A 56,181-nucleotide genomic window follows, 5' to 3' on the forward strand; every position below is an offset into this window, starting at 1 on the left:
GCGCGTCCGGCGGCCCGCTCAACATCGGGAACTTCGCCGATGTGACGAGCTGGGATCCTTCCCTCGCCGACATCGGATTCGACGGCCCGTACCTGTCGGCGGTCTACGACCCGCTGGTCAGCGTCGACGGGGACGGCAAGCCCACCCCGGCCCTCGCCACCTCCTGGAAGGTCTCGGATGACTTCCTGAAGGTCACCATGACCCTCCGCACCGGCGTGAAGTTCAGCGATGGAGAGGCGTTCGACGCGGCAGCAGCGGTGAAGAGCCTCGACTACCTGAAGAAGGGCGCCCGCTCCGGCGAGGCGTACGAGAACGTCTCGAAGTTCGTGGCGGTCGACGACAAGACGCTGGAGATCGACCTCACCAAGCGCGACGACACCCTCCTCTACTTCATGGGCATCGGCCGCAGCTGGATGATGGCGCCCAAGGCCATCGCGGCAGGTACGCTCGCGAAGACTCCGGAGGGCTCCGGCCCGTACACGCTCGAGTCGTCGAGCGTCGCCGGCTCCGAATACCACTTCAAGAAGGTCGCGAACCACTGGGACGCGAAGCAGTTCCCGTTCGACCCGCTGGCGATCTACCCGATCCAGGATGCGACGGCCCGCGACAACGCGATGGCCTCCGGTCAGATCAACGTGAACTACGCGGACGACACCGCGCTCAAGCAGGCCAAGGAGAACAACTGGAACGTCGCGGCCAAGGTGTCCGGCTGGGTCGGCCTGCAGTTCACCGATCGCGCTGGTGAGAAGTTCAAGCCGCTCGGCAACGAGAAGGTGCGCCAGGCGCTGAACTACGCGTTCGATGGTGCGAGCATCCTGAAGTCGGTCGGCAGCGGGGCCGGAGCTGTGTCGAACCAGGTCTTCCCCGACGGCACGCCTGGCAACGTGAAGAGCCTGAACAGCAAGTACACGTTCTCCATCGACAAGGCCAAGTCGCTCCTCGCCGACGCCGGATACGCCAACGGCTTCGAGCTGCACATGCCGATGTCGCAGGTCTTCCAGGTCTGGCAGCCCGTCGTCGACCAGACCTTCGGTCAGCTCGGCATCAAGGTCACCTGGGACGACATGCAGTACATGGACTACCAGAAGAACGCCCCGACGTACCCGATGTTCGTCTCCTTCCTCGCGATGGACTCGAACCCGGTCGCGACGGTGCAGCGCATGATCAACCTGCCGCAGTGGTTCAACCCGACACCGCAGGTCGACAAGTTCCCGGACGTGCAGGCTCAGGTCGCGAAGGTCCTCTCCGCCGACCCGAGCGACCAGACCGCCCAGATCGAGAAACTGAACACCCTCGTGACAGGCAAGGCGTGGTTCGACGTCTGGTACCAGGCGAACAACAGCTACGTCTCCACGTCGAACATCCAGATCACCCCGGTGACGGGAATGATGTTCCCGACCCTGCGCCAGATCGCCGTCAAGGGCTGACGCACCCCCAGGCGGGCCGCGCGCGAGCGCGGCCCGCCATCCCCGTTCCATCCCACCCGTTCCACCCAGGCTCCGACAGGACAAGACATGATCAGATTCACGGTCAAGAGGCTCGTCTCCGGCGTGATCCTCCTGCTCGTCGTGGCGACAGGCACGTTCTTCCTCGCCCACGCCGCCATCGGCGATCCGACGGCCGGGCTCCTCGGCACGTCGGCGACCCCGGCCCAGCAGGCAGCGCTCGCGGCGAAGATCGGCACAGACCGCCCGCTTCTCGTGCAATTCTGGGAGTGGGGATCGCACGCGATCGTCGGAGACTTCGGCACATCATGGCGCAACTTCCAGCCGGTGAACGCCCAGATCGCGATCAAGCTGCCCGTCACCCTCTCCGTGGTGACAGCGGCCACGCTGCTCTCCGCCGTGTTCGGCGCGCTGTTCGGCGTGCTGGCAGGCCTCCGTCCCGGCTCCGTCCTCGACAAGGTCATCAAGGCGGCGTCGGTGATCCTGTTCGCTCTGCCAGGCTTCTGGGTGAGTCTGGTGCTGGTGATCTGGTTCGCGGTGAACCTGCACTGGTTCCCCGCCGTCGGCTACGTGCAGCCGTCGCAGAGTCTCGACGGCTGGCTGCGTTCGATCACCCTCCCTTCGATCGCGCTCTCGCTCGGCGCCATCGTGATGATCGCCGAACAGCTCCGCAATGCGATCATCTCCGCGAACAACCAGGACTACGTGCGCACCCTGCGCAGCCGCGGCCTCTCCCAGCCGCGCGTCGTCGTGCACCTGATCAGGAACGCTGCCCCCGCATCCCTCACCGTGCTCGCCCTCATGTTCGTCGGTCTGCTCGGCGGCGCGATCGTGGTGGAGCAGATCTTCTCCCTGCCCGGCATCGGAGCGCTCACCAGCGGCTCCTCGCAGAACGGCGACATCCCCATCCTGCTCGGCATCACCGTGGTCACGGTCATCTTCGTGGTGATCGTGAACTTCGTCCTCGACGTGGCGCTCGGCTGGATCAACCCGAAAGCGCGAGTGCAATGACGACGCCGACCGAAGTGATCATCGACCCGCGCGCAGGCCGCCGCGGCTCCACGTTCGTCCGCTTCATCAAGCGACCGGCAGGAGCGATCTCGCTCGCCGTGCTCGTGCTGGTGCTGCTGGTGGCGTTCTTCGCCCCGCTGCTGTCGCCGCACGACCCCAACTTCGTCGATCTCGCGCTGACGAAGGCGCCGCCGAGCCCCGCGCATCCACTGGGCGGGGACAGCGCAGGCCGGGATGTGCTGAGCCGCCTGATCTGGGGGACGCAGTCGACCCTGTGGGGCGCGTTCGTGACCATCCTGGTCGCCGTTGTCGTCGGCGTGCCTGCCGGGCTGGCCGCCGGTTACTACGGCCGCTTCTTCGACAGGGCGGCCACCTGGGTGAGCGACGCGCTGCAGGCCATCCCCGCCATGATCATCCTGCTCATCGTCGCCGCCGGCACGCGCAACGACTTCACCGTGCTGATGGCGACGCTCGGTGTGTTCATGGCGCCCGGCTACTTCCGCCTCACCCGCTCGACTGTGCTGGCCGTGCGCAACGAGCCGTACGTGGACGCCGCCAAGGTCTCCGGCCTCGGCAACGCGCGGATCATGGCCAAGCACATCGTGAAGGCGGTGTACGCGCCCGTGATCATCCAGACTGCGCTGACCGCCGGGATGGCGATGGGGATGCAGGCGGGCCTCCAGTTCCTCGGCATCGGCGGGGCCAAGACGCCCGGCTGGGGCGCGATGATGAACGAGGGCTTCCGCAACATGCTGACCAACCCCCTGCTGCTGCTCTGGCCGTCGCTCGCGCTCGGCATCACCATCGCGGCGCTGGCGATCCTCGGCTCGACGCTCGCCGACGTGGTGAGCGTGCGGACGCCGATCGGCAGGCGGAGGAAGGGTGCGCGCACCTCCCGTGCGCAGGCGGCCGCCGCAGGTGCCGAGCCGTCGACGGTCACCTCCTCCACCGGCTCGATCGCGCACAAGTCGGCCGACTCGGCGGTGCAGCTCCAGAACCTGCGCGTGAACTACGCGACGCCGGACGGCGGGACGGTCGAGGTGGTGCACGGCATCACCCTCGACGTCGCGCCAGGCGAGGTGCTCGGCATCGTCGGCGAGTCAGGCTCCGGCAAGTCGCAGACGGTCTTCTCGATCCTCGACCTGCTCCCCGCCGGCGGCGAATACACCGCTGACGCCCTGTGGATCGGAGGTGCAGACGTCACCAGGATGCCGCACAAGGAACGGCAGAAGCTGCTCGGCCACGAGGTGGGGTACATCCCCCAGGAGCCGATGTCGAACCTGGACCCGTCGTACACGATCGGCTTCCAGCTCACCGAGCCGCTGCGCACGGTGCACAAGCTGTCCAAGGCGGACGCGAAGGCGCGCGCCCTGGCGATGCTGGAGAAGGTCGGCATCGTCGACCCTGCCAGGGTGATGAAGTCGTACCCGCACCAGCTGTCCGGCGGCATGGCCCAGCGCGTGCTGATCGCCGGGGCCATCGCAGGCAAGCCGTCGGTGCTGGTCGCCGACGAGCCGACGACCGCGCTCGACGTCACCGTGCAGGCCGAAGTGCTCGAGCTGCTGCGCGAACTGCAGCAGGAGTACCGGATGGCCCTGGTCATCGTGACCCACAACTTCGGCGTCGTCGCCGACATCTGCGACCGCGTCGTGGTGATGCGCGACGGCGGCATCGTGGAGGTCGGGACGGTCGACAGGATCTTCTCGCAGCCGACCGACCCGTACACGGCCGAGCTGATCGCCGCCTCCCTCGACGGAGCGGCCAGCAGGTCGCAGCTCGACGCCTCCCTGGCCGAACCGACAGAACCCACCGACCCGCGGAAGGCGGTCCTCGCATGAACACCCTCCCGCAGACGGCGCCCCTGCTCACGGCCGAGAACGTCGTGGTCGACTACGGCACAAGGCGCGGATCGTTCCGCGCCCTGAAAGAGGTCTCGATCGAGGTGGGAGCAGGCGAGTGCGTCGGCCTGGTGGGGGAGTCCGGCTCCGGCAAGTCCACTCTCGGCAAGGCGATCCTCGGCCTCGTTCCCGTCACCAGCGGCACGATCCGGTTCGACGGGGAGGACATCACCCACCTGAAAGGCGCCAAGCGCCGGGCGCTCGCGTCGAGCATCCAGGTGGTCTTCCAGGACCCGTACGGCTCGCTCAACCCGGCCATGACGATCGGCGACATCCTCGCAGAGCCGCTCGCGACGGCGGGCACGAGCCGACGGGATGCGCGCGCCACCGTCGCCGACATGCTCGACAGAGTGAAGCTCCCTTCGACCGTGATCGACCGATACCCGAAGGAGTTCTCCGGCGGCCAGCGGCAGCGCATCGCCATCGCCCGCGCCCTGGTGCGGCGACCACGGCTGATCGTCTGCGACGAGCCGGTGAGCGCGCTCGACCTCACGACGCAGGCGACGATCATCGACCTGTTCATCGAGCTGCAGCGCGACACGGGGGTCTCCTACCTGTTCGTCTCGCACGACCTCGGGGTGGTGCGCAGGATCTGCCACCGCGTGGCCGTGATGTACCGCGGGGAGATCGTGGAGACGGGCGACGGCGAGCAGGTCACGCGCGACCCTGAGCACCCGTACAGCAAGCGCCTGCTGATGGCGTCGCCGGTGGCGGACCCCGCTGGGCAGGCCGCTCGGCGTGCTGCCTGGCTGAAACTGCGCGAGCAGGCAGCGTGAGCGCCGCCGCCGGCAACGGGGCGCCGCGGGAGAGCAGAGGGTACGAGGGGTTCGGCGGCTTCGTCGCGGAGACGGCGAGCGCATCCACACCGTCCTGGCCGGCGCGCGTGCGTGCCAGAGACGGCGCGCCGAACGTGATCGTGGTGCTGCTCGACGACCTCGGATTCAGCGACCTGTCGCCGTTCGGCAGCGAGATCGCCACCCCGGCCGTGCAGGAGCTCGCCGAGACCGGTTACCGGTTCACGAACTACCATTCCACTCCGGTCTGTTCCCCTGCACGCGCAGCGCTGCTCACCGGGCTCAACCCGCATCGCGCGGGGTTCGCGTCCGTGGTGCACGCCGATCCCGGATTCCCCGGCTATGTGATGGAGATCGCGGACGACGTGCCGACCATCGCCGAGTCGTTCCGCGCATCCGGATATGCCACCTTCATGGTCGGCAAGTGGCACCTGACCACGGAGTCGAAGATGCACGACGGAGCGGACAAGGCGTCCTGGCCGCTGCAGCGCGGCTTCGATCGCTACTACGGCTCGATGGACGGCTTCACCACGCTGTTCCACCCGCACCGGCTGGTGAGCGACAACAGCCCGGTCACAGTCGACGAGTTCCCCGACGACTACTACCTGACCGACGACCTCACCGACCGCGCCATCGGGATGATCCGAGGGCTGCGCGCCAACGACGGCGACAAGCCGTTCTTCCTCTACTTCGCACACCACGCCGTGCACGGCCCGATCCAGGCCAAGGCCGCAGACATCGCGACGTATCGCGGCGCGTACGAGCGCGGCTGGGACCACATCCGGTCGGAGCGGTTCGCCAGGCAGGTGCGCGACGGGCTGTTCCCGCCGCACACCGTGCCAGCGCCGCGCAACGAGGAGCCGCTCGCCCCCGTGGCGGCGTGGGACGAGCTCAGCGACGAGCAGCGCGCGCTGTTCGCCCGCTACATGGAGGTCTACGCCGCGGCGGTCGACAACGTCGACCAGAACCTCGCGCGGCTGATGGATGCGCTGCGCGCGTCGGGCGAGTACGAGAACACGATCGTCGTCGTCGCCTCCGACAACGGAGGCACGGGCGAGGGCGGCCCAGAAGGCACCCGCAGCTACTTCAGCCAGTTCGTGCAGCTCGCCGGGCTCCCGGCAGACTGGGAGCGCGACGTGGACCGCGACCCGGAGCTGATCGGCGGTCCGCGCGTGTTCGCGCACTATCCGGCGGGATGGGCGTACGCGTCGAACACGCCGTTCCGTCTTTACAAGGGCGCGACGTACGAGGGCGGCATCCGCGTGCCCCTGGTGGTCTCCTGGCCGGCCGGGCTGCCGCGCGCTGCCGGAGACAGCGGTGTGCGGGACCAGTACACCTACGTCACCGACCTCGGTCAGACCCTGCTCTCGCTCGCCGGGGTCGCGCCGCTGTCCTCCCGCGCGGGTCTCACCGCCAAGGAGGTCGACGGCGTGCCGTTCGACAGCGTGCTGCTGGATGCGTCAGCGCCGGCGGTGCGCACCGAGCAGTACTCGGAGTTCGCCGGCAACCGCGCATTCGTCAGCGGCCGCTGGAAGATCGTCACCGACCACCACTGGGCCGATGCGTTCACCGACGCCGAGTGGCGGCTCTACGACCTCGACGCCGACCCCACCGAGCGTGTGGACCTGGCGGGGACGCATCCAGAGCTAGTCGCCGAGCTGGCCGAGCAGTGGCGTGCAGCGGGCTGGTGGAACACGGTGTTCCCGCTCGGGGACGACGGCTCGCTGTTCACCCAGCGGCCGTCGACGGAGCTGGAGCTCGAGCGGCCGGTGACGCTCTACCCAGGGACGCCGACGCTGGAGCGGTTCCGCGCGAGCAAGCTCACCAAGCTGCGCAGCTTCGACGTCGTCGTGCGCGCCGACCTCGCGTCGGGGGAGGGCACCCTTGTCGCCCACGGCGACCAGGGCGGCGGTTACGTGCTGCGCGTGTCGGACGGATCGTTGACGCTCGCATACAACGAGTACGGCAGGATGCACAGGGTCGCGGTGCCGCTCGTCGCCCTGGGCGGACAGGACGTGACGCTGCGCTTCGAGGCGCTGCCCGGCATCCGGTGGCTGATCGGCGTCGAAGCGGGCGGCGCGCGCGTCGCCTCGCTCGGCCCGGTCCTGCAGCTCGTGGGCATGGCGCCGTTCACCGGCATCAGCGTCGGCGTCGATCGCGGCGGCCCTGTCGACTGGGACGTGTACGAGCAGCGCGGGTCTTTCCCGTTCGGTGGCGCGCTGCGTTCTGTGCGCTACGTGCCGGGCGACAAGGCGGACGAGAACCCGGAGGTCATCGTGCCGATCGAGCGGGAGATCGCGCGAATCTACGAGTGAGCGCACCCAGCGAAACGGCCGCGACCCCCTCCGGAGTCGCGGCCGTTCCTGCATCCGCTCGGTTCACTGCATTCGTCAGTAGTGCAGCCACACCGACTTGGTCTCGGTGTACGCGTCGATCGCCCACGGGCCCATCTCGCGGCCCCAGCCGCTCGCCTTGTAGCCGCCCCACGGCGCCGCCATGTCGGGGATGGACGGCATGTTCACGAACACCGCACCGGCGCGGATGCCGTTGGCGAGCCGCTGCGAGGTGGCGATGTCCTTGGTCCAGACCGTCGCGGCCAGGCCGTACTCCGTGTCGTTGGCGCGGGCGATGATCGCGTCGAGCTCGTCCTCGTCCTCGTAGCTGGTGATCGAGAGCACTGGGCCGAAGATCTCGTCGTGCATGATCGTCATCTCGTCGGTGACGCCGGCGAACACGGTCGGCGTGAAGAAGTAGCCGTCGCGGTCGGCGCGGACGCCTCCGGTGACAAGCTCCGCGCCCTGCTGCCTGCCGACCTCCACGAGGCGCTCCACGTGGCCGAGGTGCTTGGCGGAGACGAGCGGGCCGAGGTCGACGCCCTCCTCCATACCGTTGCCGAGCCGCAGCCCTGCGACACCGCCGGCGAGCTTCTCGACGAACTCCGCCTCGCGCTTCTTGTCGACGTAGAACCGCGTGTACGCGGCGCAGACCTGCCCGGAGTTCAGGATGCTGCCGGCGATGTTTCCTCCGACCGCCGCGTCGATGTCGGCGTCCGCCGCGATGATCGACGGCGCCTTCCCTCCCAGCTCCAGCGTGAGGCGCTTGAGGTTGGAGTCCGCGCTCGCGCGGGTGATGATGCGGCCGACGGCGGTGGAGCCGGTGTACGACAGGTGGTCCACATCCATGTGCTCGCTGAGCAGCGCACCGGTCGCGCCGTCGCCGGTCACCAGGTTGACCACGCCGCTCGGGATGCCGGCCTCCGCACAGAGCTCGACCAGCCGGATGCTCGTGAGCGGGGTGACCTCGCTGGGCTTGATGACCACGGTGTTGCCGGTGGCGAGTGCGGGGGCGAGCTTCCAGGCGAGGATCATCAGCGGGAAGTTCCACGGCGTGACCAGCGCGTTCACGCCGACAGGCTCGCGGCGCGTGTAGTGCAGGGTGTCGGGGAACGACACAGGGTTGACGGTGCCCTGGATCTTGGTGACCCAGCCGGCGTAGTAGCGGAAGTGCTCTGCTGCTCCGGTGACGCTGACCATTTTGGAGATGCCGAGCGGCTGGCCCTGGTCGCGCGTCTCCAGGGCGGCGAGCTCGTCGTGGTGCTCGTCGATCAGGTCGGCGAGACGGAACAGCAGCGCCGCACGCTGGATCGGCAGGAGCCCTGCCCACTCGGCCTTTCCGAGGGCGGCGCGGGCGGAGGCGACCGCCGCATCCACGTCGGCACGGGATGCGGTGCCGACCTCCTCGATGACCTGCTCCGTGGCGGGGTCGACGGTGGCGATGGCGCCGCCGGACGCTTCCGTCCACTCGCCGTCGATGAACAGTTTGGTGGCCACTTTCGTGCTCCTTTGCGTAGCCGGACGAGACGCGTGGCCGCCGCAGCTGGACGCCCACGCAAGCAGTATCCGTGCGGCGGACGCACGGTGTCTTGACCGGTGCGGCACGAGCGTTGTCGGTGAGCGAATGGTCGGCCGGGGGCCGTTCCCCCGCGTGCTCGTGGCGTGCGACCCTCGGGAGGACTCGAGGGAGAGGAACCGTGGTGGAGACAGTGGATGCGCACGGCCAGGTCGCGCAGGAGCGGGAGCAGGAGCGGGAGCGGGTCGCGCAGGCAGCTCGCAGCGTGATCGTCATCGGAGCGGGCTCCGCCGGGTCTGTCGTCGCCAGGCGCCTGGCAGACGCCGGCGTCGCCGTGACCGTGCTCGAAGCGGGAGGGGAGGACACCAACCCGGCCATCCACGACCCCAGCAGGATGGGCGAGCTCTGGCACAGCGCGGACGACTGGGACTACTTCACCGTGCCGCAGGAGCACGCGGCAGGCCGCAGGCTGCACCTGCCGCGCGGCAAGGTGCTCGGCGGCTCGCACTCGCTCAACGCGATGATCTGGGTGCGCTGCGCCCCCGCCGACTTCGACCACTGGGCGTCGCTCGGCAACGACGGCTGGGCGTGGAGCGACGTGCTCCCCGTCTACCGGGCGATCGAGCGCTCCTCCGGTGGCGCATCCGAGCTGCGCGGTGCCGACGGGCTTCTCGACGTGACAGACGACTACCCTCTCGACCCCATCCAGCAGTCGATCGTCGACGCCGCGGTCGAAGAGGGGTTGGAGCGCAATCCGGACTACAACGGCGATCACCTCGACGGCGTCTCGCAGCAGCAGATCACCGTGCGAGACGGACGCAGGCTCAACACCTACCTCGCCTACCTCAAGCCGGTGCGCGACCGCGTCGACGTGCGCACGGGATGCTGGGTGCACCGCCTCCTGATCGAGGACGGGGACGACGGACTCCCGCGCGTGGTCGGCGTCGAGTTCGAGCGGAACGGCGAGGTGCAGGAGCTGCGCGCCGACGAGGTCGTGCTGTGCGCCGGCGCGCTGGACTCTCCGCGCATCCTGCTGCGCTCCGGCATCGGTCCCGCCGGCGAGCTCGCTGCCGTCGGCATCGACTCCGTCGTCGACCTGCCGGGCGTGGGGAAGAACCTGCACGACCACCTGCTCTCCCCGGTGATCTTCACGACGGAGCGCGAGGTCGGCGCACCGAGGGAAGGCGTCTCGGTGACCCAGTCGCACCTGTTCTGGAAGTCCGACCCCGGCCTCGACGTGCCGGACACCCAGCCCATCCACTTCTCCGTGCCGATGTACCAGGACGGCATGACGGGACCGGCGGACGGGTTCAGCCTGATGGCCGGGATCGTCTCCCCGAAGGCGCGCGGCAGCGTGACCCTGTCCGGCCCAGGCGCGCACGACCCGCTGCTGATCGATCTGGATGCACTCGGTCACGCCGACGACGTGGCCTCCCTGGTCGCATCGGTGCGGCAGTGCCGCAGCATCGGCCGACGCCCGGCGCTCGCCGCCTGGGGCGCGACAGAGCTGTACCCTGGCCCCGACATCGGCGACGGCGACGACCTCGCCGACTACGTGCGGTCCACCGCCGTCACGTACCACCACCAGGTGGGGACGTGCGCGATGGGGGTGGATGCGCAGGCCGTGGTGAGCCCGCGGCTGCGCGTGCACGGGCTGAACGGCGTGCGCGTCGCCGACGCGTCGATCATGCCGCGGGTGACGACGGGGAACACGAACGCGCCGAGCGTGCTGATCGGGGAGAAGGCGGCGGCGTTCATTCTGTCGGGGGAATGACAGGAGTGGCGGGAGCGCCGAGCAGGCGCGGCACCACGGCCCAGGCGAGCACCCCTGCGATGGTGGCCGCGATGGCCACAGTGAGCGCCATCGCGATCGCCGTCGACCCGCCGAGCGAGGCGAACGGCCCGACGATCGGCCCGACCGTGAACGTGACGGTGCCGAGCACCGCCGCCGCTGTTCCCGCGCGCGCCGAGTGGGAGCCGAGGGCGAGCGTTGTGCCGTTCGGTCCGCCGACGCCGGCCGAGAACAGGAACAGCGCGAGCGAGGCGAGGATGCCGGGCAGCCCCCAGCCGAGCAGCACGGAGCAGAGCAGCAGCAGAGCGGCCGCCGCTGTCGCGAGCTGGCCGGTGAGGTACATCCGCGCTGGTCCGATTCGCCGGACGAGCAGGCGGCTGAGCTGCGCGCCGAGCAGATTGGCGAGCGCGTTGACGGCGAAGAACAGGCTGAAGAGCTGCGGGCTGAGGCCGTACTGGTCCTGCAGCACGAAGCTCGACATCGACAGGTAGGCGAAGAACGCGGCTCCACCGGCGGCGGCCGCGATCACGATCACGACGAACAGCCGGTCGCGCAGCAGCTCGCGCAGGTGGGTCGCCGTGGTCCGCAGACCACCGCTGTGCCGCATCCCGGGCGGCAGCGACTCCGTCAGGCCGGTGAGGGCGATGACGAACAGGGCGAGGCCGATGCCGGTCAGCACCAGGACGATCCCGCGCCAGCCCATCACCAGGGCGAGGGTGCCCCCGACGACGGGCGCGACGATCGGAGCGGATGCGCTGACCACAGCGAGCAGCGACAGCATCCGCGAGAGGTCGACGCCGCTGTACATGTCGCGTGCGACCGCCATCGTGATCACCAGCCCAGCCGACCCTGCGAGCCCCTGCAGCAGCCGGGCGACGAGCAGCACCTGGATGTTCGGGGCGAGCACGCAGGCGAGGGAGAACAGCGTGAACAGGGCGACGCCGATCAGCAGCGGCCGGCGTCGACCGTACCGGTCGCTGAGCGGCCCGGCGACGAGCTGGCCGATGCCGAGGCCGATCATGCAGACCGACATGGTCGCCTGGGCGAGCGCGTCGCTGGTGCCGAGAGAAGCGGCGAGCTGCGGCAGCTGCGGCAGATAGAGGTCCATCGACAGCGGCCCGAACGCCTCGAGCAGGCCGAGCACCAGGATGCTGCGGCGCACGCTCATCACCGGAATCACCGCCGTCTGCTGCGCGGCGGGCGACGGCGTGGTCACGCGACCGGCGGCGACGCTGGAAGGCGCAGCGTGCGGCGCAGCCAGCTGTCCCTGGCGTCGAGGGCCGCTCTCGACACGATGGCGTCCGGGGAGAAGCCGGAGAAGCCGTGGTACGCGCCGGACCAGACGTGGAGCTCCGCCTGGCCGCCCTCCGCCCAGATCCGGAGCGCGTACGCGATCGACTCGTCGCGGAACACCTCGGCGGCGCCGACCTCGATGTATGCGGGAGGCAGGCCGGACAGGGCGGCTGCCCGAGCGGGCGCGGAGTACGGCGAGACCCGGTCGGTGAACCGGTCGGAACCGAGGATCGCATCCCAGGCCGTGTCGTTGTTGTTGCGATCCCAGGCGCCGATGCCGTCGTACTGGCGGCTGGAGACGGTCTCGTTGCGGTCGTCGAGCATCGGGCAGTTGAGGAGCTGCCCGGCGAGCACGGGACCACCCCTGTCCCTGGCCATCAGGGCGACGGCGGCCGACAGGCCGCCGCCCGCGCTCGCCCCGGACACGATGATGCGCGCAGGGTCGACGCCCAGCTCTGCCGCGTTCGCCGCGAACCAGAGGAGGGCGGCGTAGCAGTCCTCCCCGGCTGCCGTGCCGGGGTGTTCGGGAGAGAGCCGGTACTCGACGGCGACGCCGACGGCGCCGTACTGCTCGGCGAGGTCGATCAGCTCGCCCGTGCCGAAGAACCGCGTGCCGAGCACCTGCCCTCCTCCGTGGATGCTCAGCGCGCCTGGCGCATCCTGTGCCGGCTCGGCGGACGCCCGCTGCGGCCGGACGATGGTGATCTCCACGTCTGGCGCGCCATCCGGGCCGGGGACGACCCGATGCTCCGCCGTGACAGCCCGCCCGGCGACCTGCGCCTCGATCGGCGGGATGATCGTGGCGAAGTGCGCGCGGTTGGCGAGGATGGTGTCAGCCCGCAGCGGGATGCCTTCCACCAGTTCGAGGAACGCAGCGAGGCCCGGTTCGAGCGCGGGGTCGTACGGCACCGGGCGGATGGTGGAGTCGAGCGTCATTGCTGTCCCTTTCGTGCTGGCGAGGTGGCGGTGCGCGGTTTCGTGCTGGTGCGCGGTTTCGTGCTGGTGCGCGGTCCTTGGCCGAGGATGCGGCGCAGCCAGGAGAACCGGGAGGCGAGCGCCGCCCTGGTCAGCTCGCTGCCCGGCGCATACATGTCGAAGCCGTGGAATCCGCCTGACCAGACGTGCAGCTCCGCTTCGCCGCCGACCGCCCAGATGCGCGAGGCGTATTCCACGTCTTCGTCGCGGAACGGCTCGGCCGCCCCCACCTCGACGAACGCTGGCGGCAGGCCGCTCAGGTCGGCGGCGCGGGTCGGCGCTGCGTAGGCTGGCGCCTCCGTGCTGTACGCGAGCTCTTCGCCCAGCACGCACTCCCAGGCGAGCAGATTGGCCTCGCGGGTCCAGGTGCCGATCCCCGCATACTGGTGGCTCGACACGGTGGTGTTGGTGTTGTCGATCATCGGGCAGAGCAGCAGCTGCCCTGCGATGGCTGGGCCCCTGCGGTCGCGCGCCATCAGGGCGACGGCGGCGGAGAACCCTCCACCGGCGCTGCCGCCCATCACGACGATCCTGTCCTGGTCGACGCCCAGCTCGGCGGCGTGCTCCGACAGCCAGGCGACGCCGGCGTAGCAGTCCTCGACACCGGCGGGGAACGGATGCTCAGGAGCGAGCCGGTATTCGACGTTCACCGCGATCACGCCCAGCTCGGCCACCAGCTCGACCAGCCGCGCCGTCTCCCAGCTGCGGTGACCGACGATCATGCCGCCGCCGTGGATGTTGTAGAGCGCGGGAAGCGCTGCGCGGGTCGCGTCGTGGCCGCGCGGGGTGAGGACGGTGATCTCCAGGTCGGGGGCGCCCTCCGGGCCGGGGATGACGAGGTCGACGGCGTCGATCGGAAGGTCGCCGATGACCTCGGCGGCGCTCGGGAACAGGGTGTCCGCGCCCTCCCTGGAGAGGTGCAGGGTCTCCCTGCTGAGCGCGGGCTGCTGGTTCTGCGCCATGGCGTCGAGGACGGGGGCGATCTCCGGGTCGAACGGGACGCGGGTGACGGTGCTGGACTCTGCTGCGATGGTCATGCGTGCTCCTGGGGTGTGTGCTCTGCTGGATGAACGTGCCGGGGGTGCTTCGCGATGCTCACGGGCCCTCGGGGTCGACGATGCCCTTGTCCGCCCAGAACGGTGCGACTCTGGCGCGCAGCTGGGCGGCGCCGACGCGCTCGACCAGGGCGACCGCATCCAGGTTCTGCTGCACCTGTTCGAGCCTGCTCGCGCCGAACAGCGTTGTCGTGGTGGCCGGGTGGGTGAGGGTGAACGCGACGGCGAGCTGCGCCGGCGTCGTGCCGAGCTCGTCGGCGACGGCGGAGAACGCGGGAACGTCGGCGACGATGCGCTCCCTGATCGCGCCGGGATCGCGGCCGACCTCACGGCGTGGCGTGACGTTGCCCGCCAGGATGCCGCCCTCCATCACATCGGACGCCTGCATGGTCAGCCCGTTGGCGAACAGCCGGGCGAACGGCTCGCCGTCCGGGATGGAGCGGCGCGCGACGCTGTACTTGAGCTGCGCGATCTGCGGGCCGGCGACCCCTTCCGCCGCTGCGATGTCGCTGAGCGACTGGATGTTCGCCGCCGACCAGTTGTTGACGCCCCACGCCCGGATCAGCCCGGCGTCGGCGAGTGCCGCCAGATCGAGGACGATGTCGCGCAGTTCCAGGTCGTCGCGGCGCAGGTCGCCGAGGATCACCAGGTCGGCGTGCTCGCTGCCCACCCTGAGCAGCGCGTGCTCGAGCTGCGGGCGGAAGCCGCCGTCGCCGAACCCCTCCAGCCACAGCTTCTCCGACAGCAGGTAGTCCTCCCGCGGGATGCGCGCCGCCCGCACGATCGCGGAGAACAGCACGTCGGTGAACACCGGAGGCTGCATCCCGCGGAACCCGTACACGCCGACGTCGAACAGGTTCACACCGCTCTCGACGGCGAACGACACCATGTCGACCGCGTCGGCGAAGTCCATCCTGTCGTAGGTGTGCCAGGAGCCCAGAGACAGGACGGAGGCGTCGATGCCCGATGCGCCGATCGGGCGGCGGGGGATGGGGGCGGTGCTGGTGTCGCTGATGGTCACGGTGTCTCCTTGGTGGGGTTCGATGCTGGTGCGCGCATCCACGGGGTCGCGCGTGCGCGGGTTCTGGCACCCATGTGCTCAGCCGATGCGCGGGTCGATGACCGCTTTTATCTCGCCGAGCGCGGCCATCGTCGCGACCTTCTGCGACGCCTCAGCCAGCCCGACCGGCGCGCTGAACAGCTCGTCCCACGGCAGCCTGTCGCCGAAGCTGCGGAAGAACTCGATGGCCCGGTAGTAGTCGGAGATGTCGCCGTTGAGCGAGCCGACGACGGTCAGCTCCTTGCCCATGATCGTGCTGAGCGACACGGGTTCGCCCGTCGGTCCTGTGCTGCCGACCACCACGAAGGTGCCGCGCTGCGCGGCCATCGCGACCGCTTCCGGTCCGACGCTCTGCGCGCCGGCGAGGTCGAGCACGAGGTCCGCGCCCTGGCCGTCCGTCAGGTCGAGCACACGCTGCACGGTCGCCTCCGAGCCACCTGCGATGTCGACGACGTGGTCGGCTCCGAAGCGCTGCGCCACGGCGAGCCGGTCGGCCGGTGCGCCGACCGTGACGACAGTGCCTGCGCCGGAGAGGTGCGCGACCGCCGTCGCGAAGATGCCGAGCGCGCCGGAGCCCTGAACGACGACCCGCGACCCTGGACGAACGCCGCCCGCCCGATGGAAGGCGCGCAGCACGGTCTTGGCGGCGCATCCCGCCATCGACGCCCAGGTGTCCTCCACCTCGTCCGGGATCAGCAGTTTGGCTGCGCCGGGCGTCACATAGGCGTAGTCGGCGAGACCGGCGGTCGCGAACGGGGGCACGTCGGACCGTTGCAGGAAGCCGTAGCCGCGCTTCGAGCAGGCGACAGGCTCGCGCAGGACGGTGCAGCCGAAGCACTCGCCGCAGGTGGACTCAGACCAGCCGATGCGGTCGCCGACGCTGAGCGCGCGACCGAGCGCATCCCTGGTGCCGGTGCCGACCGCGACGATCTCGCCCACCATCTCGTGCCCGAGGATCATCGGCAGCATGCCGGGGAAGGTCATCTTCCCTGACCAGATCTCGATGTCGGTGCCGCACAGCGTCGCACAGTGGATGCGCACGAGCGCCGCGCCAGGTTCGAGCGTGTCTGGCAGGGGCACGTCCTGCATGGTGAGCGGTTCGCCGTGCGCCGTGAGGACGGCGGCGCGGGTGCTGCGCGGGAGAGCGGGCGCGTCGGTCGCCGACGCGTCGGTCGCCGACGCGTCGGTCGTTGGTGCGTCGGTCGTTGGTGCGGTGGTGGTGCCTGGATTCGCCATCGAAGTCTCCGTTCCGTTCGACGGAATCCGGTGGCCTCACTGCGCATCCGGTCGTCGATGTGGGTTATTCTACATACGTTGACCAAAATAGCGAGCCTCTCGAGGAGGAGAAGTGCAGCGACGCGACACCCCAGACCCCAGCGCAGACCTCGTTCTGCGCGGCGGGACCGTGCACACCCTCGACGAGGACGACACAACGGGCACGGCCATCGCCATCCGCCACGGCCGGGTGCTGCGCGTCGGAAGCGATGCGGAAGTGACCGCATCCATCGGCCGCCGCACCCGTGTGATCGAGCTCGACGGGCGCGCGGTGATCCCTGGCATCAACGACTCCCACCTGCACGCGACGTGGCTGGGCGCGATGTGGCCGGAGACGGTGTTCGGGGCGGCGGCGGGGGCGGCGGTTTCCGGCTCGGCGGGGGATGCGGGTGGCGATTCCGCTCCTGCTGCCCCGGAGTCCGCGGATTCCGACCCGCACGACACCTCCCGCTCCGCGCCTCTCGTCACCACGCGCGCCGAGCGCCGGGCGGCGATCCTCCGCGCGGGAGAGCTGATCGCCTCGCTCGGCATCACCAGCTACACCGAGCCGGGCATCGGCCCCGGCGAGGACGCGGGAGCGACGGGCTGTTTCGCCCAGGACGTGTTCGATGCATACGTCGAGCTCGAAGCGGAGCGCCTCCTCACCGCGCGGGTCAACGTGCTCGCGCTGTTCGGAGTGCTCGACGGCCCGAGCACCCTCCACGAGGTGACAGCGGGTCTGCGTTCCCTGGAGCGCGAGACCACCAGGCCGGCCTGGCTGCGGGTCGCCGGCGTCAAACTGTTCGGCGACGGCATCCCGCCGATGCACCAGGCGTGGACCAGGCACCGCTACCCCGATGGTACGTCCGGTGGTCTCCTGGTGGCCGGTCTCGACGCTGACGAGCGAGCGGACAACCTCCGCAGGATGATCCTCGAAGCCAATCGCCTCGGCTACCAGGTGGGCATCCACGCCACGGGCGACCGCACCATCGACACGGCCGTCTCCGCGGTCGAGGACGCCATGCGCGACAGCAGGATGGAGCTGCGGCACTACATCATCCACGGCGACCTGGTGACCCCTGGCGCCCTCTCCAGGATGGCCGCGCTCGGGATGGGCCTGAATGTGCAGCCGGGGATCGCGGTCGCGACCGCGTCCTGGCTGGCGGCGGTCCTGGGCGACGAGGTCGCCGTATCCGCGTGGCCGATCGCGGCGGCGACCCGGGCGGGCGTGTCGGTGTCGCTCAGCTCCGACGCCCCCATCCTCGCCCCGGACTGGCGTCAGGGCATCGCCGACGCCGCCGCCTGGCTCGGCGCACCTGCCAGCGGCCACGAGGCTGAGGTCGACCGGATGCGCGCCATGCTCCGCGGCTACACGGTCGCCCCGGCGCGTCAGGACGGCGCCGACCCGTGGAAGGGCACGCTCGAGCCCCGCAAGGTCGCCGACTTCTGCGTGCTCGAGACCGACCCGCTGCACGTCCCGGCCGCGGAGCTGCCGGCCGTCGGCGTGGACCTGACGGTCGTCGACGGCGAGCTCGTCTACGAGCGCCTGCCCACGTACTCGCGCTGACGCGCTGCGCTGCGCTGCGCTGCCGGCCTCCGTCCGGAAGGCGAATCCGCGCGAACCGTCGCGAAGCTCCGTCCAGACGGAGATTCCGCGCGAACCGTCGCGAAGCTCCTTCCGGACGGAGGATGGTGCGGCGTGTCGCTCGCGATCTCCTTCGGACGGACCGCGCGCCGTCAGACCAGCAGCTGGCCGCCGTCGACCGCCAGGCTCGTCCCGGTAATGTGCGCCGCTCCCTGACCGGCCAGGAAGAGGACGGCCGGGGCGATGTCGTCCACGTCCGCGAGCTTTCCGAGCGGGATGCGCGCCGCCCAGGCCGCGCGCTCCGGCGACCCTTCCGGCATCCCGAGCTGCAGCATCGGGGTGAGTACCGGCCCTGGCGCGACGGCGTTGACGCGGATGCCGGCCGGCGCGAGTTCGATGGCCGCCCAGCGGGTGATCGAGTCGACCGCCGCCTTGCTGGATTCGTACGCGCCCATCCCCGGCGTCGGCTGGCGTCCTCCGATGGAGGAGATGTTGACGATCGCGCCGCGGGTCCCCGCCGCGGTCATCTGGCGGGCGACCGCCTGCGTCACGGCGAACGTGCCGAGGATGTTGACGCGCACGATCGCGTCGTATGCGGCGACGCTGAGGTCGGTGAGGCGTCCGTGCACCGACAGGATGCCCGCGTTGTTGACGAGCACGTCGATCGGGCCGTGGTCGGCGGCGATCTCCTCGACCGCCGCGGCGACGGCGGCCTCGTCTGTGATGTCGACGGCGATGGCGGATGCGCCGATCTCGCTCGCGACGCGGGCGACGGTGTCGGCGTCGACATCGGCGAGGACGACACGGTCGCCGTTCTCGATGAACGCCTCGGCGATGCCGCGGCCGATGCCGCCGCCTCCACCGGTGATGAGCACAGTGCGGGTTTCGGTCACGGATCTCTCCTTCTCAGGCATCGCGCCACCACGTCATGACGCCGAATGCAGTTATATTATACAAACGTAGAAAAAAGCGAAGCTGCTTCAGGAGGCCAGTCGTGTCATTCACCGGAACCGTCCCCACCCGCGCACTCGGCCCGGGCGGCCCCGAAGTGCCCGTCTTCGCGCTCGGGTCGTGGAACACCTGGGACAGGATGGAGTTCGACGACGCGGTCTCGCTCATCCGGCGCGCGCACGAGGTCGGGGCAGCGTTCTTCGACGTCGCGCACTACAACATGGGCCCGCACGCGGAGAACGCGAAGACCGACCTGATCTTCGGCGAGGCTGTGCGTGCATCCGGTCTCGGCCGCGACGAGTACCTCCTCTGCGGCAAGCTCTGGCTGTGGGAGTATCCGCAGACGACGTTCGCCGACCAGATGCGGACCTCGCTCGACCGCATCGGCGTCGACAAGGCCGACCTGGTCGTCGTCGGCGACTACTTCGGCGAGGTGGATGTCCGCTCCATCGTCACCGATGTCGCCGCCGAGATCGCGGCAGGGCGCTTCGACGCCTGGGGCGTCAACAACTGGGCGATCGACGATGTGCGACTCGCCATCGCGTTCGCGCACGAGAGCGGACTGACCCCTCCGTCCTTCGCGCAGCTCAAGTACGGGCTGGTCCGCCGCACGATGGCGGAGGGCTCGTACTACGGCGATCTGTTCCGCTCCGGCGCGCTCGCTCTGCAGGCGTCGGACGTGTTCGAGGGCGGTATCCTCGCCGGAAAGCTCGCGCCGTCCCGCAAGATCGGCGCGGACGTCGGCGGCATCCGGGAGCGGATCGTGGCTGCGTACCCGCGCGTGCTGCAGATCGCGGACGGCTTCGGCGCGACCCCGACACAACTCGGTCTCGCGTTCGTGCTCGCGCACCCCGCGACGGCCAATGTCCTCTTCGGTGTCAGCCGCGCCGACCAGCTGGAAGACAACCTCGGCGCCCTGGCCATGCTCGACCGGGTGGGGGTGGATGCGCTTCGTGCGGCGACAGAGGAACTGTGGCTCGACCGCGAGGTGAACGCGGACGGCACGTGGAGCATCTGATGCGTCTGGTGCCTCTGATGCTGGTGGGGTAGCGCGAGGCGGATCGCCGGGCGTCGAGGCAGGCGTTGGGGCCCGGCGGATGTGTCACTCCGCCAGGTACGCCACCGCCGCCTCCCTGAACTCGGCGCTGTCCAGCGCGCCTCTGTGGTCGCCGGGCACACGCACGATGCTCGCCCCCGGCACGGCGGCGACGAGCTGCTCGATGCCGCCCGACATGGGATCCTCCGAACCGGCGACGAACAGGGTCGGCACGTCTGGCGCGCCGTCCTGGGGTGAGAACGGTTCAGAGCCGAGTCCGGCGATGAGTGCAACGAGGGACGCGGTGTCCCTGCCAGGCGCGGACACCATGCCCGCCATCATCCCGGTCAGCGGGTCGATGGTCGCGCCCGCCTCCGCCTCCGCCCCTGTCGCCAGGAGGAGCGCATCCACATCCACTGCCGCGAACGGCTCGAGCGGGCTCAGGCCACCCAGCACCATGCGGCGCACCCGGTCCCCGGATGCGGAGGGCAGCTCCCAGGCGAGGCGCGCGCCGAGCGAGTACGCGACCACATCCACCTGGTCGACGCCGAGCGCATCGATGGCGGCGACGATGGTGCCGACCACCGCCGTCGTGGTGGCGGATTCGGCGGCGACCGCCGGGGAGGCGCCGTGGCCGGGGAGATCGACGACGTGGCTGGTGCGGCCGGCGTCGGCGAGCGCCTGGGGCCAGCCGGTCGCCGCGAAGTCCTCGTGTCCGCTCGATGCGAAGCCGTGCAGGAGCACCACAGGGGGCAGGGAGGCGCCTGGCGCGACGATGGTCTGGATGCTGAGGGGAGGGGTGGGCATGTTGGTCTCCTTCGACGACTACCTGTTTTTCTATGTTAGTAGAAAATAAACGTCAACGTCTGTAGAGTCAGGTCATCTCCACTCAGACATCGCCGTCCGGAGGTCATCGAAATGGAAGGCCAGCGGCGGCGCCACGACAGAAAGAGCGTGACAAGTGACCTCAACCCGTGCAGCAACGCCAGAAGCGATCGTGGACATCGCCATCGGTTTCATGGGCGCGAAGCAGCTCTTCGCCGCCAGTCGCGTCGGTCTGTTCACCGCCCTCGCGGACGGCCCCCTCGACGTGGCGGGTCTCGCAGCGGCGACCACGGTCTCCGAGCAGCAGATCCGCGTGCTCGCTGACAGCATGACGGCCCAGGGCCTCCTCACCAGGACGGATGGGCGCTACGAGCTCACCCAGGATGCAGCCGCCTACCTCACCGGCGATCGCGCGGACATCGACCTCGCCCCGTTCCTCGCCTTCCTCAACGCGACCAGCTACCCGCAGTGGCTCGGCTACGACTCGACCGTCGACACCAACGACGCAGGCGTCCTCGACCTCGACGACGCAGGCTGGGGAGCGTTCCTCGACGGCGTCATGACATACAACGAGCTGCACGCGGCGATGCTCGTGCGCCACTTCGACTTCGCGCCATACCGCAACGCGCTCGACCTCGGCGGTCTCAGCCCGGCGTTCGCCGCTCAGGCGATGCGCGCGAACCCCGACCTGCGCATGCGTTTCGTGTTCGACCAGCAGTCGGTGCCGTCCGTGCAGGCGGCCGTGGATGCGGCCGGGCTCGCCGACCGCTCTGTGGTCGAGGGCGCGGAGACGGCGACGGCGGAGCCGGGAGGGGAACACGACCTCGTGCTCGTCAATCACGTGATCCACCGCTTCAGCGACGCGGAGAACCGCGCGATTCTGCAGCACGCCCGGGCCGCAGCCGCGCCCGGGGCGACCCTGGTGGTGCTCGACTTCTTCCTCGACGACGACCAGGAGCAGCGCAAGATCGACGCCCTGCACGCTGGCGAGTACTACAACATCGACGGAACGGTCGTCTACCAGGAGTCCGTGGTGCGCGAGTGGCTCGCGGCAGCGGGCTGGACACCGCGCGGCACGATCGCCCTCCCCGGCAGCCCGCGCATCCTGGTCGCCGACGCCGCCTGACCCCGCGCGGCCGGTAGCCTGACGGGGTGACGGAGACGCTGGCGCAGGAGGTGGGTGCTGGCGTGCACGCGGTTCGCGTGCCGATGGCGCCTGGCGGTCTCCCGTACAGCCTGTGCTACCTGGTCGAGGACGCGAGCGGGCGCATCCACGTGGTCGACCCTGGCTCTGCAGGCGCTGGCAATCTCGCCTGGCTCACCGAAGCCCTGCAGGGCATCGGCCACGGGATGCGGACGGTCGCCTCGATCGTCGTGACACACCTGCACCCCGACCACCTCGGCCTCGCGTTCGACCTGAGCGCTGCCGCCGGAGCGCCCATCCTGCTGCACGAACGGGAACGGGATGCGCTGCTCGGGGTCGGGGTCGGGGCCGGGAACGGGGACGGGGACGGGGACGGGGGCTGGCCCACCGCGCCTGACCCTGCCGCGCGGCTCGACGGCTGGGGGGTCCCAGACGAACGGCGGCAGGAGCTGTTCGCGGCGATGGCCAGACCCGCGGTGTCGGCCGCGGTGCCGGACGGAGCCGCCGAGCGGATCGTCGGCGTCGCAGACGGCGAGCTGCTCCCGGTCCCCGGACGCAGCATCCGGGTGCTGTGGACACCGGGGCACACGGCCGGCCATCTGTGCCTGGACGACGCCGACAACGGGATGCTCTTCACCGGCGACCACGTGCTGCCCACGGTCAACCCTGGCATCGGGCTCGGCGCCGGGTTCACCAGGAACCCGATCGCCGCCTACCTCGAATCGCTCGAACGTGTCGCTGCTCTCGGCGAGCGCACGGTGGCTCCCGGCCACGAACGGGTGTTCGGCGTGCTGGGGGAGCGCTGCGACGAGCTGTCGCGGCACCACCTGCGACGGACGCGAGAAGTGGTGGCACGGCTGGCGAAGGGCGACGAGCCCAGTGTGTGGCAGATCGCGCGATCCCTGACCTGGACGGGCGGCTGGGAGGGCCTCGGCGGCTTCACCCTCCTGTCTGCGCTCGCGCAGACCGCGATGCACGCGGAGTTCGCGCGTTCCGCTGACGCACGGCGATACGTGGGCGCCGGGTAGTCGCTCGCGGTACAGGGGCGCGTCGGCTAGCCGCGTCACGCTCGCGCCGCGACCTGCGCCGCGCCGCCGCGCTCTGCGCCGCTGCGCCGCGTCACGACCTGCGCCTCGCTCCGTCGCGGGCGTCAGGCGGTCGTGATCCGGTCGAAGAACGCGTCGAGCTGAGCCTCCAGCAGGGCCGGGGTCGACAACTCCGGGGCGATCAGGCTCATCACGTTCGCGCCGACGTTGATGAGGACGATCTCATCGACCAGCTGCTCGTCGGGGGTGGGCGCGACGATGTCGCCGTCCGCCCTGCCCTGCTCGATGTACGTGAGCAGGCCACCGCGCCAGCTGGTCAGGTGGGAGAGGTACGCCTGGTGCAGGTCGTTGTTCGACATCGCCCGCTCCCAGAAACTCAGCAGAACGCGGCCGGCGACGATCGCCTCCTCGGTGAGCGGCGCTGACGCGTACACGATCGCGCGGAGGGCGGCGAGGCCGGTGGCGTCGCCGACGGCAGAGGCCACACCCTCGCTCATCATGCCGAGGGCGCGGTCGTACGTGCCCTGGATGATCTCGTCCTTGCCGGGGAAGTAGTGCTTCAGCGCGCCGTTGGCGAAACCGGCCTCGCTGGCGATCTCCCGCATCGTCGCCGCCTCGAGGCCGCCTTTGACGATCAGCGCCCAGGTCACGTCGATGATGTCGGAACGGCGCTGATCGTGGTCGATCACCTTGGGCATACGGCTCCCCTCGAAAACGCGCTGCGACTCGGCCCCGATGGCGTCGTCGGCACGAACAGCAGCGTTGTCAACAAGTGTAGGGTAACCGCCCTCCCACACGGCGGAAGCGGCTGTCAGTTGCGCGAGAAGACCTGCTCACCCCCGAAATACGTCTGCTCGACGGTGACCAGGTGCAGCTCATCGGCCGGAATCCCGAACGGATCCCGGTCGAGCACCACGAAGTCGGCGGACTTGCCCGGCTCTATCGAGCCCGTGACGGCTCCGAGGCCCATCGCCGTCGCGCCGTTCACGGTGAACACCTCGATCGCCTCCGCGAGCGTGATGGCCTGCTCGATCCCGAGCACACCGTCGCGCTGCCCGGACGGGTCTGCGCGCGTCACGAGCCCTTCGATGCCCTCCCAGGCGTTCGGCGTCTCGCTCACCGGCCAGTCGGAGCCTCCGGCGACGAGGGCGCCGGAGTCGATCAGGGCGCGGTTCGGCTGCAGTCCTGCGACCTCGTCCGCTGGACGAACGGTGCTCAGCGCATCGGCGATCACGCCGGGGAACCACAGGAAGGGCGAGATGTCGGCGGACACCTCGAGCTGCGCGAATCGCGGCAGGTCGCTCTCGGCGATGAACTGTCCGTGCGCGATCTGGTAGAGCGGGGCGGTGTGGCCCTCCGCGCGCACGGTCTCGACCGCATCCAGGACCATGCGCACAGCGGCGTCGCCCGAGCAGTGGATCTTGGCGGAGATGCCCTGCGCCGCGGTGCGGCGCAGCCAGCCGAGCAGCTCGTCAGCAGGCATCGTGGTTGTGCCGTGGAAGTGTGCGCCGTGTGCGTCGGACGGCAGGTACGGCTCCAGGAAGGCGCCGCTGTGGGCCGGCGGTGTTCCATCCAGGAAGATCTTGATGAAGTCCGGTCGGTGATGCTCGCCGGTGAGCTCAGCGCGGTGCGCGATCAGCGCATCCCCGAGCTCGGCGTATCCGAAGATCTGATCGTTGACGGTCATCGAGGACACGACCCACGCGCGCAGCTCACCCCGGTCGTCGAGAGTCTTCAGCGCCCGCATCTGGTCGAGCGAGATCGCCGCATCCTGGAACGCCGTGATCCCGTAGGAGTGCACGATTCCGATGGCGTGCGCAGAGGACTGCTCCTGCTGTGCGGCGGTCAGCGTGACGGCAGGCCTGGCGACGTCCTCCACGAGCAGGCCGGCCGCTTCGAGCAGCACGCCGCTCGGCTCGCCCGTCTCCGGGTCGCGCACGATGACGCCGCGCTCCGGGTCTGGAGTGGCTGCGTCGATCCCGGCGAGTTCGAGCGCCCGCGAGCTCGCCCAGCGGTTGTGGTGGCTGTCGTCGGTGAGGAGCACGGGACGTCCCCCTGCTGCTTCGTCGAGCCCGCGCCGCGCCTGGGCGTGCCCGAGCAGGTCGAGGAGTCCCGTGCCCCAGCTGCTGCCGACGATCCACTCGTCCGGACCCTTCGTCGCGGCGTACGCGCGCACCGCGGAGAGGATCTCGTCGTAGCTCGCGGTGTTCGAGAAGGTCAGCTCGAACAGCGCGGCCCGCCCGGCGTGGGAGTGGTGGTTGTGCACGTCGACGAGGCCAGGCATCACGAACGCTCCGTGGAGGTCGAGCACGGTGGTCGACGGACCGCGAAGCGCGGCGACGTCGTCCGCCGAACCGACCACGACGATGCGTCCTCCGCGCACCGCGAAGGCTTCAGCGTGCGACCGCTCGCCGTCCACCGTGTAGACGGCGGCGTTCGTGACGAGAAGGTCGGCCGCCCCGTCGACGTTGCTCATCGCGTCGCGCCCGCAGCGTCGGCAGAGCCGCCCGCGGAGTCGGCGCCCGCACCCGAGGCGCCCTCCGTCGCGCCGACGGCCGGGTCGTACGGCTCCGGATGCACGGTGTTGCTCAGCAGCCGCCCGTACGCCCCGAAGGTGAAGTGCGTCGGCACCTCGCCCGACTCGTCGAGCCCGAACAGCACGCCGTGCGACCGGATCGAACGCACGTTGCGGTGGTCGGCGATGGTCACGGACGCGCACGGGATGACCTTCTCGCGCCAGGTGAACACGTAGATGCCCGGCCGGATCTGCCAGACCGAGTTCTCGTCGGTGTCCGCCAGCCCCTTCTCCGGCCCCGCGAGGCACTGCCAGGTGTACCACTGGGGGCTCAGGTAGACGTGCTCGTATGCGTGCTGGCTGCTGTACACCCACATCACGCGGCGGCCGATCAGGGCCGTCGTCGGGGCGGGCTCGGCTCCTGTCGTCTCGATCCCGTCGATCAGGGACGGAACGAACAGCTGACGCACGGCTGTGGTGCCGGGGAACTGGTCGCCGATGCCCTGGATGACCGACAGCGCGCGTCCGTTGGTCAGGTCGAGGACGAGCGATACGGCCTCGTCCGGCTGATGCTGGTGGTGGAACTGCGCGAAGTACAGCCCGGTGTCGACCTCGAACGCCTCGTACGGATCGGTGCCGGAGGACGCGGGGATCGTATCCGCCGGTCCAGGCTGGTACTCCCACTCGACGCTGTCCGCGCCGAACCGGTGCACGATCCGCGTGCCACGCTCGTCGACGAGTGTGACGGTGCGTCCGGCGAGGTCCCCGCTCGGCTCTGCCTTGTTGGCGTCGAACCCCGGGGCGAGCCCGTCGAGCGGCAGCCAGGTGGAGGTGTCCGACAGGGTGAGTGCGCTCATGATGTCTCCGTTTCGATGTGGCGAGTGAAGTGAGTGAGGTCGGTCCGCGGTCAGTGCTCGCAGCTGCACGCGGCGCCGCCACCGCAGCAGGAGGCGGCAGCAGCACCGTCCGGCAGATCGAGCGCCGGGTTGCGGTCGAGGAAGCCGTACGGCTTGAACAGGAAGCCCGAGTAGTCGACCGGCATCATCGGCCAGTCTTCCGGGCGCGGGATATGGGTGGGACCGAACACGTGCCAGAGCACGATGTCAGCGTCTTCCAGCGAGCGGTCGGCAGCGGTCCAGGCCGGCAAGCCGGCGCCGCCGGCGTGCGCGTTGGGGTAGTCGCCGGCGGGGAAGCGCTCTGCAGGGTCGAACGCGGTCGCCCACAGGTGCTTCGTGGCGAAGGTCGCCCGCCCGTAGACGGTCGATTCCGGCTGCGCCATCAGCGTCGCCCCCGGCTGCGGGATGAGGTGGTACGCCGTCGGCTTGCCGACCAGGTTGCGCCGCTCTGCGCTGGTGATCTCCCACACCCGCGACGACGCCGTGTTCGCCAGGCGGGCCGCATCCCGTTCGCTCCGGATGGGCGTGGTGCTCCAGGTGAACGCGTTGCCGTATGGGTTGTCCTCGCCGATCGGGATGCCGACCACATCCACCTCGGAGAGCGAGTTGCGCTCACCATCGATGGCGACGTCGAGCCTGGCGCAGAACAGGTGCTGGTGCACGGGGGCGAACAGTCCTGGCGCGATCTCGGTGGCGTGAGGGTCGTCAGAGCCGGGGATGCCGGCCCCCGCGAACACGATCCCGGTCGCCTTCGCCTCCACCTGGATGGTGCCGTCGAGGTAGAAGTACCAGAAGAAGCCGTAGTCGTAGTTGCCGATGGTGGAGAAGTAGGAGACGACGAGCCTGCGCGAACGTCGCACCTCTGCCTTGCCGTTCAGATCGGTGTGCTTCCAGAGCACGCCGTAGTCCTCTTCGTGCATGCAGACGACCTGCGGAATGGCCATCGGGTTGCCGTGGTCGTCTGCCACGATGCCGTCGAAGTAGTGGATCACGCCGAGGCAGTCGCAGCCGAGCGTGAGACTGTTGGCGTTCTTGCCGAGCAGGTACTCTCCGGCGTCGAAGTAGCTGATCCAGAAGCGCGTCGGCGTCGTGTCGCCGTACGGCACCACCATCTCCGGCACAGAAGCGCGCGAGAGCACCGGCCTGTGCTCGTCGCCGTCGCGGAAGCTCACCTGATTGAGCACGAGCCCTTCTCGGGCGTTGAACCCAACACGGAACCTCCAGTTCTCCCACTCGACGGACTGCCCGTCGACGTGGAAGCTCGGGCCGTCCGGCTGGGTGATCTCGATCGGCTTGAGCGAGGTGCGCGCTGGCCCGACCGTCGCGGCGTCGTAGTTGCCGTCCAGAGCGGGGACGGGCACATCGCCGTCGTCCTCGACCCGGATGACCTCGCCCTTCGTGAGGTCGATGTGCACGATGAGCCCCTCGACGGGGTGCGACCACGGCGAGTCCTCCTGGCTCGACCGCAGGAACGTGAGCGACCGGATGGCGCGTCTGCCTGCCTCGTCCGCCCTGTTGAAGAACCCCGGCGCGAGCGGCGCGCAGAACGCCAGCTCGATGCGATCGGCCAGCCCGCGGCGCGTCATGGCCGCCTGCCACTCCGGCGAGGCCTTCGCGATCCGTTCTGCGGCCTCGTACTCCTCGAGGAGGTACTGCGGCTGGCCGTACGGCGCGTCCGCCGTCGCCAGTGGCGTGTGGCTCACCAGCTCGGACGTCGTGACGGAGACCACGGCCTCCGCTGACGCCCCGGTTGCGGTGTCGAGCAGCACGAACAGGATGCGCCGCTCGATCGCATCCCCTGGCTGGAAGGCGGCGACGGCCTCCTTCGACGGCTCGACCGGCAGGACGGACGGGAACCGCGTGTCTGGGCCGATCAACCCTGCCGCATCGAGGACGTCGCGACCGCGCGAGAGCTCGGCGGCGGTCAGCGGGTCCAGAGGGTGTGCGACAGCGGTGGGTGCGGTCGAGGTGCTGGTGTGGTGGTGCGCGGACATGGACATCCTTCTCGTGGTGGTCTGTTCAGTATCGAAGCCGTACTCCATCCTGCGGAATGGGGCGCTGGACGATGTTCCCTTTGAGTCAAGTTGTGTGCAGTTGAAGCCAAGGCCAACCTGTGGAGGAAACGGGAACATCGCAGTAGCCGTGGCGAATCCCGTGCCGCGCCGACCGAGGAGTACCTCCCGTGACCTCCACAGAACAGGCAGACGACGTCGTCGCCGTGACACCGACCACGCGTCCGAGGCGCCTCGGAGTCCCCGCCGTCACGTTCATGATCATCGCGGCGTCCGCCCCGCTCACCGTGCTCGCCGGCGGCGTCACCACCACGTTCGCCGTCACAGGGGTGACCGGCGTGCCGCTCTCGTTCCTGATCCTCGGTGTGACGCTCGCGATCTTCGCTGTCGGCTACGCGGCGATGAGCCGGTTCGTCACCAATGCGGGAGCGTTCTACTCCTACGTCGCGCGCGGCATCTCCCGCCCGGCGGGCGTGGGCGTCTCGATCGTGGCCTTGGTGTCATACAACGCGATGCAGATCGGCGTCTACGGACTGTTCGGCTTCCAGGTCTCGTCCCTGCTGAACGCGAAGTTCGGCTGGGATGTGCCGTGGTGGGTGCCGATCATCGTCTGCATCGCGTTGATCGCCGTGCTTGGCGTGAACCGCGTCGACCTCTCGGCGAAGGTGCTCGGCGTGCTGGTCGCCCTCGAGTTCGTCGTAGTCATCGTCTACGACGTCGCCGCCTTCATCGTCGCGCCCGAGGGTGTGAGCGGCGAAGCGCTCAGCCCGTCGAGCCTGTTCGTCACCGGCATCGGCGCCGTGTTCGCGTTCGGCATCGCCGCCTTCATGGGCTTCGAATCCGCCGCGATCTACGGCGAGGAGTCCAAAGACCCGAAGCGCACGATCGCCAGGGCGACGTATACCGCTGTCGGCATCATCGCTCTGTTCTACGCGCTGTCGTCGTGGGCGATGACGGTTGGCTCCGGCCCGAGCACGGTCATCGCCGACGCCACCAAGCAGGGCCCGGACCTCATCTTCACCTTCCTGTCCACGAACGTCGGCGTGGTCGTCAGCGACATCGCCCAGCTCCTCTTCGTGACCAGCCTGTTCGCCTCTCTCGTCAGCTTCCACAACGCCGTCGCCCGCTACTTCTTCTCGCTGGGCCGCGAGGGCGTGCTGCCCGGCTGGCTGTCCAGGGTTCGGGCGCGCAGCGGGGCGCCGTGGGCAGGCTCGGTGACCCAGACGGTGCTCGCCGTCGTCGTGATCGCCGTGTTCGCCATCGCGAGCGTCGGCTGGGTGCCTCCCGAGGGCGCACCGCCCGCGCTGTTCCCCGTGCTGACCCTGTTCTCCTGGCTGACCAACAGCGGCGCGATGGGGCTGGTGCTGCTGATGGCGATCGTCTCCGTCGCTGTGATCGGCTTCTTCCTGCGCGACGGCCGCGGCGTCGGCGTCTGGCAGCGGCTCGTCGCCCCGATCGTCTCCGGAGTCGCCCTGCTGGTGGTGTTCGTGCTGATCCTGGTGAACTTCAATGTGCTGCTCACCAGCGACCCGACGGCCCCTCCGACGGCGACCACCTTCATCCTGCCCGCCATCGTGATCGTGCCCGGCATCCTCGGCATCGTCTGGGGCGTCGTCCTCAAGAAGCGCAACCCCCGCGTGTATGCGCAGATCGGCCACGGCACGGAGGAAGCAGGAGCCCCCGAGCTGGGCCAGGAAGACTGAGCGACGAGGACCCGGCACAGCGAATGGAGCTCCAGCTCGACGGCCGCGGCGTGCTCGTGACGGGCGCGGCCAGCGGCATCGGCCGGGCGTGCGCGCTCGCGTTCGCCGCGGAGGGCGCCCGCGTCGCGCTGCTCGACAGGGATGCGCGGGGGCTGGCGTCCGCGGAGGCCGAGCTGCGCGCATCCGGTGCTGCGGCGGTCGCGATCCAGGTCGACGTCACCGACGAGGCGTCCGTCTCCTCCGCTGTCACGGCTGCGTCCACCGCACTGGGCACAGTGGATGCGGTGATCGCGTGCGCGGGCATCTCCGGTCCGTTCGGTTCCCCCTTCGACGAGATCGCGCTGGCGGACTGGAACGCGGTGCTCGCCGTCAACGTCACAGGGCCGTTCCTGATCGTCAAGCACGCGCTGCCGCACCTGCGGTCGGCCGAGGCGCCGTCCATCGTGCTGCTCGCGTCCGATTCGAGTTTCGTCGCCGCGCCGGGGATGGTGCCGTACAACGCATCCAAGGGGGCGGTGCTGCAGCTCATGCGGGCGCTGTCCGTAGACCTCGCCGCGGACGGCGTGCGGGTCAACGCCGTGTGCCCGTCGATCGTCGACACCCCGATGGCGCGTGCCGATCTCGGCGTGCAGCCTGGCGGGTTCGCGGACGCGGAGTTTCCCGTGCAGAGCCCAGCCGAGGTCGCCAGGCACGTGCTCTACCTCGCGTCGCCGGTCTCCCGGCCGGTGAACGGGCACGCGCTCGTCTCCGACTTCGGGTATCTGGCGCGTTCGTCCTTCCCCGCGTGATGCGCGCGGGGCCGACCACCAACAGAGAGCAGGCAGCCGTGCCACTGAGCCGAGCATCCGTCGACGGCAAGGTCGTCGTCATCACAGGGGGAGGGACCGGCATCGGCGCCGCGACCGCCCGTCGCTACGCAGCGGAGGGCGCGCACGTCGTGCTGGTCGGACGGCGACAGGGACCGCTCGACGCCGTGGCCGCCGAGACCGGCGGTGTCGCCGTCGTCGCCGACGCGAGCGTGCGCGAGGACGCGGAAGCGGTGGTGCGCAGGGTCGTGACAGAGCTCGGCCGCATCGACGTGGTGGTGGCGAACGCCGGCGGCCACGGGGTGGGGACGGTCGACGAGACCGACGACGCCGCGTGGGAGCTTTCGTTCCGCACCAACGTCACCACAGCGTTCGTGCTCGCCAGGGCTGCTCTGCCGCAGCTCGTCGAGTCGCACGGGCAGATCGTGATCGTGTCGTCGCTCGCCGGGCTGTTCGCCGGTCCAGGCGTCGCCGGCTACACGGTCGGCAAGCACGCGCTGATCGGGCTCACGCGCTCGCTCGCCCGCGACTACGGCCGCTACGGCGTGCGGGTCAACGCGGTCTGCCCCGGCTGGGTGCAGACGCCGATGGCCGACGAGGAGATGGACGATTTCGCTCGCGCTGCCGGGCTGGCGAGTCGCGAGGACGGCTACCGCATCGTGACGGCTGCCGTTCCGCTGGCTCGTCCCGCCCAGCCGGACGAGATCGCCTCGGTGATCCGCTTCCTCGGCTCAGCAGAGTCCTCGTACGTGACGGGCGCGACCATCGTCGCGGACGGCGGAGCCCACATCGTCGACGTCCCCACCATCCCGCTCGACGCCTGACCCGCCCGCCCGCGAGGACAGGTCAGGGAGCGCCGAGGTATGCGCGGTGCAGGACCTCGGGGGAGGACTGCAGGGCAGCCGCGGTGCCCGCGTACGTGACGCGGCCACCCGCGACGACGAGCGCGTCGGTGGCGACGCCGAGGGCGAGGTGCGTGAACTGCTCCACCAGCAGCACGCCGACCCCGGATTCGCTGAACTGCTTGATCATCGGAAGCAGCCGCATGAACACCACGGGGGCGAGCCCGAGCGACATCTCGTCGATCAGCAGGAACCGCGGCTTGGATGCGAACGCACGCGCCAGCACCACCATCTGCTGCTCGCCGCCCGAAAGGAGCCCTGATGCGCTCGTCCGCCGCTTCTCCAGCTCTGGGAACTGGGCGAGCGCCTCGTCGACGCCCTCCTGCGTGCCTGCGGTGAGCCGGATGTTCTCCTGCACCGTCAGCGACGGGAAGATCGCGCGCCCCTGCTCGATGTGCACGATGCCGCGCCGTGCGCGCTGCACCCTCGACAGCTTGGCGATCGACTCGCCGTCGACGCTGATCGTCCCTCCGCTCGGCGCGACGATCCCGGAGATCGACTCGAGCAGACTGGTCTTCCCGGCGCCGTTCGGGCCGACGAGCGCGGTGATCCGCCCCGGCTCCACGGCGAGGCTGACCTCGCTGATGACGGGACCGGCGCCCCGGCTGACCGTGACCGATTCCAGGACGAGCGCGTTCACAGCATCTCCGTTTCACCCATGTACGCCTTCATGACAGCGGGGTCGGCGAGCACCTCCGCCTGCGGCCCGCTGGCGAGCACTTCGCCGAAGTCGAGCACCGTGATGGTCGAGCAGACGGAGCGTACGAGGTCGAGGTCGTGCTCGATCAGCACGATGGACATGCCGAACCTGGCCGGCGCCTGCAGCAGCCGAGCGCCGAGTTCCAGGTGCTCCTCGTGCGAGAGCCCCGCGGCCGGCTCGTCCAGGATCAGGATGCGCGGCCGGGCGAGCACGTTGGCCGCCACCTCCACGAGGCGTCTGGTGCCCACATCCACGTTCTGCAGGCGGGTGCGGGCGGTGGGGCAGCCGAAGAACGCGAGTGCGTCGTCGATCTCCGCGATGGTGAGCCGTCTGCGGGCGACGAAGCGGACGTACGCCTCGACGGTGAGCGTCGGCGGCACCCTGTCCTGCTGGAAGGTACGCCGCACGCCGAGCCTGGCGCGCGCCGTGGCAGACAGGCCGCGCAGGTCGCGTCCGTCGAGCGAGACGGAGCCGGTGTGCTGCGGCAGGAATCCGGTCACCGCGTCGACGAACGTCGACTTGCCCGCTCCGTTCGGCCCGATGAGTCCCATGATCGTGTTCGGCGGCACCGCGAGGCTCACGCCGTTCAGCGCCTTGACCTGCCCGAACGCGACGCCGAGATCGGTGACGACGAGCACGGGAGCGGCGGAAGGGTCTGCTGGCGCGGGAGCCGTCGCCGGGGGAGCGGCGGTCACCGCATCCCTTCCTGGCTCCTCGGCGAGCGGAGCGGCCAGCTCCACCGGACGCTTCGCGGCCTGACGCTTCCACCAGGCGTTCCGGATGCTCTGGCCCAGGTTCGACCCGCTGGTCAGCGCCTGGACGCCGAGCACACCGAAGATCACGAATCCCCAGTCCTGCGGGATGCCCCACCGCTTCAGCAGCTCAGGCACCGCGATCCAAACGATGCCGCCGAAGATCGCCATGTCGATGAGGTACGCGCCGGACATGATCGCCAGCACGTAGAGCGCCAACGACTGGATGGGCGTGAAGCTGCTCGCGAACGGCAGCCCCACCTGCCCGGCGATCAGTCCGCCGCTCACTCCTCCGAGGGTGGCGCTGACGGCGAACGCGGTGAGCTTGGAGCCGGGGACGCTGGCGCCGACGGATGCGGTGCCGCGCTCGGAGAACGCGACCGATTTCCAGCTCGAGCCCCACCGCCCGCTCTGCAGGAAGTACACCCCGATCCCGCAGATCACCAGCACGAGCACGCTGAAGAAGAAGTACGACCTGTCATCGCTGAACGCGTCCGGCCGGAGCACGGAGACGCCGTCCGTCGAGCCGGGGAACTGGATCTGCACCAGGGTGACGTCGGCCGCCGCGGCGAAACCGAGGGTGACGACCGCGAGGTTCACCCCGCGCAACCGCAGGGCAGGCAGGCCGACGAGCACGCCGACCACCCCGGCCGCCAGGCCGCCGAGGATCAGCCAGACGATGAAGCCGCCCGGCGCGTTCAGCACGTTGAGCAGCGAGACGATCCACGCGCCGACCGCGGCGAAGGTCAGCTGGCAGAGGGCGATCATCCCGGCGCTGCCCGTCACGATGCCGAGTCCGAGGATCGCGATGGCGGCGACGACGGCGCTCACCGCGAGGAAGACGAAGTAGCCGGAGAGCGAGACGCTGAGCAGGTATCCGGCAGCGAGGCCGATGGCTCCGACGATGAACGGCAGGGCGATCCGTGCCGCCGGGGTGCCGCTAACGCGCCGCATCCCACACCTCCTTGCGCTGCGTCCACAGCAGGAATCCGATGATGAACAGGAACGGCAGGAAGTTCCGGATGAACGACACCTCGTCGATCTGCGCCACCAGCCCGCTCAGCAGGCCGAGCACGAGGCCGCCGATCACGGCGAGGTCGAGTCGCCGGAACGCCCCGAGCAGCGCGGCGGCGGAGGCGGGGACGATGAGCATCGACAGGCTGGTCGCGTCGTTGGACTGCGATGGGGCGACGATGATGATGACGAGCGCCGAGATGATCCCGGTCACCGCCCACACCGCCACGCTCAGCGGCCGGGCTGGGATGCCGATCAGCTCGGCCGTCGTGGGTCGCTCTGAGAGTGCGCGCAGCTTGGTGCCGATCGAGGTGCGGGTGAGCACCAGGCGGCAGGCCAGTGCGACGGCGATCGCGAGCACCACCGTGGCGACCGTGACCTGGCTGACCACCACCCCTCCGATCGAGAACGCCGGCCCGGAAAGGATGGGGCTGAACGGCTGCGGCTTGTTGCCGAACAGGATGAAGGAGAGCGAGATGAGCAGCAGCAGCGGCCCGACGGTCACCGCCGAGCGCGTCGTGGTGTCCGCCTCCGGCAGCCAGGTGGCGATGATGAGCCCGATCAGGGCACTCAGCGCACCGCCGATGAGCACGCCGACCAGCGAGCCGAGCCAGATCGGCCAGCCGGCGTGGCTGACCAGCCAGACGGCCACGAAGCCGCCGAACATCCCTGTCGCGGCCTGGGAGAAGTTGACGACCCGCACCAGGCGGGACATCAGGGTGAGACACACCGCGAGCACGGCGTATAGTCCACCGGCGGCGAGGCCGGCGAGGGCGCCCTGCAGCATCCGGGCTCCTTTCAGAAACAGTGGATGCGGGGCTCGCCTCCGCACGGAAGGCGAGCCCCGCTGGTGGTCACTTCTTGGGGATCGTGATCCAGTCGTCGCCGTTCAGCTCCCAGGCGTTCTTGCCTGTGACGAGCTTGATCGGCCAGCCTGCGGTGTTCCCGTCGTGCACTTTCGCCGTTCCGAAGGTGTACGGCGTTCCGACCATCGGGTTCGTGATCGGCTGCATGTCGTGCAGTGCCTTCGTCACCGACTCGCGGGTGATGTCGCCCTTGATGCCCTCCGCCACCTGGATGAAGTACTTGGCAGCGAGGTATCCGCCCTGCGAGAACGACGTGAGCGGGATGTTGTTCTTCGTCATCAGGTCGCGCCAGTCCTTGTTGATGTCACTGGATGCGTCGGTGAACGGGTAGAACTCGGCAGGAACGTAGATGCCGGCTCCCGCGTCACTGACCGCCTTGGCGAAGTTGTCGCTGTAGACGCTGGTGAGGTAGAGCCAGTTCACGTCCTTCCAGCCCTGCGCGTTCGCCGCCTTGACCTGGGCGATGGCGTCCGGCTCGACCGGGTTGATCGCGAGGGCCTTGCAGCCTGCGTCCTTCGCCTTGACGATGTACGGCGTGTAGTCGCTCGCGCCGTACGGCACGGTGTCGTCGATGTACAGCGGCTTCTTGCCGGTGATCTCCGTCCAGGTGTCGATGGCCTTCTGGTACGCGGGGCGGGTGCTTCCCGCGATCTCCAGCAGCACGCAGATGTTGTCGAGCTTCGCGACCTCCGAGCCCCAGTAGAGCGTGAGCGTCATGTCGTTGAACGGCCCGACGTTGGCCGGGGAGATGTTGGGGCTGTCGAAGCAGCCGGTGTCCACCCCGACTCCTGGGATGCTGAGGACCTTCTGCTGCTCGTAGTACTTCGCGTTGATCTCGCACTCGATCAGGCTCGCCGAGCCGACCATCGCCACGGCTTCGTCGCTTCCGACGATCTCGCGCGCATTGGCGGATGCCGTGGCAGGGTCGCCCTTGTCGTCGAGCGCCTTGTAGTCGATCTTGTGACCGTTGATCCCGCCCTTGGCGTTCTGGTCGGCGAAGACCGCCGCTGCGGCGAGCGACGCCTCCGGGAAGGTCGCCGGTCCGCTCTTGGTGTTGACCGATCCGACCACGATCGGTGCCTTGCCGTCTCCGCTGCCGCCTGCGCTGCAGCCGCTCAGCACGAGTGCTGCGGATGCCGCGAGCGCCGCGGTGGCGTAGAACACGTGTTTCCTCATGCGCTTCCCTGCCTCTCGGGTTGCGCCACGACCACTTCGTCGTGGCATCTCGTTCTGAAACCTACGGCCGGGTGCCATGCCGTCAGTTGCCTGTGGCTGCACCCTTCTTGCCCGTGCGCGCTCTGGTGCCTACGCGAGCGCATCCCGGACGCGCGCGGTGTCTGTGAACTGCTCGAACGCGACGACCTCGCCGCCGGAGAGCCGCCAGACGTGGGCGACTCTGGCCTCGAACCACCGGCCGGTCGCCGTGTACGTTCCGCTGTACGTGCCGAGGCCGACGATGGTGTCTCCGCCGTCGATCAGCTCGGTGATCTCGGCCGTGTATCGGTCCCACTCCGCCCCGATGCGCTCGAAGACGCCTGCGCGCACCTCGTCAGGGCCGACGTATGTGCCTGCGTACGGGAACCCGGCCATCTCGGTCCAGCGGGCGTCTGCGGCGAGCGGGGCGAGCATCCCGTCGATGTCTCCGCGGTCGCTGGCGTCGTAGTGGGCTTTGATGATGTCGTGGTTGCTGGTCATGGTCGTGCTCCGATCGGTGGATGCGCTTGGCTGTGGATGCTGCTGGTTCCGGATGCGTTCAGACCGGCTGCGCGTCGGGGTACGACACGGAGCCGAGCGGGTAGATGTGGCCTCCGGCGCGCGAGTGCTCCGACTCGCCTGCGCCGTTCAGTCCGAGGAAGATCCCCGTGGTGCGCAGGTCGTAGCCGAGGTCGTGCAGCCAGACGCTCGCCACCGCGATCCGGAATTCCCTGAAGCAGAACAGGTAGAGCCCGTCGGCGAACTTCCACACGGTGGACAGGTCCATGTCGCCGTGTCCGCGCTGCACGCCCTCCAGGCACTGCCAGGCATAGCGCTGCGACGACACGTAGACGTGCTCGTAGAGGTGGTGCGGGCTGTAGCGGTAGATGTTGCGCTTGCCGATGAGGTCGCGGGACGGCCGTGGGACCTCTCCGGTGGGCTCGCCGGCGTCGGTGACGGCGGCGTGGAACGTCTGACGCACGCGGGGCGTACCCTCAACCTCCTCCTCGCCGATCACCGAGTGTGCGACGAGCGCTCGGTGCGTCGTGGTCGAGTAGACGACCGTGATCGCCGCCCGCTCCACGCTCGTCAGCGGCAGGTTGACGAAGATCACGTCGTCGCGGGCGGAGACGGCGTCGTACGGGTCACGGCCGCCGCCGGCAGCGGAGGAGGTCCACACCACGGCATCCGTCTCGAACGCCAGTGTCAGCGTCGAGCCGTCGTCGAGGGTGAGTGCGAGCTCCGTGCCGGAGAGGTCGGTGTTCGGCAGCCGGTAGGTGTCGATCCCCGCGGCGAACTCGTCGTATGTGCGCCATTCGTCGGTCGCAGGGTCGTGCTCGGTGTCCGTCATCGTGTTCCTTTCGTTGTCCGCGCGTCTCAGCGCAGGGAGTATCCGCCGTCGATCAGCAGGTCGGTGCCGTAGCAGTATCCGGCGTCGTCGGAGAGGAGGTAGAGGGTGCCTGCGGCGATCTCGTCGATCGTCGCGAAACGGCCGGGGACGGTGTTCGGCAGCCACTGCGCGTGCATGGCGGTGTCGCCGTCGAGGAACGGGGTGGACACGTAGCCGGGGGAGACCGTGTTGACCCGCACCCCTCTGCCGCCCCACTCCACGGCGAGCGTGCGCACCATCGCGGTCACCCCTGCCTTGGCCGTGTTGTAGTGCACCGTGCGCTGCGGCACGTTCACCACCCGGTTGCCCGACATGGATGCGACGGCCACCATGCTGCCCCGTCCAGCGGCGAGCATGGTCGGCGCGAACGCCTGCAGCGTCAGGAACACCCCGCGGAGGTTCACGGCGAGCACGGCGTCGAAGTCTGCGATCGGCAGCTCCTCGGCCGCCGTGTCCGATCCGCGGATGCCCGCGTTGGCGACGAGGTGGTCGATGCGGCCGCCGGTGAGTGCGAGCAGGTCGGCCGCCGCGTGCGCCACGCCTGCGGCGTCGGAGACGTCGCAGTACACGTGCTCGCCGATACCGCCCGGCTCCAGGTCGAGCCCGAAGACGGTCGCTCCCTCTGCGGCGAGCCGGGAGGCGATGCCGCGGCCGATCCCGCTGGTGGTGCCGCTGACGGCCGCGATGCGTCCGGCGAATCGTTCAGTGCTCCCGCTGTCCCCGCTCATCGCGCCGACACCCCGACGCTCGGGTCGATCACGGCTTTCAGCACGCCGCCGTCCCGGTTCTCGATCACGTCGTATGCGTCCCGCACCTCATCGAGGCCGAACCGGTGGGTGACCAGCGACGCGTAGTCGAAGTCCGCGCGTTCGAGCATCCGGATCGCCGGCTCGAAACCGCCGGCAGACAGGAACGAGGGCAGCAGGTCGATCTCGCGCGTCAGCAGGTCCTCGTCGGCGAGGAAGGTCACGGGAGCGTTCGCTCCGCACGCCCCGGCGAGCACGACGCGTCCTCCGCGCCGCACCAGCCGCACGGCCTGCTGCTGCGCGGCCGTCGCGCCGGCGATCTCGATCACCACGTCTGCCAGCCGTCCGCCGAGCTCGGCGTGGACCGCATCCACCGCGTCGGTCTCGCGGGAGTTCACCACCGCGTCAGCGCCGAACCGTCTCGCGAGCTCCAGCCGGTTCGCCCGCGTGCCCACGACGATCACCCGTCCTGCGCCTGCCGCACGTGCGGCAGCGGCGGCGAGGATGCCGACCGGTCCTGGCCCGATCACCACCACGGACTCTCCCGGCGCGACCCTCCCTCTGGCGATGGCCCGGCAGGCGACCGCCAACGGTTCGACCAGCACGGCGCTCTCCCAGGCGAGCGCATCCGGCAGCCGGTGCACGATCGCCTCGCGGGGCACGTACAGGTGCTCCGCGTATCCGCCCCACAACCCTGGCGAGACGGTGCGCGGGATGTTCACCCCGAGCTGGCGGCCGTGCGGGAGCCCGGAGGACGGGTCATCCGCCTCGCACAGGTTGTACCTGCCTTCCCGGCAGCGCGCACAGCCCTGGCAGGGCAGCAGCATCTCGACGGCGACCCTGTCGCCGGCGGACAGTCCCCTGGTCACGGCAGCAGCCTCGCCGATGGCCGCGACCTCTCCGACGAACTCGTGACCGGGCACCAGAGGGAACGGGTCGCCGATGTGCCCGGCGAGGAGGTGCAGGTCCGTCGCGCACACGCCAGCCAGGGCGACGCGCAGGATGAGGTCGTCCTGTCCGGGGGAGGGGAGCGACTGCTCGGCGGTCTCGATCACCCCAGCGGAGGGGAAGACCACCTGACGGCTGGTCGGGGGAAGGGCGGTGCCTGGCATGCGGGTTCCGTTTCCGCCCGCGCTGCGTCGCGCGGGTCTGACCCATCGTGCGCGGCAACGTCCACCGGCATCAATGGCGGACGCCGCATCGTGCCCCGACCGTCAAGCCCCGTTCCCTCCCCGACAAAATCGAGGTGGATGCGCGCCCAGGCAGCCCGCGCGCGTCAGGCGGCGCGGCCGGAAGCGCGCAGCTCGCTCGGCGACTCCGCGTACGTCGACTTGAACACGCGCGAGAAGTGCGCGGCGTCCACGAACCCCCAGCGTGCGGCGATCGCCGCCACCGGACGGTCGCCGTAGAGCGGATTGAGCAGGTCGCGCCTGCAGCGTTCGAGTCTCCTGGTGCGGATCCACGAGGAGACGGTCGTCCCCTGCTCGCGGAACAGTCCGTGCAGGTGCCGCGTGGAGATGAAGTGCGCGGCGGCGATCTGCGTCGGGCCGAGGTCGGTGGAGGCGAGATTCGCGTCGATGTACGCCCGGATGCGCTGCATCAGGGCCTGGTGCGGGTTGCCGGGGCCGCTGGCGATGTCGAGCTCGTTGGCGAACATCGTGGTCACCAGGTCGAGCGCGCTGTGCGCGAGCCGCGCGCCCGTTGCTCCGTTGAGCTGCTCCAGGTTGCCGACGAGCTGGGCGAGGAACGGCACGATGATGCTGCCGACGCCGCTCTTCCCGCTCATCGTCACAGCGGTGAGCTGGGCGACGACGTCCGCAGGAAGGTCGATCAGGTGCTTCGGGAACATGACGACCATCGTGCGGAAGTCGTCGTCGAAGACGAGCGAGTACGGCCGGTGGGTGTCGTAGACGGCGAGGTCGCCCGGCTGCAGCACGGCCTCCCTGTTGTCCTGGATGAGCAGGCCGGTGCCGGAGAGCTGCAGGCTGAGCTTGAAGTAGTGCCGGTCGGAGCGCGCGATGAGCTCTGGCGTCCGCTCGACGACGTGCTCGGCGGCGCTCACCTCGGAGACGTGCACCTCGTCGGCGTCCGCCGACCGGATGCGCCCCCAGAACGGGTCTGGGCGGGAACTGGTCACGTGCAGGGGAACGAACGACTCGGACACCGCCGTGCGGAACTCGCTGAAGTTCCTCGCGACGGACGTGGTCACGCGTGACGCGCTGACGGCCTGCGTTGTCGGGTATGGCACAGTCACCTCATCTGAATCGGGACGACACTGTATACGATCCGTGACACGGATCGTATCACGCGTGCCGGTGCACGCCTCCGCCCGCCGGACGACGAATCGTGCGGGGGCACGCAAGCGGGATGCGCGGGCGGCACACCGCAGGCGACTGCCGGGATCTAGCGTGGCGGGATGAGCAGCGTGACGGTCGCCAGGGCGGCGAAGCGGGTGGGACCGCGCCGTGCTGCTGCCGCGCCGCTGATCGCGCTTCCCGCACTGTCGCTGCTCGCCTCCGCGGCGATGCTGGCCTCCGCCTTCGGCGTCGCCCCCATTCCCGGTGGGGTCTGGGCGGCAGCGCTGGTGGTGACAGCCGCGGTGGTCGCCGCGACCGGACGCGGACGCGGCACCGCGCACCTCGCGCTCGAACCGTTCGCGATGGCGCTCATGTTCGTGCTGGCCGCCGTGCACGGCCACGCGGTCCCCGCATCCGTCACCGACGCATCTGCCGCGAGCGCCGCATCCACCGCGCACGCCGCCCACCTCGGCGGCTCCTGGCTCGTCGTCGCGCTCGCGGTGGCCGTCGCCGTGCTCTCCGCTGCGTGCCTGGCCTGCGCGCTGCGCGTCGCCGTCACGCACCGGCCGCGCGCCGCCGTGCTGCCGGTCGCATCCGCCGTCGCGATGTGTGCGATGGCGGCGTGGATGCTCGCGGCCTGACCGCAACCCGCACCCTGCAGACCGCATCCCGTTACAGCAGCGTCTCGATCCCGAGCCGCACCACATCGCCGAGCCCGACGCCCTCCTTCGCTCGCACCGAGCCCTTGATGGCGACGATGTACGCGCCGTCCGCCGATTCGGGGAACACCGAGGTGGACCAGCGCGAACCGCCCAGCGTCACCATCACCTTCACAGAGCCGAACCCGGCAGGGGGATGCGGTTGCAGCCGGATGTCCTCCGACACGTCGAGCGGCAGCCTGGCGAACACCCACAGGTCGCGCCGCGCCTCCCAGCGCCACAGCTCCGCCTCGAACTCGTATCGCACACCGGCCATGTCACCACTCTGCCGCACCTTCGCCGTTTTCCGACAGAATGGGATGGCAGGGCGGCGCCGCTTCTTTCGTGCCGCCTGCGATCCGAGGAGAGGGATGCGCTGGCCGAACTGGTTCCGCAAGCGCGCGGTCACGCCGCGCACCCGGCCGTTCGATGAGGACGCGCTCGAGGAACCGGCTCCGCCGACCCTCGAACAGTCCGTGGAGGAGGGGATGCTCCTCGCCGACTACGCCACGAGGATGGCGGTGAAGAACCACATCGTGGTCGACACCATCCAGCAGGACAACCCGTTCGACCCTGCCAGGCACACCGCGCAGGCGGCGGAGATGCTGCGCGAGCTCGCCGACGAGCAGGACCAGGCTGCCGAGCGCGCTAGTGAGGCACGGCTCGCGGTCGTCGGGCTGGGCGGCGACGCCACGCACCCGCACGACTACCGCGACATCGACACCAGCAACCTGGCGCTCCGCGAGGCGGCAGCGAGGGCGCTGGCGGACGGACTCCGGGCCAAGGCGGACTCCGAGCAGGAGCTGCTGACGATCGTCGAGCGCGCCAGGCAGGACGCCTGGGACGAGGTCGGCCGCGCGATCCAGGCGGGACTCGACGCGTTCTCGGGCGTCGAGGCGCTCAAGGCGAACTACGAGGAGGAGCGCCCTGCCAGACTGCGGCTGCTGATCTGGCGCGACCTCGCCAAGCTGGAGGAGGAGCGCGGCGGGTACTGACGCACGGGGGCCGACACCGCCGCCGCACGGGGCCGACACCGCCGCCGCACGAGGGCGAGAGCCCCGGCGCTCAGCCGCGCAGTGACACCGGCGGCACGAGGTCGGCGATCTCCACGCGCATCCACCTGGCGCCGGATGCGCGTTTCTCCGCCCTGGTCGTGAACCGGTAGAGGAACATCCTCGCCCGCACGGCGCGAGGCGGACGGCCGCCGAACGGGTCGACACGCAGCAGCCGCAGCGTCGGCCGGTCTGCCTCGAGTAGCCGCAGCAGGAACATCTCGAACCACTCGGTGTCGCGCGAGCCGAGCGCGAGGAACCACATCAGCCAGTCGAGCCGCAGGTGGTAGGGCGCGAACTGCCGGGGGAGACGTTTCACGTCGCCCGGCTTGCCCTTGAAGGCGTACTCCTGCCAGCGCGCATCCGGATCGTGGGGGTCGTCGTCCGTGCCATCGACGATCACCTCGTAGCGTTCCTGCGTCACGGTGCCGAACGCCCCGTACGCATTGACGAGATGCCAGCGGTTGAAGCTCGCGTTCATCAGCTGCCTGTGCGCGAACAGGTTGCGCAGCGGCTGCCAGCTCAGCCCGACGAGCAGGATGCTCGCCACCAGCACCACGACCGCGTACCAGCCGGGCACGGTGTCTGCCCCGATCCCGCCGACCCCGCCACCGCCGAACACGAACCGGAACGCGGCATCGTCCACCGCAGAGAACGCGAGCACGATCGTGATCACGTTCAGCCACGCGAAGTTGCCCGTCGCCACCAGCCACAGCTGGGTGAGGATGACGACCGCCGCCGCGATGCTCGCCACCGGCTGCGGCGCGAACAGCAGCCACGGCACGATGAGCTGCGCGAAGTGGTTGCCGAGCACCTCCACCCTGTGCCACCACTTCGGCAGCAGGTGCGCTGTGCGGCTCAGCGGGTTCGGCATCGGCTGGGTCTCGTGGTGGTAGTAGAGCGCGGTGAGGTCGCGCCAGGAGCGGTCGCCGCGCATCTTGATCATCCCAGCGCCGAATTCGAGCCGGAACACCAGCCAGCGCAGCAGGAACACGATGGTGACCGGGGGAGCGGTGTCGAGAGCGCCGAGCATGGCCACGGTGAACCCTGCTTCGCACAGCAGGCTCTCCCAGCCGAACCCGTAGAAGGTCTGGCCGACGTTCACGATCGACAGGTAGAGGAACCACACAACCAGGAAGACGGGCAGGAACACCCAGGTGGGTGCGAGCTGCACGACACCGGCGACGATGAGCAGTGAGAGGCAGGCGCCCGTCCACGCGACGGCGAGGAGCATCCGGTCGGAGTACCGCCAGCGGAACAGGGTCGGCTGCCTGCGCGCGTACGCGGTCTGGAGGAACCGCGGAGCGGGCAGCAGGCCGCGTTCTCCGAGCAGCGCGGGGAACTGGTTGGCGGCCGAGACGAAGGCGATCAAGTAGATGAGGGCGACGCCGCGCTCCAGGATCTCCCGCGCGATCGTGTAGTCGCCTGCGGCGAGCCACCCGAGATCGTCCATGCGCACCACCTCGCCTGGGAACGCCGCTCACGATACGCCGGGCTGCGGCGGTGGTCCAGGTGGGTCTCGCTCGCGGATCAGGCGGCGAGTTCGGCGTCCAGGCTGATCGCGCGGTGGTCGGAGGCGCCGCGGGGCAGTACGTCCACCCGCTGGATCTCGAAGCCGGTGGAGGTGACGAAGTCGAAGTATCCGGTGAAGAACTTGTAGCGCAGGTAGGTCGGCTCGCTGCTGCGGCTGAGCGCGTAGCCCGCGGTCGTCAGGTGGCGTTCCAGCCCGCGGATGAACCAGGGGTAGTTGAAGTCGCCGACCATCACAGAGGGGATGTCGGCCGCCAGCGACCGCATCCCGGCGTGGGCGGCAGCGATCTGCTTGCGCCGCAACGAGTTGGATGCGGTCAGCGGCGCCGCGTGGAACGACCCGACCAGCACGTCCTCCTCGGTCTGCCTGTCGTGCAGGCGCACAGCGAGGAGCCGTTCGTTGGCGGGGGCGAGCACCCGGTCGTGCACCGACTTCTGCACGGCGAACACTTTGGTGTCGAGGATGTCGTAGCGGTCTTCGCGCACGTAGACGGCGAGACCGAGGCGGTTGGTCTTGGTGGTGTCCGCCAGGACCAGGTGGTGCAGGCGCTCCGGCAGCATCGCGCTGTCGCACTCCTGCAGGCAGAGCGCGTCGACGTCGTATGTGGCCGCGATGTCCGCGAGCTCGTGACCTGCCGCGTGCTTGCGGAGGTTGTAGCTGACGATCTTCAGGGGAACTCCTCGGGTCGTGCACGCTCCGTCCTCGGGGTGCGAGAACATTCTCACCCACTTTTGCGAACGCACGCGCGCCGACGCCGCATCGCACACGGAATTCACACGACTGTCATCGACGCCCCGGCGACGGGTACGGTGTGAGCATGGCAGGCGACGCAGTTGTCATCACGGTCCCGGGTCCGCACGGCGACAGGGAGGTGCGGATCTCCAGTCCTGGCCGCGTGCTCTGGCCGCAGCTCGGCATCACCAAACTCGACCTCGCGAACTATTTCGTGGCGGTGGGGAATGCGTTCGTGCGCGCGAACGGCGACCGTCCGGTGTCGCTGCAGCGCTTTCCGGACGGCATCGACGGGGAGCAGTTCTTCTCGAAGAACCCGCCGCGCGGCGCTCCGGACTACGTGCGGTCGGTGATGGTGGTGTACCCGAGTGCCCGGTCGCATCCACAGCTCGTCATCGACGAACCGGCGGCTGCGGTGTGGGCGGTGCAGATGAACACGGTGGTGTTCCACCCGTGGCCGTCGCGCGCGGAGGACTCCGACAATCCCGACCAGTTGCGCATCGACCTCGACCCGCAGCCGGGGACCGACTTCGGCGACGCGATCCCAGCGGCCGTCGAACTGCGTGCGGTGCTGCGCGAGGCCGGCCTGGAGGCGTTCATCAAGACCTCTGGCAACCGCGGCCTGCACGTCTTCGCCCCGATCGAGCCGACGCACGAGTTCCTGGAGGTGCGGCACGCGGTCATCGCCGCCGCGCGCGAGCTCGAGCGGCGGATGCCGGAGAAGGTGACGACGGCGTGGTGGAAGGAGGAGCGAGGCGAACGCATCTTCGTGGACTTCAACCAGGCCAACAGGGACAGGACGATGGCGGGCGCGTACAGCCCGCGCGCTCTGGCGCACGCGCCGGTGGCGACGCCGATCGCCTGGGAGGAGCTGGCGACGACGGACCCGCGCACGCACACGGTGCTCACGATCCCCGAGCGTCTGGCGACCGTCGGCGACCCGTGGGAGTCGTTCGGCGAGAAGCCGGGCACGATCGACGTGCTGCTCGACTGGTGGCAGCGCGACCTCGACGACGGGCTCGGCGAACTGCCGTTCCCTCCGGACTATCCGAAGATGCCGGGGGAGCCGCCGCGCGTGCAGCCGAGCCGCGCGAAGAAGGTGTGACGGTGGCGGCGCGCTAGTCGAGCACGTCGGCCAGGTCGTACGCGATCGGGCGGTCGAGCTGGTCGTATGTGCAGGAGCGCGCATCCCGGTCGGGACGCCAACGCTCGAACTGCACTGTGTGACGGAACCGCCTCCCCTCCATCTGGTCGTAGCGGACTTCCAGCACGCGCTCCGGCCGCAGCCGCACGAACGAGACGTCTTTCCCGGACGAGAACCGGCTGCGCTCCGTCTCACCTGTGACGGTCTGTCCGTCGTCGTCGCGGAGCACGAGCGGGTCGAGCTCGTCGATCAGTTCGAGCCGGCGCTTGTCGGTGAACGCCGAGACGCCGCCGATGTTGCGCAGCTCGCCGTCCGATCCGTAGAGCCCGACCAGCAGCGACCCGACGCCGCGCCCGCTGGTGTGGATGCGGTAGCCGAGCGCGACGACGTCTGCCGTGCGGTGGTGCTTGATCTTCAGCATGGTGCGCTTGTTCTGCGCGTACGGTGCGGCGAGCGGCTTCGCGACAACGCCGTCCAGGCCCGCGCCCTCGAACTCGACCAGCCATTTCCTGGCGAGGTCGACGTCTCGGGTGGTCCTGGTGAGTTCGATCGGGGCCGGCAGGCCGCCGGCGAACTCTTCGAGGGCGGCGCGCCGGTCGGCGAACGGCCGGTCGAGGTACGACTCCTCGCCGAGCGCCAGCAGGTCGAACGCGACGAACGTGGCAGGGGTCTCCTCTGCCAGCAGCTTGACGCGGCTGGCGGCGGGGTGGATGCGCTGCGACAGCGCCTCCCAGTCGAGCCGTTGCTTTCCTGGCTCGCCCGTCGGCACGACGATCTCGCCGTCGAGCACGCAGGGTCCGGGCAGGATGCGCGTGAACGCCTCGACCAGCTCGGGGAAATATCGGGTGAGCATCTTCGAGCCGCGGCTGCCGATCTCGACGCTGTCGACGACGCCGGGGGTGGATGCGGTGGCGTAGACGATGGCGCGGAAGCCGTCCCACTTCGGTTCGTAGCTGAGGCCGCCCGCGACTTTGTCCGGCTCCGGGACGGTCGGGACGGCTTTCGCCAGCATGGGCGCGATGGTATTCGTGGCCGTAGGCTCCATGTCTCGATCATGCCGCGTCGGGCGGGAGGGCGGAAGGTGCGGCTGGCTGGGCATCCGCTCGGAGCGCTTCGAGGTTAGGTAAGGCTGACCTATACTGAAGGCACGATGTATCGACCCGATCACGCGACCCACACCGCGACCACAGCTCACCACGACGACCGTGTGCAGTTCCTGGTGGTCGCCGATGAGTCGTCGCTGACGGAGTTGGAAGCCGAGCTCTCGCTGCTTCCGCTGTGCGCCCGCGGCCGCGTGTTCGTCGAGGTCGAGGACGAGTCGAAGATCGTGGCGCTCGCCACTCCGATGCGCATGACGGTCACCTGGCTCACCCGCCGCAATCGCAGCGGCCGCCCGGGAACCGGAGAGCGTTGCGCCAGGGGAGAGGCCGCGACGCGTGCCGTTCGCGCCTGGACCACCGAGATGCTCTGCGACGGCCCTGGCGAGACCCGCGTCATCCTGACCGGTGGCTTCGCCCTGGTCACCGAGGTGCGCGAGCACCTGCAGTCGGTCGTCGGCATGACCGCCGACGCGATCGTCGCCCCCGCCTACCACTGACGCGGAGCACGGGCCGCCGTCACACCCGGCTGTCCACTCCCACCAGCTGCTCCGAGATCGTCCACAGGTCGCGGCCGAGTTGCGCGTCCTTCGCCTGCGCGGTCGTTGCGCCGTTGGCCTTGAGGCGGTCGAAGTAGGTTCCGCTCGGCGCACCGACCGGCGCCTCGCCCGCGAGCCTGATGAGGGGCAGAGCTCCCTGCTCCACAGGGATCCCGTAGGTGTTGCGCGTGACGAACGCGCCGAACCGGATGAGCGGCGACGTCCTGCCGAAGTTCGTCGCGATCGTGCCGGGGTGGAACGAGAACGCGTCGACGCCCGTCCCGGTGAGCCGTTCCGCCAGTTCCGAGATGAACAGGATGGTCGCCAGCTTGGCCGTTCCGTACGCGCGCCAGCCGCCCAGCCACGGCCGCTTCTCGAAGTCGAGGTCGTCGAGGCGGAGGTGACCGAAACGGTTGGCGAGGCTTGCCGTGGAGACGACGCGTACATCACGCCCGGCCGCCGCCGTCTGTTCCAGCCGCGGGCGCAGCAGGTGAGTGAGCAGGAACGGCGACAGGTGGTTGGCCTGGATGGTGCGCTCGTGCCCGTCGACCGTGAGCTCGCGCTTGGCGTTGAGACCGCCGGCGTTGTTGGCGAGCACGTCGATCGTCTCGTATCTGTCGAGCAGGGCGCTCGCCAGCGCACGCACGTCGTCGAACTTCTCGAAGTCGGCGAGGAACGGCGTCGCGCCGATCTTCTCGGCGACCGCGCGGGTGCGCTCGGGGTTGCGGCCGACGACCGCCACCTCGTTGCCCTGCTCTGAGAGCCGCTGGGCGGCGACGACCCCGATCCCGGAGCTCGCCCCCGTCAGGACGATTGTGCGCCGGTAGCCGTCTGCCTCAGCAGTCATCGGTAGCCACCTTTCTCGAGACCGGCCTCGATCTCGAATCGGTTCTTCAGGGGGTCGCGGCCCGCGACGAGGTAGAGCAGCGGGAACGCCATTCCGTAGCGCTGCCACTGCCGTTTGTGCACGGCCTCGTGTTCGAGGATGTCGTCCGAGACGTTCTGCGCCGTGAGGTAACAGCCTCCCACGCACGAGCCTCCTCTGCCGAACGTGCGCTGCGGCATCCCGCGGAAGACGAACAGTCCTGCGCGACGTTCGACCCGTCCTGTGCTCCAGATGAAGCCCCAGACCAGGCCGACCGCGGTGGCGTAGAGGTAGCCGAGCCGGCTGATCGGGGAGTCGAACAGCACGCGGGTGACGATGCGCATCCCGTCACTCCTCCGGTCGGCCGTATGCTTCGAGCAGCCGCAGCCAGACCTCGCTGAGGGTCGGGTACGAGGGCACGGCGTGCCACAGCCGGGAGAGCGGAACCTCTCCCACGACGGCGATGGTCGCCGAGTGCAGGAGCTCGCCGACGTCCTGTCCGACGAAGGTAGCGCCGAGGATCACCCCCCGGTCTTCGTCGACGACCATCCTGGCCTTGCCGACGTAGTTGTCCGCCACGATGCTCGCTCCGGCCACTCCGCTGATCTCGTAGTCGACGACCCTGGTGCGGTAGCCGGCCTTCTCCGCTGCGGCAGCGGTGAGGCCGACAGAGGCGACCTCGGGATCGGTGAAGGTGACCTGGGGCACCGACTGGTGATCGGCGGTCGCGACGTAGGTGCCCCACGGCTCCAGCGACACGTTCGCGCCCTTCGCCCTGGCCGCGATGGCGTCGCCTGCCGCCCGTGCCTGGTACTTGCCCTGGTGCGTGAGCAGGGCGCGGTGGTTCACGTCGCCGACACCGTAGAGCCAGCCGCCGTCCACCGGCTCGCCGTCCGAGCCGAGGACGCGCATGGAATCGTCGACCGACAGCCAGGCGCCGCCTTCGAGGCCGAAGGCTTCGAGACCGAGATCGGCGGTGTGGGGGATGCGGCCGGTCGCGACGAGCAGTTCGTCCGCCTCGACCGTGCTGCCGTCGTCCAGGGTGAGCAGGAAGCCGTCGTTGTCCGTGCGCGCGACCGACGTCGGCGAGACGTCCAGGTGCAGCGTCGCGCCGAGTTCGCGCAGGGAGTCGGCGACGAGCTCTCCTGCGAACGGTTCGTTGCCGCCGAGCAGCCCGCTGCGCGAGATGAGGTGGACCTCGGTACCGAACCCGGCGTACGCGGTCGCCATCTCGACGCCGACGACGCCTCCGCCGAGGATCGCGAGCGACACGGGAACCCGCTGCACGCTCGTGGCGTCCCTGCTCGTCCACGGCTCGCTCTCGCGGAGTCCCGGCACGTCGGGGAGGAGCGCGGCAGAACCGGTGCAGACGGCGACGGCGTGCTTGGCGGTGAGCACCGTCACCGTGCCGTCGTCCGCCGTCACCGTTACTTCCCTGGCTGCGGTGATCACCGCGTGCCCCCGGACCAGGCCGATGCCTGCTCCGTTGAGCCATTCGACCTGCCCGTCGTCCTTCCAGTCGCTCGTCATCACGTCGCGGCGCCGCAACACGGCCTCGACGTCGAGGGGACCCGTGACGGCCTCACGCGTTCCGCCGACCTTCTGCGCCGCCCGAAGGAGCGCGCCGCTGCGCAGCAGCGCTTTCGACGGCATACAGGCCCAGTACGAGCACTCGCCCCCGACCAGCTCCGCCTCGACGATGACAGTGCGCATCCCGCCCTGCACCGCGCGGTCGGCGACGTTCTCGCCCACTGCCCCAGCGCCGATCACGATGACGTCGTACTCGTTGCCGCTCATGCTCTCTCCTGTCGTTACTTCGTGTTCGGTGCGCTGCGATGTTCGGTGCGCTGTCGTGGTCGGTGGCGCCGCGGTGGCCGTCGGGCTCAGCGCCCCACGAACTCCGCTTCCGTCCTGGTGAGGAAGGCCTGCATCCCGATCGCCGCGTCTTCGCTGGTGGCGAGACGCACGAGCGCCGGCTGCAGTTCGGCCTCTGCTGCCGCGTCTCCGTCGCGGACGGCGCGCTTGGCGTTGGCGAGCGCCGCCTGCACGGCAAGAGGCGCCTGGGCGGCGACCCGTTCTGCGATGGCGAGCGCTCTGTCGAACTGCTCCCCGTCGTCGACGAGCTCCTGCACCAGTCCGATGCGGTGGGCCTCCTCGGCGTCGAAGCTGTCTCCGGTGAGGATGTAGCGCATCGCGTTGCCCCAGCCGACGGCGCGAGGGAACCGGATGGTGGCGCCGCCGAACGGCAGGATGCCGCGCGAGACCTCGATCTGGCCGAACGTGGTGGACCGGGCGGCGACGGCGATGTCGCTCGCCAGGATCAGCTCGATCCCGAGGGTGAGACAGGTGCCGTGCACGGCGATCACGACCGGCTTGCTGAGCTGCTGGCCGGAGACCTGCCACGGGTTGATGCCGTCCGGACCCTCGATCGTGAGGCCGTCCGCTCCGATGCGCGGCCCGATGTCCCCGAGGTCGAGGCCGGCGGTGAAATGATCGCCGACCGCGTACACCAGCCCGACCCTCAGCTCCGGGTCCCTTTCGAGGACGCCGTATGCGTCGGCGAGCTGTCGGAGGAGCTCGAAGTCGGCGGCGTTGCGCTTCTCCGGTCGGTTGAATCCGATGAGCAGGATGTGTCCCCGCCGCTCGGTGATGATCTTGGGTGCGGTCATGTCTCCCAAGCTACCTCGACGGTCACGACCCGTCATCGGCGGGGCGAGGATCTGTGGAGAGATGCCGCGCAGAGCCGGTTGTGGAGGAACCGCCCGCCGAGGACCCACCCGTGGAAGTCCCACCCGTGGGCGCCCCGCCGCCGTTCGTCTCCAGCCGCCCGGTCAGCGCGCCCAGAATCCGCAGGATCACCGCCATGTCGTGCCCTGCCGCATCCGGAGACTCCGGCGCGAACTCCGTGATCGCGGCCCCGGCGAGCCCGAACCGGCCGCGCAGGGCGCGCACAGCGTCGCACAGTGCTTCCGGCTGCACCCCGAACGGCTCCGGATACCCGACTCCGCTGATCGTGGCAGGGTCGAGGACGTCGAGGTCGATGTGCACGTACACCGAGGTCGCCCCTGTCGCCTCGACGGCGGCGACGATCACCGCTGGGTCGTCGAGCTCCCCTGGCCCGAGCATCCTGATGCCCGTCTCCTCGATATACGTTGACTCGCCGTCGTCGATGGCGCGCGTCCCCGCGAGGACGACGTTGCCGGGGGAGAGGAGCGATGGACCGGAGGACGCGAGCCCGTCGGGGGCGTCGCCGAGGAGGGCGCGCACGACCATCCCGTGGAACGCGCTCGACGGCGACGAGCCGACGTCGTTGATGTCGGCGTGGGCGTCGAACCAGACCAGCGCCACCGACCCATCGGGGGCGCCCGCCACCGCGTGCTGCACGCTCGCGAGGTCGGCGGCGCAGTCTCCGCCGATCGTGACGACGGGCGCCTCGAGCAGCATCAGCTCTGCCGCGGCGGCGTCGCGCACCGTCGCGAGCGCGGAGAACCTGCTCACGCCCGTCCCGAGCGACTCACCGGCCGCGGCAGGCACGGGAACGACCGTCGTCGCCGCAGCGGGCAGGTCGCCCCTGATCGCCTCGGCGCCGTCGATGAGCCGCATCGCCCTCGACGAGCCTGAGCCCTGCCACTGCGGCACCACCAGGAAGGATGCGCTGCTCATCTACGCCTCGCATCCTTCCGGTGGTCAGCGCCCTGCCGGGCGCAGCGTGCGGTCACTGGCCGGGGGTGTACGGAGCCGACGACGCCGGATCGGCCGTCACGGCGGCCTGCGCCGGCGCCCCGCCTGTCTTGAGGGCGGCGAGGCGCGCCTCGACCTCTGTCAGCTCTCCGAGATCGTCGAGCTGGTTGAACTGCGCATCCAGGCTGGACGCCGCGAGCTCCGACGCCCCGCGCACCTTCGCCTCCTCGCGGCGGATCTTGTCCTCGAACCTGCCGACCTCGCTGGTGGGGTCGAGGATGTCGATGCTCTTGACCGCATCCATCACCTGCGACTGCGCCTGCGCGCTCTTGGCGCGAGCGATCAGCTCGGAGCGCTTGCTCTTGAGCTGCTCGAGCTTGGTCTTCATGCCGTTGAGGCCCGACTTGAGCTTGTCCACCACCTCGGTCTGCGCGGCGATCTGCGGTTCTGCGGCCTTCGCCTCGTTCTCCGAGGAGATCTGGCGCTGCAGGGCGACCTTGGCGAGGTTGTCGAACTTGTCGGCGTTGGCCGCGTCTCCTCCCGCCCGGTAGGTGTCCGCCTGCTTGCTGGCCGCGAGAGCCTTCTGACCCCACGTGGATGCGGCCTCGACGTCTTCCGCGTGGTCGTCTTCGAGCAGGCGGAGATTGCCGATCGTCTCTGCGATCGCGCTCTCGGCGTCTGCGATGCTGTTGGTGAAGTCGCGGACCATCTGGTCGAGCATCTTCTCCGGGTCTTCCGCCTGGTCGATGAGCGCGTTGACGTTCGCCTTCAGCAACTGCGAGATGCGCCCGAAAATGGACTGTTTTGCCATCTTTCCTCTTCCTTTCGCTTCAGGCCCCCTGTCAGGCGCCCTAGAACCTTCCACCGCCTCGGCGCGAGCGCGTTCCTCCTCCGCCGAAACTTCCCGAGCTGAATCCGCCGCCGCCCCCGCCACGGCTGCTGCGACCCCCGCCGCCGCCGCCGCCGAAGAGCCCACCGCCTCCGCCTCCTCCGCCGAGCACGGAGTTGATCAGAATGCCGCCGAGGATCGCGCCCATCGCGCCGTTGCCGCCTCCGCCGGAGCTCCCGCCGCCGAAGCCGCCTCCGCCGAACATCCCACCGAGCCCGCCGGCGTCCGGCTGGAACCCGCCGACGTCGCGCTGCGCGAGCTGCGTCGCCTCCTCGGCGAGCTGGGCGGCGCGCTGCGCCTGGGCGAGCGCAGTGACAGGATCGGTGACCGCCGTCGATTCCGCCTGCACGACGAGGCGGCCTGCCTCTGCGAGCCTGGTGCGCGCTTCCGGCCCGACAGCGCCGCGACGCGCCGTGATGAAGTCCTCGCACGCCGACACCCTGGAGCGCGCGGCGAGGAGTGTCTGCTGCAGCGACGCCTGCGCTCGCTGGGTCTGCTGCCGCGCATCCCGCACGCTCTGCAGCACACCGTCGATGCCCTGGTTGGCCGCGGCGAGCCGCTGCGCGATCTCCAGTGGGTTGATCGGGCCGGCGGCGATCTTGGCCTTGACGTCGGTGAGGGTCTGCTCCGTGGCGGCGACGACGCCGGCGACGGAGCCGTTCGCGTCGTCCGCCGCCGCGATCGTGCGGGCCTCGGCGAGGTCGCTCTCCAGCTCGGCGATGGTGGCGTCGATCGTCTGCTGTGCTGTGCCGAGGTCCGACCCGACCCTGTCGACGGCGTCGAGGAGGAGCTTGGCCTGGTCGACGGACTCTTCCGCGGCGCGCACGCCGATGGCGGCCGCACTGGTGTCGCCTGCTGCGCTCTTCTCTGCGGCGGCGCTGAGCGCGGTGCCGACGAACGTGAGCCGCTCCGTCGCCTGGGCGATGTTGTCGTGCACCGTCGCGAGCGATGCCGCGGTGTACTTCGCGGACAGCGCCGCGAACGTCGCTGTCGACTGTTCCAGCCTGCCGTGCACGGTCTGCGCCGCTGCCTGCACCTCGGCGCTCGCCTGCGGGATGCGCTTCTCCAGCGACCGCAGCTCGTCGAAGGCGTCAGCCTGCTTGTCGAGCGCGTCGTTCGCTTCCTGGCAGAGCTGGACGATCTGGGCGTTCCACTCGCGCTTCTGCTGCTCGGTGTCGGGTTCGGCGTCGTCGAGCTTCTGCTTGATGGTGAAGGCGTCTCTGAGCTGTGCCTTGGCCGCATCCAGTGCCGCCTGGAACGGGACGACGGAGTCGGCGCCGTACTGCGCCGTGGCGAAGCCGAGCTCTTCCTCGCTGGTGCGGATGGCGTCGTCGGTCTGCACCAGGGCGGAGCCCGCGCGCCGTTCGAGGTCGACGAGCGGGATGGTCTGCAGCTCGCTCTGCTTGGTCTGTGCTCCCGGCGTCTGCTGGCCGCCGGCGGCGACCTTCTTGCGCGACCGCGAGCGGACCACGAAGAAGATGATCACCCCGATGACGATCACCGCGACGATGAAGATCCAGAAGAGGCTCGCGCCACCTCCGCCGCCGACGGCGTCCCCGAGCCCGGTGGCCGCCGCGGTCGCCGCGCCTGCCCAATCGCCGGCGCGCAGCTTCGGCTCGATGTCGTTCTGCTCGATCTGGGTGAGCTGGTCGGCGGAGACAGGTCCGGCGTCGTCGCCGGACAGGTAGTACGCCCGCCCGTCGGTCGCGACGGCCAGCAGGTAGTCGGATGGCCCGAGGTTGTTGCGCGCGGCCGTCTCGTTGGCCCAGTCCGCCGCATCCGTCGGATTGGTGAACCGGTCGACGTAGACGACGAAGAGGTCGATCTTGTGGTCGGTGTACAGCTTGTCCGTCGCGGCCTCGATGGTCGACACCTGCGACGTGACCACACCCGCCTGATCGAGCACGTGACCGGAGCCCAGGTCGACGGGATCGGCGGCGCTCGCCATCGACGCCGTGCCGAAGATCAGCCCGATCGTCAGCAGGAACCCGCCAAGTACGCGTCGTCGGTGCATCTGCTCACTCTCTCGAGTCGGTGGTACCAGCCGAGTCTATTGGGGGCTCGCGAGGGCGCGCCAGGGCTGCTGCACCGCCCGACTGTTGCAGCCTGTTACGCACGGGATGCGCCGCCGGCCGCGCCCCGAACACAATGGAGCAGGCAGTCACGACGGGAGAGGAGCAGGCATGGGCATCCAGGGTCGCTCCCTCGCGGTCGTCGAGGCCACCCGGTTCCGTGGCCACGACCCCGAGTACCACGGCTACGTCCAGCTCCTCGTCGGCGCGGTCATCGCCGAGGCGGAGTCGCAGGGCTGGACCGTCTCCCGCCTCGCGGCGGACGACGGTGTGGATGCGCTGCTCACACGCACGGAGACGGCGGACGCCATCGTCGTCATGGGCGGAGAGGACATCGCACCGCGCTTCTACGGCGGAGGCACGGGATACGAGGGGGAGAGCCGCCACCTGGAGACGGCGGACGCCGCCCAGCTCGCGCTCGTGCGCCGTGCCGTCGAGCGGGAGACGCCGCTGCTCGGCATCTGCCGCGGCCTGCAGATCCTCAACGTCGCGTTCGGCGGCACCCTCGTGCAGCACCTCGGCGAGGAGACAGCGCACAGGAACCACGGCGTCCCCATCCACGAGATCATGGCGTCGCATCCCGTCGAGGTCGAGGCGGACAGCCGCACAGCCGAGCTGCTCGGCTCCACCCGCGTGGATGTGCAGAGCGCCCACCACCAGGCCGTGGATGCGGTGGGCTCCGGCCTGCGCGTCACCGGTCGCGCCGCCGATGGTCACATCGAAGCGCTCGAGCACGAGACCGCCCCTGTCATCGCGGTGCAGTGGCACCCGGAAGACCCAGGAGCACCGGTCGGCCAGCTCGCCGCCCTGCTCGGTCACCTCAGTCTCGCCGCGCGGATTCCGCAGGCCACCGCCGCCTGACGGCCACAAGCCACCAGGAGCCGCGCCAATTCGGGTCAGAATCGCAGCAGGTACCGGTGTCTCGTCACCAGCCTGACTCGCCGAGGAGGGGGACAAAGGCCACGGCGCCGAGGTTCGTCTCCGTGAGGTCGCCGGTGGCGCTGACCGTGAAAGCGGCGAGGTGCTGCGCGCCGCCGGTGTGGCCGATCGGCATGATGATGCGGCCGCCCGGCGC

Annotated in this window: 51 protein-coding genes (2 of these 51 running past the window's edge); 18 read left to right on the top strand and 33 right to left on the bottom strand. The window is 69.8% G+C overall.

The annotated features are described in order from the left end of the window. The 5 genes from ACIRCZ_RS00250 to ACIRCZ_RS00270 all read left to right on the top strand — a co-directional run. A protein-coding gene (locus tag ACIRCZ_RS00250; RefSeq protein ID WP_402848356.1) for an ABC transporter substrate-binding protein crosses the window boundary here: on the top strand, nt 1-1,427 show its 3' portion. 97 nt of this gene lie to the left of the window's left edge; the window shows 1,427 of its 1,524 coding nt (coding positions 98-1,524); its start codon lies beyond the left edge, outside the window; the stop codon is at nt 1,425-1,427. Between the two features lie 87 nt (nt 1,428-1,514). Further along, on the top strand, nt 1,515-2,456 hold the full coding sequence (locus tag ACIRCZ_RS00255) for an ABC transporter permease (protein WP_055891829.1): 942 nt from the start codon (nt 1,515-1,517) through the stop codon (nt 2,454-2,456). Then, nucleotides 2,453-4,294: a dipeptide/oligopeptide/nickel ABC transporter permease/ATP-binding protein gene (locus tag ACIRCZ_RS00260; protein ID WP_402848359.1), complete on the top strand. Its 1,842-nt coding sequence runs from the start codon at nt 2,453-2,455 to the stop codon at nt 4,292-4,294. The genes ACIRCZ_RS00255 and ACIRCZ_RS00260 overlap by 4 nt, the downstream gene beginning before the upstream one ends. Then, complete coding sequence (locus tag ACIRCZ_RS00265; RefSeq protein ID WP_402848362.1) at nt 4,291-5,130, top strand: ATP-binding cassette domain-containing protein; 840 nt, start codon at nt 4,291-4,293, stop codon at nt 5,128-5,130. Before ACIRCZ_RS00260 ends, ACIRCZ_RS00265 begins: the two co-directional genes overlap by 4 nt. After that, nucleotides 5,127-7,463, top strand: coding sequence for an arylsulfatase (locus ACIRCZ_RS00270; RefSeq protein ID WP_402848365.1), 2,337 nt, complete (start codon nt 5,127-5,129; stop codon nt 7,461-7,463). Before ACIRCZ_RS00265 ends, ACIRCZ_RS00270 begins: the two co-directional genes overlap by 4 nt. Nucleotides 7,464-7,538: 75 nt before the next feature. On the opposite strand, the gene ACIRCZ_RS00275 is transcribed toward ACIRCZ_RS00270, so the two are convergent. Continuing rightward, nucleotides 7,539-8,978 carry an aldehyde dehydrogenase gene (locus ACIRCZ_RS00275; protein WP_055891842.1) on the bottom strand — a complete coding sequence of 480 codons (1,440 nt, stop codon included), beginning with the start codon at nt 8,976-8,978 and terminating at the stop codon, nt 7,539-7,541. 284 nt (nt 8,979-9,262) lie between these two features. On the opposite strand from ACIRCZ_RS00275, the gene ACIRCZ_RS00280 reads away from it, so the two are divergent. After that, complete coding sequence (locus ACIRCZ_RS00280; protein WP_402851580.1) at nt 9,263-10,771, top strand: GMC family oxidoreductase; 1,509 nt, start codon at nt 9,263-9,265, stop codon at nt 10,769-10,771. Here ACIRCZ_RS00280 and ACIRCZ_RS00285 read toward each other — a convergent pair. The 5 genes from ACIRCZ_RS00285 to ACIRCZ_RS00305 all read right to left on the bottom strand — a co-directional run bounded on the left by ACIRCZ_RS00285 (nt 10,752) and on the right by ACIRCZ_RS00305 (nt 16,408). Beyond that, the gene (locus tag ACIRCZ_RS00285; RefSeq protein ID WP_402848369.1) at nt 10,752-12,005 is read right to left on the bottom strand and encodes a multidrug effflux MFS transporter; all 1,254 of its coding nucleotides are present in this window, start codon (nt 12,003-12,005) and stop codon (nt 10,752-10,754) included. The genes ACIRCZ_RS00280 and ACIRCZ_RS00285 overlap by 20 nt on opposite strands. Continuing rightward, a complete protein-coding gene (locus ACIRCZ_RS00290; RefSeq protein WP_402848372.1) occupies nt 12,002-13,018 on the bottom strand; it encodes an alpha/beta hydrolase in 1,017 nt (338 codons plus the stop codon). Before ACIRCZ_RS00290 ends, ACIRCZ_RS00285 begins: the two co-directional genes overlap by 4 nt. Beyond that, on the bottom strand, nt 13,015-14,094 hold the full coding sequence (locus ACIRCZ_RS00295) for an alpha/beta hydrolase (protein ID WP_402848375.1): 1,080 nt from the start codon (nt 14,092-14,094) through the stop codon (nt 13,015-13,017). Before ACIRCZ_RS00295 ends, ACIRCZ_RS00290 begins: the two co-directional genes overlap by 4 nt. Nucleotides 14,095-14,152: 58 nt before the next feature. Beyond that, nucleotides 14,153-15,133, bottom strand: a complete 981-nt coding sequence (locus ACIRCZ_RS00300; RefSeq protein ID WP_402848378.1) for an aldo/keto reductase — start codon at nt 15,131-15,133, stop codon at nt 14,153-14,155. 78 nt (nt 15,134-15,211) lie between these two features. Beyond that, on the bottom strand, nt 15,212-16,408 hold the full coding sequence (locus ACIRCZ_RS00305) for a zinc-binding dehydrogenase (RefSeq protein ID WP_402848381.1): 1,197 nt from the start codon (nt 16,406-16,408) through the stop codon (nt 15,212-15,214). A gap of 112 nt (nt 16,409-16,520) precedes the next feature. Here ACIRCZ_RS00305 and ACIRCZ_RS00310 point away from each other — a divergent pair, with 112 nt between their 5' ends. Next, nucleotides 16,521-17,993, top strand: coding sequence for an amidohydrolase (locus ACIRCZ_RS00310; protein WP_402848384.1), 1,473 nt, complete (start codon nt 16,521-16,523; stop codon nt 17,991-17,993). A 170-nt stretch (nt 17,994-18,163) separates the two neighbouring features. On the opposite strand, the gene ACIRCZ_RS00315 is transcribed toward ACIRCZ_RS00310, so the two are convergent. Next, nucleotides 18,164-18,904: an SDR family NAD(P)-dependent oxidoreductase gene (locus ACIRCZ_RS00315; RefSeq protein ID WP_402848387.1), complete on the bottom strand. Its 741-nt coding sequence runs from the start codon at nt 18,902-18,904 to the stop codon at nt 18,164-18,166. Nucleotides 18,905-19,005: 101 nt separating this feature from the next. Here ACIRCZ_RS00315 and ACIRCZ_RS00320 point away from each other — a divergent pair, with 101 nt between their 5' ends. Then, the gene (locus ACIRCZ_RS00320) at nt 19,006-19,980 is read left to right on the top strand and encodes an aldo/keto reductase (RefSeq protein ID WP_402848389.1); all 975 of its coding nucleotides are present in this window, start codon (nt 19,006-19,008) and stop codon (nt 19,978-19,980) included. An 84-nt stretch (nt 19,981-20,064) separates the two neighbouring features. On the opposite strand, the gene ACIRCZ_RS00325 is transcribed toward ACIRCZ_RS00320, so the two are convergent. Then, nucleotides 20,065-20,805 carry an alpha/beta fold hydrolase gene (locus ACIRCZ_RS00325; RefSeq protein WP_402848392.1) on the bottom strand — a complete coding sequence of 247 codons (741 nt, stop codon included), beginning with the start codon at nt 20,803-20,805 and terminating at the stop codon, nt 20,065-20,067. A gap of 154 nt (nt 20,806-20,959) precedes the next feature. Between ACIRCZ_RS00325 and ACIRCZ_RS00330 the strand changes: the two genes are divergently transcribed. Further along, entirely contained in the window at nt 20,960-21,949 is a 990-nt protein-coding gene (locus ACIRCZ_RS00330; protein WP_402848395.1) for a methyltransferase dimerization domain-containing protein, read from the top strand. Between the two features lie 26 nt (nt 21,950-21,975). Continuing rightward, on the top strand, nt 21,976-22,995 hold the full coding sequence (locus ACIRCZ_RS00335) for an MBL fold metallo-hydrolase (RefSeq protein WP_402848398.1): 1,020 nt from the start codon (nt 21,976-21,978) through the stop codon (nt 22,993-22,995). Between the two features lie 122 nt (nt 22,996-23,117). Here ACIRCZ_RS00335 and ACIRCZ_RS00340 read toward each other — a convergent pair whose 3' ends face one another. The 4 genes from ACIRCZ_RS00340 to ACIRCZ_RS00355 form a co-directional block, all read right to left on the bottom strand. Continuing rightward, a complete protein-coding gene (locus tag ACIRCZ_RS00340; RefSeq protein ID WP_402848401.1) occupies nt 23,118-23,711 on the bottom strand; it encodes a TetR/AcrR family transcriptional regulator in 594 nt (197 codons plus the stop codon). 113 nt (nt 23,712-23,824) lie between these two features. Beyond that, nucleotides 23,825-25,489, bottom strand: a complete 1,665-nt coding sequence (locus ACIRCZ_RS00345) for an amidohydrolase (RefSeq protein WP_402848404.1) — start codon at nt 25,487-25,489, stop codon at nt 23,825-23,827. Continuing rightward, on the bottom strand, nt 25,486-26,385 hold the full coding sequence (locus tag ACIRCZ_RS00350) for a molybdenum cofactor biosynthesis F family protein (protein WP_402848407.1): 900 nt from the start codon (nt 26,383-26,385) through the stop codon (nt 25,486-25,488). Before ACIRCZ_RS00350 ends, ACIRCZ_RS00345 begins: the two co-directional genes overlap by 4 nt. 50 nt (nt 26,386-26,435) lie before the next feature. Next, nucleotides 26,436-28,418, bottom strand: coding sequence for a primary-amine oxidase (locus tag ACIRCZ_RS00355; RefSeq protein ID WP_402848409.1), 1,983 nt, complete (start codon nt 28,416-28,418; stop codon nt 26,436-26,438). 275 nt (nt 28,419-28,693) lie between these two features. Between ACIRCZ_RS00355 and ACIRCZ_RS00360 the strand changes: the two genes are divergently transcribed. Genes ACIRCZ_RS00360 through ACIRCZ_RS00370 form a run of 3 tightly spaced genes read left to right on the top strand, consistent with a single transcriptional unit; the run spans nt 28,694 to nt 31,769 of the window. After that, the gene (locus tag ACIRCZ_RS00360; RefSeq protein ID WP_402851583.1) at nt 28,694-30,139 is read left to right on the top strand and encodes an APC family permease; all 1,446 of its coding nucleotides are present in this window, start codon (nt 28,694-28,696) and stop codon (nt 30,137-30,139) included. A gap of 23 nt (nt 30,140-30,162) precedes the next feature. After that, nucleotides 30,163-30,927, top strand: a complete 765-nt coding sequence (locus ACIRCZ_RS00365) for an SDR family NAD(P)-dependent oxidoreductase (RefSeq protein ID WP_402848412.1) — start codon at nt 30,163-30,165, stop codon at nt 30,925-30,927. After that, entirely contained in the window at nt 30,927-31,769 is an 843-nt protein-coding gene (locus tag ACIRCZ_RS00370; protein ID WP_402851586.1) for an SDR family NAD(P)-dependent oxidoreductase, read from the top strand. Before ACIRCZ_RS00365 ends, ACIRCZ_RS00370 begins: the two co-directional genes overlap by 1 nt. 22 nt (nt 31,770-31,791) lie before the next feature. Here ACIRCZ_RS00370 and ACIRCZ_RS00375 read toward each other — a convergent pair whose 3' ends face one another. The 9 genes from ACIRCZ_RS00375 to ACIRCZ_RS00415 all read right to left on the bottom strand — a co-directional run bounded on the left by ACIRCZ_RS00375 (nt 31,792) and on the right by ACIRCZ_RS00415 (nt 40,757). After that, nucleotides 31,792-32,487 carry an ABC transporter ATP-binding protein gene (locus tag ACIRCZ_RS00375; protein WP_055891879.1) on the bottom strand — a complete coding sequence of 232 codons (696 nt, stop codon included), beginning with the start codon at nt 32,485-32,487 and terminating at the stop codon, nt 31,792-31,794. Further along, nucleotides 32,484-34,253, bottom strand: a complete 1,770-nt coding sequence (locus ACIRCZ_RS00380; RefSeq protein ID WP_402848415.1) for an ATP-binding cassette domain-containing protein — start codon at nt 34,251-34,253, stop codon at nt 32,484-32,486. Before ACIRCZ_RS00380 ends, ACIRCZ_RS00375 begins: the two co-directional genes overlap by 4 nt. Then, nucleotides 34,240-35,100, bottom strand: a complete 861-nt coding sequence (locus tag ACIRCZ_RS00385) for a branched-chain amino acid ABC transporter permease (RefSeq protein WP_055891884.1) — start codon at nt 35,098-35,100, stop codon at nt 34,240-34,242. Before ACIRCZ_RS00385 ends, ACIRCZ_RS00380 begins: the two co-directional genes overlap by 14 nt. A 67-nt stretch (nt 35,101-35,167) precedes the next feature. Next, nucleotides 35,168-36,355, bottom strand: coding sequence for an ABC transporter substrate-binding protein (locus tag ACIRCZ_RS00390; RefSeq protein WP_402848419.1), 1,188 nt, complete (start codon nt 36,353-36,355; stop codon nt 35,168-35,170). A 129-nt stretch (nt 36,356-36,484) separates the two neighbouring features. Further along, entirely contained in the window at nt 36,485-36,874 is a 390-nt protein-coding gene (locus ACIRCZ_RS00395) for a nuclear transport factor 2 family protein (protein ID WP_402848422.1), read from the bottom strand. A gap of 58 nt (nt 36,875-36,932) precedes the next feature. Beyond that, a complete protein-coding gene (locus ACIRCZ_RS00400; RefSeq protein ID WP_402848425.1) occupies nt 36,933-37,724 on the bottom strand; it encodes a MoaF C-terminal domain-containing protein in 792 nt (263 codons plus the stop codon). A 26-nt stretch (nt 37,725-37,750) separates the two neighbouring features. Next, complete coding sequence (locus ACIRCZ_RS00405) at nt 37,751-38,491, bottom strand: SDR family NAD(P)-dependent oxidoreductase (RefSeq protein ID WP_402848428.1); 741 nt, start codon at nt 38,489-38,491, stop codon at nt 37,751-37,753. Further along, entirely contained in the window at nt 38,488-39,621 is a 1,134-nt protein-coding gene (locus ACIRCZ_RS00410; protein WP_402848430.1) for a zinc-binding dehydrogenase, read from the bottom strand. Before ACIRCZ_RS00410 ends, ACIRCZ_RS00405 begins: the two co-directional genes overlap by 4 nt. A 164-nt stretch (nt 39,622-39,785) precedes the next feature. Then, entirely contained in the window at nt 39,786-40,757 is a 972-nt protein-coding gene (locus tag ACIRCZ_RS00415; RefSeq protein WP_402848433.1) for a helix-turn-helix domain-containing protein, read from the bottom strand. Nucleotides 40,758-40,925: 168 nt separating this feature from the next. Between ACIRCZ_RS00415 and ACIRCZ_RS00420 the strand changes: the two genes are divergently transcribed. Then, complete coding sequence (locus tag ACIRCZ_RS00420) at nt 40,926-41,447, top strand: hypothetical protein (protein ID WP_402848436.1); 522 nt, start codon at nt 40,926-40,928, stop codon at nt 41,445-41,447. A 31-nt stretch (nt 41,448-41,478) separates the two neighbouring features. Here ACIRCZ_RS00420 and ACIRCZ_RS00425 read toward each other — a convergent pair whose 3' ends face one another. Further along, complete coding sequence (locus ACIRCZ_RS00425; protein ID WP_055891905.1) at nt 41,479-41,781, bottom strand: DUF1905 domain-containing protein; 303 nt, start codon at nt 41,779-41,781, stop codon at nt 41,479-41,481. A 94-nt stretch (nt 41,782-41,875) separates the two neighbouring features. Here ACIRCZ_RS00425 and ACIRCZ_RS00430 point away from each other — a divergent pair, with 94 nt between their 5' ends. Next, nucleotides 41,876-42,499 (top strand): hypothetical protein, encoded by a 624-nt coding sequence (locus ACIRCZ_RS00430; RefSeq protein ID WP_402848441.1) that lies wholly within the window; start codon nt 41,876-41,878, stop codon nt 42,497-42,499. A gap of 70 nt (nt 42,500-42,569) precedes the next feature. Here the strand turns inward: ACIRCZ_RS00430 and ACIRCZ_RS00435 are convergent, their stop codons facing one another. Further along, on the bottom strand, nt 42,570-44,009 hold the full coding sequence (locus tag ACIRCZ_RS00435; protein ID WP_402848445.1) for a lipase maturation factor family protein: 1,440 nt from the start codon (nt 44,007-44,009) through the stop codon (nt 42,570-42,572). Between the two features lie 77 nt (nt 44,010-44,086). Beyond that, nucleotides 44,087-44,806 (bottom strand): endonuclease/exonuclease/phosphatase family protein, encoded by a 720-nt coding sequence (locus ACIRCZ_RS00440; protein ID WP_402848448.1) that lies wholly within the window; start codon nt 44,804-44,806, stop codon nt 44,087-44,089. A gap of 98 nt (nt 44,807-44,904) precedes the next feature. On the opposite strand from ACIRCZ_RS00440, the gene ligD reads away from it, so the two are divergent. After that, nucleotides 44,905-45,924 carry a non-homologous end-joining DNA ligase gene (gene ligD, locus ACIRCZ_RS00445; RefSeq protein WP_402848451.1) on the top strand — a complete coding sequence of 340 codons (1,020 nt, stop codon included), beginning with the start codon at nt 44,905-44,907 and terminating at the stop codon, nt 45,922-45,924. 13 nt (nt 45,925-45,937) lie between these two features. Here the strand turns inward: ligD and ACIRCZ_RS00450 are convergent, their stop codons facing one another. Beyond that, on the bottom strand, nt 45,938-46,975 hold the full coding sequence (locus tag ACIRCZ_RS00450; RefSeq protein WP_402848454.1) for an ATP-dependent DNA ligase: 1,038 nt from the start codon (nt 46,973-46,975) through the stop codon (nt 45,938-45,940). 138 nt (nt 46,976-47,113) lie between these two features. Between ACIRCZ_RS00450 and ACIRCZ_RS00455 the strand changes: the two genes are divergently transcribed. Further along, nucleotides 47,114-47,560 carry an SIP domain-containing protein gene (locus ACIRCZ_RS00455; protein WP_402848457.1) on the top strand — a complete coding sequence of 149 codons (447 nt, stop codon included), beginning with the start codon at nt 47,114-47,116 and terminating at the stop codon, nt 47,558-47,560. Between the two features lie 19 nt (nt 47,561-47,579). On the opposite strand, the gene ACIRCZ_RS00460 is transcribed toward ACIRCZ_RS00455, so the two are convergent. From ACIRCZ_RS00460 to ACIRCZ_RS00490, 7 genes are all read right to left on the bottom strand, one after another. Then, a complete protein-coding gene (locus tag ACIRCZ_RS00460; protein WP_055891922.1) occupies nt 47,580-48,446 on the bottom strand; it encodes an SDR family NAD(P)-dependent oxidoreductase in 867 nt (288 codons plus the stop codon). After that, nucleotides 48,443-48,808, bottom strand: coding sequence for a Fe-S oxidoreductase (locus ACIRCZ_RS00465; protein ID WP_402848460.1), 366 nt, complete (start codon nt 48,806-48,808; stop codon nt 48,443-48,445). Before ACIRCZ_RS00465 ends, ACIRCZ_RS00460 begins: the two co-directional genes overlap by 4 nt. A gap of 4 nt (nt 48,809-48,812) precedes the next feature. Continuing rightward, a complete protein-coding gene (locus tag ACIRCZ_RS00470) occupies nt 48,813-50,261 on the bottom strand; it encodes a dihydrolipoyl dehydrogenase family protein (RefSeq protein ID WP_402848463.1) in 1,449 nt (482 codons plus the stop codon). A gap of 86 nt (nt 50,262-50,347) precedes the next feature. Then, nucleotides 50,348-51,133 (bottom strand): crotonase/enoyl-CoA hydratase family protein, encoded by a 786-nt coding sequence (locus tag ACIRCZ_RS00475; protein WP_055891930.1) that lies wholly within the window; start codon nt 51,131-51,133, stop codon nt 50,348-50,350. Between the two features lie 22 nt (nt 51,134-51,155). Then, entirely contained in the window at nt 51,156-52,127 is a 972-nt protein-coding gene (locus tag ACIRCZ_RS00480) for an arginase family protein (protein ID WP_402848466.1), read from the bottom strand. A gap of 52 nt (nt 52,128-52,179) precedes the next feature. Then, on the bottom strand, nt 52,180-52,956 hold the full coding sequence (locus ACIRCZ_RS00485; RefSeq protein WP_055891932.1) for a PspA/IM30 family protein: 777 nt from the start codon (nt 52,954-52,956) through the stop codon (nt 52,180-52,182). Between the two features lie 40 nt (nt 52,957-52,996). Continuing rightward, a complete protein-coding gene (locus tag ACIRCZ_RS00490; protein WP_402848470.1) occupies nt 52,997-55,048 on the bottom strand; it encodes a TPM domain-containing protein in 2,052 nt (683 codons plus the stop codon). 169 nt (nt 55,049-55,217) lie between these two features. Between ACIRCZ_RS00490 and ACIRCZ_RS00495 the strand changes: the two genes are divergently transcribed. Further along, nucleotides 55,218-55,967, top strand: coding sequence for a gamma-glutamyl-gamma-aminobutyrate hydrolase family protein (locus tag ACIRCZ_RS00495; RefSeq protein ID WP_402848473.1), 750 nt, complete (start codon nt 55,218-55,220; stop codon nt 55,965-55,967). A 64-nt stretch (nt 55,968-56,031) separates the two neighbouring features. Here ACIRCZ_RS00495 and ACIRCZ_RS00500 read toward each other — a convergent pair whose 3' ends face one another. Then, on the bottom strand, nt 56,032-56,181 hold the 3' portion of the coding sequence (locus tag ACIRCZ_RS00500; RefSeq protein ID WP_402851589.1) for a protein-L-isoaspartate(D-aspartate) O-methyltransferase. 531 nt of this gene lie beyond the right edge of the window; the window shows 150 of its 681 coding nt (coding positions 532-681); its start codon lies beyond the right edge, outside the window; it ends in the stop codon at nt 56,032-56,034.

The organism is Leifsonia sp. NPDC102414 (genome assembly GCF_044765685.1).
Taxonomy (GTDB): Bacteria; Actinomycetota; Actinomycetes; order Actinomycetales; family Microbacteriaceae; genus Leifsonia.

What these genes read in the sequence shown, in the direction of transcription:
- ACIRCZ_RS00340 (WP_402848401.1), bottom strand. Translation starts at nt 23,711, where the DNA reads ATGCCCAAGGTGATCGACCACGATCAGCGCCGTTCCGACATCATCGAC.
- ACIRCZ_RS00440 (WP_402848448.1), bottom strand. Translation starts at nt 44,806, where the DNA reads ATGTTCTCGCACCCCGAGGACGGAGCGTGCACGACCCGAGGAGTTCCC.
- ACIRCZ_RS00490 (WP_402848470.1), bottom strand. Translation starts at nt 55,048, where the DNA reads ATGCACCGACGACGCGTACTTGGCGGGTTCCTGCTGACGATCGGGCTG.
- ACIRCZ_RS00395 (WP_402848422.1), bottom strand. Translation starts at nt 36,874, where the DNA reads ATGACCAGCAACCACGACATCATCAAAGCCCACTACGACGCCAGCGAC.
- ACIRCZ_RS00460 (WP_055891922.1), bottom strand. Translation starts at nt 48,446, where the DNA reads ATGACTGCTGAGGCAGACGGCTACCGGCGCACAATCGTCCTGACGGGG.
- ACIRCZ_RS00305 (WP_402848381.1), bottom strand. Translation starts at nt 16,408, where the DNA reads ATGGCGAATCCAGGCACCACCACCGCACCAACGACCGACGCACCAACG.
- ACIRCZ_RS00425 (WP_055891905.1), bottom strand. Translation starts at nt 41,781, where the DNA reads ATGGCCGGTGTGCGATACGAGTTCGAGGCGGAGCTGTGGCGCTGGGAG.
- ACIRCZ_RS00400 (WP_402848425.1), bottom strand. Translation starts at nt 37,724, where the DNA reads ATGACGGACACCGAGCACGACCCTGCGACCGACGAATGGCGCACATAC.
- ACIRCZ_RS00405 (WP_402848428.1), bottom strand. Translation starts at nt 38,491, where the DNA reads ATGAGCGGGGACAGCGGGAGCACTGAACGATTCGCCGGACGCATCGCG.
- ACIRCZ_RS00260 (WP_402848359.1), top strand. Translation starts at nt 2,453, where the DNA reads ATGACGACGCCGACCGAAGTGATCATCGACCCGCGCGCAGGCCGCCGC.
- ACIRCZ_RS00485 (WP_055891932.1), bottom strand. Translation starts at nt 52,956, where the DNA reads ATGGCAAAACAGTCCATTTTCGGGCGCATCTCGCAGTTGCTGAAGGCG.
- ACIRCZ_RS00455 (WP_402848457.1), top strand. Translation starts at nt 47,114, where the DNA reads ATGTATCGACCCGATCACGCGACCCACACCGCGACCACAGCTCACCAC.
- ACIRCZ_RS00430 (WP_402848441.1), top strand. Translation starts at nt 41,876, where the DNA reads ATGCGCTGGCCGAACTGGTTCCGCAAGCGCGCGGTCACGCCGCGCACC.
- ACIRCZ_RS00450 (WP_402848454.1), bottom strand. Translation starts at nt 46,975, where the DNA reads ATGCTGGCGAAAGCCGTCCCGACCGTCCCGGAGCCGGACAAAGTCGCG.
- ACIRCZ_RS00360 (WP_402851583.1), top strand. Translation starts at nt 28,694, where the DNA reads ATGATCATCGCGGCGTCCGCCCCGCTCACCGTGCTCGCCGGCGGCGTC.
- ACIRCZ_RS00470 (WP_402848463.1), bottom strand. Translation starts at nt 50,261, where the DNA reads ATGAGCGGCAACGAGTACGACGTCATCGTGATCGGCGCTGGGGCAGTG.
- ACIRCZ_RS00345 (WP_402848404.1), bottom strand. Translation starts at nt 25,489, where the DNA reads ATGAGCAACGTCGACGGGGCGGCCGACCTTCTCGTCACGAACGCCGCC.
- ACIRCZ_RS00495 (WP_402848473.1), top strand. Translation starts at nt 55,218, where the DNA reads ATGGGCATCCAGGGTCGCTCCCTCGCGGTCGTCGAGGCCACCCGGTTC.
- ACIRCZ_RS00370 (WP_402851586.1), top strand. Translation starts at nt 30,927, where the DNA reads ATGCGCGCGGGGCCGACCACCAACAGAGAGCAGGCAGCCGTGCCACTG.
- ACIRCZ_RS00385 (WP_055891884.1), bottom strand. Translation starts at nt 35,100, where the DNA reads ATGCTGCAGGGCGCCCTCGCCGGCCTCGCCGCCGGTGGACTATACGCC.
- ACIRCZ_RS00420 (WP_402848436.1), top strand. Translation starts at nt 40,926, where the DNA reads ATGAGCAGCGTGACGGTCGCCAGGGCGGCGAAGCGGGTGGGACCGCGC.
- ACIRCZ_RS00475 (WP_055891930.1), bottom strand. Translation starts at nt 51,133, where the DNA reads ATGACCGCACCCAAGATCATCACCGAGCGGCGGGGACACATCCTGCTC.
- ACIRCZ_RS00355 (WP_402848409.1), bottom strand. Translation starts at nt 28,418, where the DNA reads ATGTCCGCGCACCACCACACCAGCACCTCGACCGCACCCACCGCTGTC.
- ACIRCZ_RS00365 (WP_402848412.1), top strand. Translation starts at nt 30,163, where the DNA reads ATGGAGCTCCAGCTCGACGGCCGCGGCGTGCTCGTGACGGGCGCGGCC.
- ACIRCZ_RS00350 (WP_402848407.1), bottom strand. Translation starts at nt 26,385, where the DNA reads ATGAGCGCACTCACCCTGTCGGACACCTCCACCTGGCTGCCGCTCGAC.
- ACIRCZ_RS00295 (WP_402848375.1), bottom strand. Translation starts at nt 14,094, where the DNA reads ATGACCATCGCAGCAGAGTCCAGCACCGTCACCCGCGTCCCGTTCGAC.
- ACIRCZ_RS00290 (WP_402848372.1), bottom strand. Translation starts at nt 13,018, where the DNA reads ATGACGCTCGACTCCACCATCCGCCCGGTGCCGTACGACCCCGCGCTC.
- ACIRCZ_RS00390 (WP_402848419.1), bottom strand. Translation starts at nt 36,355, where the DNA reads ATGAGGAAACACGTGTTCTACGCCACCGCGGCGCTCGCGGCATCCGCA.
- ACIRCZ_RS00435 (WP_402848445.1), bottom strand. Translation starts at nt 44,009, where the DNA reads ATGGACGATCTCGGGTGGCTCGCCGCAGGCGACTACACGATCGCGCGG.
- ACIRCZ_RS00480 (WP_402848466.1), bottom strand. Translation starts at nt 52,127, where the DNA reads ATGAGCAGCGCATCCTTCCTGGTGGTGCCGCAGTGGCAGGGCTCAGGC.
- ACIRCZ_RS00465 (WP_402848460.1), bottom strand. Translation starts at nt 48,808, where the DNA reads ATGCGCATCGTCACCCGCGTGCTGTTCGACTCCCCGATCAGCCGGCTC.
- ACIRCZ_RS00255 (WP_055891829.1), top strand. Translation starts at nt 1,515, where the DNA reads ATGATCAGATTCACGGTCAAGAGGCTCGTCTCCGGCGTGATCCTCCTG.
- ligD (WP_402848451.1), top strand. Translation starts at nt 44,905, where the DNA reads ATGGCAGGCGACGCAGTTGTCATCACGGTCCCGGGTCCGCACGGCGAC.
- ACIRCZ_RS00265 (WP_402848362.1), top strand. Translation starts at nt 4,291, where the DNA reads ATGAACACCCTCCCGCAGACGGCGCCCCTGCTCACGGCCGAGAACGTC.
- ACIRCZ_RS00380 (WP_402848415.1), bottom strand. Translation starts at nt 34,253, where the DNA reads ATGCGGCGCGTTAGCGGCACCCCGGCGGCACGGATCGCCCTGCCGTTC.
- ACIRCZ_RS00410 (WP_402848430.1), bottom strand. Translation starts at nt 39,621, where the DNA reads ATGCCAGGCACCGCCCTTCCCCCGACCAGCCGTCAGGTGGTCTTCCCC.
- ACIRCZ_RS00325 (WP_402848392.1), bottom strand. Translation starts at nt 20,805, where the DNA reads ATGCCCACCCCTCCCCTCAGCATCCAGACCATCGTCGCGCCAGGCGCC.